This is a genomic window from Microbacterium jejuense (assembly GCF_019511665.1).
Taxonomy (GTDB): Bacteria; Actinomycetota; Actinomycetes; order Actinomycetales; family Microbacteriaceae; genus Microbacterium; species Microbacterium jejuense_A.
The window spans coordinates 55,824-112,897 of sequence record NZ_JAEUAW010000003.1 but is presented as its reverse complement, the minus strand read 5'-3'; the positions used below and the strand labels follow the sequence as shown (position 1 = coordinate 112,897).

Sequence of the window (57,074 nt, the reverse complement as noted above, 5' to 3'; positions counted from 1 at the left end):
GGCGGTGCCGCGATCGTCCGGCCGCAGCAGGAGGGTCAGGATCCGGCATCCGTCGCGTTCCAGACGATCGAGTACGCCAAGAGCACCGGCACCGAGATCGTGCTCGTCGACACCGCGGGCCGCCTGCACACCAAGGGCGGGCTGATGGACGAGCTCAGCAAGATCCGCCGCGTGATCGAGAAGCAGGCGCCCATCAGCGAGGTGCTGCTGGTGCTCGACGCCACGACCGGGCAGAACGGCGTCATGCAGGCGCAGGCGTTCCTGGAGCACGCCGGCGTGACGGGTCTCGTGATCACGAAGCTCGACGGGTCGGCGAAGGGCGGGTTCGTGCTCGCCGTGCAGGAGCGCACCGGCATCCCGGTGAAGCTCCTCGGCCAGGGCGAGGGCATCGGCGATCTCACGGGCTTCACACCGCACGTCTTCGCGGCATCCCTCGTCGACTGATCAGGGGAGCGCCGGCGACCGAATCGCCGCGTCCGCGTGTCCGGGCTTTCGCCGAGGGGCGCGGTGCGGTTTCATGGGGTCATGGCGATCGAGCACGACTACTTCGGACTCCTCGAGTCGGGCCCCGACGGATCGATCTTCTGGTCTGAGAACGTCGAACTGGGCGATCAGTCCGTCACGGTCGACCTCACGGCGCCCGACCAGGACGACGTGTCGCCCGCGGCCCTCGATGTCGCCGCCGCGCTCATCTCGTCGCTCGAAGCCATCGACCTGAGCGCGCGCAACGCGATGGTCAACGAGCTCAACGACCGCACCAGCGAGGTGACCGAGTACATCCTGCAGCAGCAGGAGGCGCTCGGCGAGGCGATCGAGGACGTGCTCGTCGACATCTCGGGCGACGTCCACATGGACGTCATCCGCTCGCTGCAGCTCATGAGCATGACGATCCTCGCCGACGAGCACGGCGGAACCGATCCCTTCGCGGTCCTCGAGTACGCGCTCGACCCGGACGCGACCGACGACGTGCTGCTGGTGAACCTCGACTCCGACGGGGCGGTCCAGTCGGTCACGAGCGCCGACTGAACCGACCCGCCTTCCGGTCGGGGGGACCCGGGTTCAGACCGCCTGTGCGAAGCCGCGGTCGACGTGCACGTCGTCGGCGATGTGCGCGAGGTGCGAGGGGATCTCGCGCCCCTTCGACAGCATCGACTGCGCCCAGAGGCGCCCGGCACGGTACGACGAGCGCACGAGCGGCCCGGCGAGCACGCCGAGGAAGCCGATGCGCTCGGCCTCCTCCTTGAACTCGACGAACTCCTGCGGCTTGACCCACCGCGCCACCGGCAGGTGGCGGGGCGAGGGCCGCAGGTACTGCGTGATGGTGATGATGTCGGTGCCGGCGTCGTGCAGGTCCTGCAGCGCCTGCACGACCTCCTCCGGCTCCTCGCCCATGCCCAGGATGAGGTTCGACTTCGTGATGAGCCCCGCGTCGCGCGCCTGCGTCAGGACGTCGAGCGAGCGCTCGTAGCGGAACGCCGGCCGGATGCGCTTGAAGATGCGCGGCACCGTCTCGACGTTGTGGGCGAACACCTCGGGGCGGCTCTCGAACACCTCGCCGAGCAGCGCAGGATCGCCGTTGAAGTCGGTCGCGAGGATCTCGACCCCGGTGTTCGGGTTCATCGCGTGGATCTGCCGCACCGTCTCGGCGTGCAGCCAGGCCCCGCCGTCGGGCAGGTCGTCGCGTGCGACGCCCGTGACGGTGGCGTAGCGCAGGTTCATGCGCACGACGCTCTCGGCGACGCGGCGCGGTTCGTCGGTGTCGTAATCGGCGGGCTTGCCCGTGTCGATCTGGCAGAAGTCGCAGCGCCGCGTGCACTGCGAGCCGCCGATGAGGAACGTCGCCTCGCGGTCCTCCCAGCACTCGTAGATGTTGGGACAGCCGGCCTCCTGGCAGACCGTGTGCAGCTCCTCGGTCTTCACGAGCGAGTGCAGCGCCTGATACTCAGGCCCCATCTTGGCCTTGGTCTTGATCCACTCGGGCTTGCGCTCGATGGGGGTCTGCGCGTTGCGCACCTCCAGGCGGAGCAGCTTGCGTCCGTCGGGTGCCGCGGACGGGGTGGATGCCGTCGCCTGACCGGTCGCCGTGCCGCCGGTGCCGCACGCGCTCACGCGGTGACCCCCGCGTACTCGGCCTCGAAGACGCGGCTGACGGTGCCGATCACGTCCTTCGGGCTGACATCCGCACCGACGATCTCGCTGACGGTCGTGACGCCGGCATCCGTGATCCCGCACGGGATGATGCCGCGGAACCCGGCCAAGGTGTTGTCGCAGTTGAGCGCGAACCCGTGCATCGTGACGCCGCGCTGCACGCGCACGCCGATCGCCGCGACCTTGTCTTCGCCGAGCGGCCGGCGGACCCACACACCGCTGCGACCCTCGACGCGATAGCCGTCGACGCCGTGCTCGGCCAGCGCGTCGATAAGTAGCCCCTCCAGACGCCGCACGTGGGCGACGACGTCGACGGGCTCGTGCAGGCGCACGATGGGGTAGCCGACGAGCTGCCCCGGGCCGTGCCACGTGATCTTCCCGCCTCGGTCGACGTCGACGACCGGGGTGCCGTCGGCGGGGCGCTCGTGCGGTGCGGTGCGCGCGCCGGCCGTGTACACGGCTTCGTGCTCGAGCAGCAGCAGGGTGTCGGGGCGGGTGCCGTCGACGACATCGGCGTGGATGCGGCGCTGCAGCTCCCATCCGTCCAGGTAGGGGACGTAGTCGGGGGAGAGGCCCACGGTCTGGATCTCGAGCATCGTGCTCCTTTGCTGGCGGCGATCGCTCGTGGCGATTGCTGGATCGCGTCCAACAATACATCCCGGTCCGACGTCGGACGCCCTCGCTAGCGTGCCGTCATGAGCATCCCGCGCGGCCAGGAGGCCGACATCTCACTCGTCCTGCCCGACCGACCTGGCGCACTGGCCGACTTCGGCGATGCCCTGGGGCGCGCGGGCGTCAGCGTCGAGGGCGGTGGCGTCTGGGTCCACGACGGGCGCGGTCTGGCCCACTTCCTGGTGACCGACGTCCCGGGCGCGACGGCTGCGCTCGAGGCGGCCGACCTCGGACCGGTGACAGCGAGTCCCGTCGTCAGCGTGCGCCTCGCGCAGGATGTGCCCGGGCAGCTCGGCGCCTTCACGCGGCGGCTCGGCGATGCCGGCATCCGCATCCTGGTCCAGTACAGCGACCACGATCACCGGCTCATCGTCGTCGTGCCGGAGGCGGACCAGGCCGCGGCGACCGCGATCTGCGCGCAGTGGGAGCAGGAGCGCATCGCACGCGCGTCATAGGGTGGCTTCATGTCCACCGAGCCCCGTGCGGGGCGCCCGAAGGCGTCGTCGCGAGAGACCATCGCCGAGGCGGCGTGCGAGCTGTTCCTCGAACAGGGCTACGAGCAGACGTCGATCGTCGACATCGCCAACCGCGCCGGGGTGAGTCGCTCCAGCTTCTTCAACTACTTCTCGTCGAAGTCCGACGTGCTGTGGGCCGGTCTCGACGAGCGTCTCGCCGCGTTCGAGTCACGGCTCGCCGCCGATGACGCGAGGGATGCCGCGGCCGCCGTCCGCGGGGCCGCCGAGGCTGTCGCGGCCGGCTTCGCCCCCGACAGCCTGGCGCTGGGCATCGTGAACGCGGCAGCGATGGGCATCGAAGCGGAGTACGAGCGCGATGCCGCCCTCCGCCGGTCGCGTGTGGCGCGCGCTGCGGCCGCGCGGTTCACGCGTGGCGGCGCCGATCGCATCAGCGCCGAGGTGGGCGGTGCGGCGTGGGGCGGCGCCGTCCTGGCGGCGATCGAGGCCTGGGCGCACGACGGAGCCGGGCGCACGTCGCTCTCGCGGTTCCTCGCACGCGCGGCGGACGCCGCCGAGGCCGTGCGTCCGCAGCCCTCGGGCGAGGTGCGCCAGCTGCGCGTCGTCGCGACGGCCGCCGACTTCGACGAGGCGCTCGCCTTCTACCGCGATGTCGTCGGGATGCCGCAGGCCGAGGCGTACGAGGCCGACGGCGGTGCGCGCGTGGCGATCCTCGACGCGGGGCGCGCCACGCTCGAGCTCGCCAACTCGGCGCAGGTCCGGTTCATCGATCGTGTCGAGACCGACGGCGACGCGCCGAGCGATCCGATCCGTCTCGCTTTCGGGGTGGACGACACCGCGGCGGTCGCCGAGCGCCTGTCCGCCGCGGGCGCCGCGGTCGAGGCATCCCCTCGCGAAACGCCGTGGCACTCGCTCAACGCGCGCCTGCGCGGCCCGGCCGGACTGCAGCTGACCCTGTTCCAAGAGCTGGCACCGCCGGTCGTTGAGCGAGCGGAGCGAGACGAGACGTCGTGAGCCGCTCGACAGCCTCCGCCATCTCGCCGACCTCTGCGCTCGGTGGGTTTGCGAGGGCGGCGTGTGGCGTTTCGTCTTCGCTCGTTCCTCGCTCCGCTCAACGAGCGGATGGCACGCGCGGGCTCGCGTAGAATCAGGGCATCATGGCGACTTTCGGCACTCTCTCCGACCGGCTCACCGAGACCTTCCGCAACCTCCGCACCAAGGGCAAGCTCACGCCCGCGGACGTCGACGGCACGGTCCGCGAGATCCGGCGCGCGCTGCTCGACGCCGACGTGGCGCTGCCCGTCGTCAAGGAGTTCACCGCGAAGGTGCGCGAGCGCGCGCTCGGCGACGAGGTCAACCGGGCACTCAACCCGGCGCAGCAGGTCGTGCAGATCGTCAACGAGGAGCTCATCGCGATCCTCGGCGGCGAGCAGCGGCGGCTGCAGTTCGCCAAGAACCCGCCGACCGTCATCATGCTCGCGGGCCTGCAGGGCTCGGGCAAGACGACGTTCGCCGGCAAGCTGTCGCGTCAGCTGGCGAAGGACGGCCACACGCCGCTCCTCATCGCCGCCGACCTCCAGCGCCCCAACGCCGTGAACCAGCTGCAGGTGGTCGCAGAGCGCGCCGGTGCCGCGATCTACGCGCCCGAGCCGGGTAACGGCGTGGGCGACCCGGTCAAGGTCGCGAAGGACGGCGTCGAGGTCGCCCGCCGCCAGCAGCACGACGTCGTCATCATCGACACCGCCGGACGCCTCGGCGTGGACGCCGAGCTCATGAAGCAGGCCGCCGACATCCGCAAGGCCACCGACCCCGACGAGGTTCTGTTCGTCATCGACGCGATGATCGGTCAGGATGCCGTCAACACGGCGAAGGCCTTCCAGGACGGTGTCGACTTCACCGGCGTCGTGCTCTCGAAGCTCGACGGCGACGCGCGCGGCGGTGCTGCGCTCTCGGTGGCGTCGGTCACGGGGCGCCCGATCATCTTCGCGTCGACGGGTGAGGGCCTGGACGACCTCGAGGCGTTCCACCCCGACCGCATGGCGAGCCGCATCCTCGACCTCGGCGACATCCTCACGCTCATCGAGCAGGCGCAGCAGGCGTTCGACGAGGCCGAGGCGCTCAAGGTCGCCGAGAAGCTGGCCACCGAGCAGTTCACGCTGGAGGACTTCCTCGAGCAGATGCAGCAGATGCGCAAGATGGGCTCGATGAAGAAGATGCTCGGGATGCTCCCGGGCATGGGCTCGATGAAGCAGCAGCTCGACGACTTCGACGAGCGCGAGATCGACCGCACCGAGGCGATCATCCGCTCCATGACGCCGGCCGAGCGCCGCAACACGAAGCTGCTCAACGGCTCGCGCCGCCTGCGCATCGCGCGCGGCTCGGGCATGACCGTCACCGACGTCAACCAGCTCGTGCAGCGCTTCGAGCAGGCGGCGAAGATGATGAAGACCGTCGCCCGGGGCGGGGTGCCGAGCATCCCCGGCATGGGCCCGGTGCCCGGTGCCGGGCGTCCTGGTGCGTCGTCGAAGCGCGGCAAGCAGCAGAAGGCCAAGGGCTCGCGCTCGGGCAACCCCGCGAAGCGCGCCGCCGAGAACGCCGGCATCGCGGCCCAGGCTCCCCAGGCGCCGACCGGGTCGGGCTTCGGTCTCGGCGGCGGGAAGGGCGGGCCCAGCGAGGCCGACCTCGCCGAGCTGCAGAAGATGCTCGGTCGCGGCTGACCTGTGCGATGAGGGATGCCGGCGGCCCCGGCATCCACTTCTCCGTTCTCACATCAGGAGATCTCGCCGCGACAGGGTGATCCGGTCAGAATCGTCCTGCGGTCGCGAGGTCTCCTGATCTGGCGCAGAGGAAGAGCCGCGGATCAGCGCCCGAGGCCCGCCAGGTGCTCGCGCAGCGTCGGCCCGGAGCGGAACTCGCCCACGAGGTGACGCACGACCTCGCGCAGGTCGCCGTCGGCGGCGTCCGCGATCGCGAGCTGACGCGCGTAGCTCGCTCCGTCGGTGAGGATCGCCTCGACGCCGGCGAGCTCGCGGGCGCACTTGAGCTCGACGGCGATGTCGGCGACCTCGTCGAGCGTCTCGCGCAGGTGCTCGACGACGGGGCGCTGCGTCCCGAGGTGGTCGACGATGACGCGGGCGTCGAGACCGTAGCGGGCGGCGCGCCACTTGTTCTCGCGGATGAACCACGGCTGGATCGTCTCGAGCTCCAGTCCTTCGTCGAGCCGCCGCGAGAAGTGCTCGACGAGCACCTGCACGAGGGCCGCGACAGCGGCGAGCTCGGGCAGTGTCGACATGCCGTCGCACGCGCGCACCTCGATGGTGCCCCAGCGCGGCGCGGGCCGGATGTCCCACCGGACCTCGGTCGCGTCAGCCATCACGCCGGTGCCGACCATGTCGTCGAGGTACCGCTCGAACTCGCTCCAGTCGTGCAGCGGCCAGGGGAGTCCTGCCGTGGGCAGCTGCTGGAACACGAGGGCGCGGTTGGAGGCATAGCCGGTGCGCTCGCCCGCCCAGAACGGGCTGGATGCCGACAGCGCCTGCAGGTGCGGCAGGTAGACGGCGAGGGCGTTGATGATCGGGAACACCTTGTTCACGTCGTCGACGCCGACGTGGATGTGGATGCCCCAGATCATCATGTTGCGTCCCCACCACTGGGTGCGCTCGATGAGCTTGTGGTACCGCGTCTTGTCGGTGACGCTCTGGTCGTACCACTGCGCGAAGGGATGGCTGCCGGCGCAGAGCAGGTCGACGCCGTGCGGATCGGTGTAGGTGCGCACCGCGGCGATGGCGTCGGCGATGTCGTCGACGGCTGCGGCGACGGTGTCGCCGACGCCGCTCGTGACCTCGACGGTGTTGGTCAGCAGCTCGCCGGTGACGGTGTACCGCTCCAGCGACGAGTCCTCTTCGAGCGCCGCCAGCAGCGGGGGCGCCTGCCCGATCAGGTCGCCGGTCTCGGCGTCCGCCAGCATGAGCTCCCACTCCAGTCCCACCGAAGAGCGGGCGGATGTCGCGAAGGGCACCGTCATGGGCACAGTCTGACATGGGGATGCCGTACATCGAGCGGTTCGTCACACGTGGCGTCATCTGGCACAATAGAGGGTCGGAACAACGCGCTCGACCCTCTATCCAGCGTGCTGTTCCTCCTCTGAGCTCCCGCCGGGTGTGCACCCCACGCTCCAGGCGACCGGTTCGTTCCCTTCCACACATTCAGGAGAATCGTGGCTGTCAAGATTCGTCTCAAGCGCCTGGGCAAGATCCGCGCGCCTTACTACCGCATCGTCGTGGCCGACTCGCGCACCAAGCGCGACGGCCGTGTCATCGAAGAGATCGGCAAGTACCACCCCACCGAGGAGCCCTCGTTCATCGAGGTCGACTCCGAGCGTGCGCAGTACTGGCTGGGCGTCGGCGCGCAGCCGACCGAGCAGGTGCTCGCCATCCTCAAGCTGACCGGCGACTGGGGCACGTTCAAGGGCGACAAGGACGCCGTCTCGACGGTGAAGACCCGCGAGGACAAGGCCGCGTTCGAGGTCGACGCCTCGAAGAAGTCGGTCATCAAGCCGAAGGCTGAGAAGAAGGCCGAGGAGCCCGCCGAGGCTCCCGCCGACGAGGCGACCGACGCGGCCGACGAGGCCGCCGAGTCCGCCGAGTAATCCGTTGCTCGCCGCCGCGCTCGAACACGTCGTCAAGGGGATCGTCGATCACCCGGACGACGTCCGCATCGACTCGTCCACGTCGCCCCGCGGCGACGTGCTCGAGGTGCACGTCCACCCCGATGACCGGGGTCGCGTGATCGGGCGCGGCGGCCGCACGGCCAAAGCCCTGCGCACCCTCATCACTGCCCTCGCCGACGGCCGCCGCGTGCGCGTCGACGTGGCGGACGACTGAGGTGGCAGGCCAAGACACCACGGGTCCGGGCGAGGACGCCCGCAAGCCCGTGAACGCAGTACCCCCCACCGGCAAGACGCAGCTGCGGGTCGGTCGCCTCGTGAAGGCGCACGGACTCAAGGGCGCGATCAAGCTGGAGCTGTACACCGACGACCCCGACGGGCGCTTCGTCCCCGGCGCGACGTTCACCCTCCAGGTGCCCGAGTCGTCGCCGTGGCACGGCAAGCCGCTCACCGTCCGCGACTTCAGGTGGATGAACAGCCACCCCGTCGCGTTCTTCGAGGGCGTCGACGACCGCAGCACGGCGGAGGAACTCATCCGCGCGATCCTGTGGATCGACGAGGACGCGCAGTCCGCGCCGGCTGAAGAGGACGCCTGGTTCGACCACCAGCTCGTCGGGCTGGACGTCGTGCGCGACGGCGCCGTCGTCGGCCGCGTGTCGCGCGTCGAGCACCTCCCGGCGCAGGATCTGCTGATCGTGCGCGTCGGCGATGACGAGGTGCTCGTGCCGTTCGTCAAGGCGATCGTGCCCGAGGTCGACGTCCCCGGCGGCCGCGTCGTGGTGACGCCCCCGCCTGGACTGTTCGAGGACCTCCCGGACGAACCGGCCGACGAGGCGCCCGCTGCGCCCGAGCAGGCCGACGAGGCCGACGCCGAGGACTGATCGGCTTCACACCCGCGGCGGGCCGCGCGTGCAGCAGATGTGATCTGCGGGAAACACGGCGGGAAACGCTTCGGAACCTCCATGCCGGAGCCTGGATGGCATGGGTGATGCCGGCACTGCACTGGGCTCCGTGCACGGCTCCGCTCTCGGTGCGGAGCAGACCGTGCGCACCGTGTGCTCGTACTGCGGCGTCGGGTGCGGCATCGCGGTCACGGCCGCACCCGCCGGGGCGGGGCATCCCCTCGCGATCTCGAAGGTCGCGGGCGACCGGGAGCACCCCACGAACGCCGGCCGGCTCTGCACGAAGGGCGCGACGCACGCCGACCTGATGCGTGCGCCGGGGCGCCTGACGACGGCGCTCGTCCGTCCGTCGCGGGGCGAGCCCGCCGTTCCGGCTCCCGTCGCGGACGCCGTGAGGGATGCCGCCGCCCGCCTGCGCGCGATCGTCGATGAGCACGGTCCCGACGCCGTCGCGCTGTACGTCTCGGGCCAGATGAGCATGGAGGCGCAGTACCTGTCGAACAAGCTCGTCAAGGGCTACCTGCGCGGCATCCACATCGAGTCGAACTCTCGCCTGTGCATGGCGTCGGCCGGCACGGGCTACAAGCAGTCGCTCGGGGCGGATGGTCCGCCGGGTTCGTACGAGGACTTCGACCGCGCCGACCTGTTCTTCGTGATCGGGTCCAACACCGCGGACTGCCATCCGATCCTGTTCCTGCGGATGGCCGATCGGCTCAAGCAGGGCGCGAGGCTCATCGTCGTCGATCCGCGGCGCACCGCCACCGCCGACCGCGCCGACCTGTTCCTGCAGATCCGGCCCGGCACTGACCTCGCACTCCTCAACGGCCTGCTGCACCTCCTCGTCGAGGCGGGCGACATCGACGAGGACTTCATCGCCGCGCACACCGAGGGCTGGGAGCACATGCCCGAGTTGCTCGCCGAGTACCCGCCGGAGCGCGTCGCCGAACTGACCGGGCTGGACGAGGACGACATCCGCACGGCCGCCCGCTGGATCGGCGAGGCCGGCGAGTGGATGACTCTGTGGACCATGGGCCTCAACCAGTCCACCCACGGCACGTGGTCGACGAACGCGATCTGCAATCTGCATCTGGCCACCGGCGCGATCTGCCGGCCCGGCAGCGGCCCCTTCTCGCTCACGGGTCAGCCCAATGCCATGGGCGGGCGCGAGATGGGCTACATGGGGCCCGGGCTGCCGGGGCAGCGCGCGGTGTTCAGCGCCGCCGATCGCGCATTCGTCGAGGAGCAGTGGGGGATCGCTCCCGGGTCGATCCGCGCGGAGTCCGGTGCGGGGACGATCGACATGTTCCGCCGCGCCGCGGCGGGCGAGATCAAGGCCGTCTGGATCATCTGCAGCAACCCCGTCGCCTCCGTCGCCAATCGCCGCACGGTGATCGAGGCGCTCGAGACGGCCGAGCTGGTCATCGTGCAGGACGTGTACGGCGACACCGCCACGGCCGCCTACGCCGACGTGGTGCTGCCGGCGACGCTGTGGGTCGAGGCCGACGGCGTGACCGTCAGCAGCGACCGCACCATGACGCTCGTGAAAGAGATCGTGCCGGCACCGGGCGAGGCCCAGCCGGACTGGCTCACGATCTGCCAGGTCGCGCGCGCGATGGGCTATGACGACTTCGACTTCGCCTCGAGCGAAGCGGTGTTCGACGAGATCAGGCGGTTCTGGAACCCGCAGACGGGGTGGGACCTGCGCGGCGTCACGTACGAGCGCCTGCGCCGCTCGCCGGTGCAGTGGCCGGCGCCGCCCGACGACGCCGAGGCGCGGCATCCGATCCGCTATCGCAACGACGGCATCAGCCAGACCCTCCATGTCGAGGCGGACGGCACCGTGCCGCTGCTCGCGTTCGCCACGCCGTCCCGGCGCGCGCAGTTCCTCGCGCGCCCGCACCTCGATCCGGCCGAGCTCCCCGACGACGACTACCCGTGGGTGCTCAATACCGGACGGCTGCCGCACCACTGGCACACGCTCACCAAGACCGGACGCGTCGACAAGCTCGCCCGGCTGCACCCCGGCCCGTTCGTCGAGATCAACCCGGTCGACGCCGAGCTGCACGGCATCGGAGACGGCGACCAGGTCGAGGTGTCGTCGCGGCGCGGACGCGTCGTGCTGCCCGCCGTCGTCACCGACCGCGTGCAGCAGGGGGGCCTGTTCGCGCCGTTCCACTGGAACGACGAGCACGGCGAATACGTCACGGTCAATGCCGTCACGAGCGACGCCGTCGACCCTTTGTCGGCCCAGCCCGAGTTCAAGTACGCCGCGGTGTCGGTGCGGCGCGTCGGTCCCGCGCCGGCAGAGGAGCGCGGATCGGACGCCGAGGCGGCGCTCGCCTCGGCCGGGGCGGCTCTCACGCCGCCGCCGCTGACCGACGTCGAAGGCGCGTACCTGGCGGGGTTCCTGTCGATGGTGCGCACGGTGACGCCGGCACCGGGGGAGGTGCCCGTGCTTCCGCGCGAGGCGCCGCTCGCACCGTTCGTGCGGGCGTGGTTCGACGGGGTGCTGGCCGGCGCCTACTCCCGCGGGGCGGCTCCCGACGGCGGCGGGATGCCGGCGGCCCACGCCGCCGACGAGGTCGTGGTGCTGTGGGGGTCGCAGACGGGCAATGCCGAGGAGTTCGCGGCGGCGGCGACCGCCGCACTCGGGGCACGGGGGATCCCCGCACGCGCGCGCAGCATGGCCGAGCTGCGGGCGTCGGACCTCACCGAGGTGCGCCGCCTGCTCGTGGTGACCTCGACCTTCGGCGACGGCGGCCCGCCCGACAACGCGGCCGCACTGTGGCACGAGCTCAACGCCGATAGCGCTCCGCAGCTGTCAGGGCTGCAGTACGCCGTGCTCGCGATGGGCGACTCCAACTACGACGACTTCTGCGGCCACGGCCGCCGGCTCGACGAGCGCCTCGGAGAGCTCGGGGCCACCGCGCTGCTGGAGCGGGTCGACGTCGAGCCCGACGCCGACGGCCCGCGCGAGGCGTGGCTGAGCCAGATCCTCGCGGCGCTCGTCGATTCGGGCGCAGGCGCCGGCGGATCAGGCGGTGCGGCATCCCTCGCGCCGCCGGCGACGGACACGGCGGCGCCCGCGAGGCGCCTGTTCACGCGGGCCAACCCGGTCCGCGCGACGCTCGTGCGCAACGACCTGCTGAGTGGACCCGGATCGCAGAAGGAGGTGCGCCGCTTCGCGTTCGACCTCTCCGACACGGGCGCCGCGTACGAGGCCGGCGACTCGCTCGGCGTCGTGTGCGCGAACTCGCCCGCGGTCGTCGCCGAGTGGCTGGAGGCGACGGGGATCCCGGCGAGCGCGGTCGTCGAGCTGGACGGCGAGGAGCGCACGTTCGCCGACGCTCTGCGCACGCGGCTGGACATCACCAAGACGCCGCTGGACCTCGTGCGCTTCGTCGCCGAGCGCAGTGCGGACAGCAGGCTCTCGACCCTGCTGCGCCGCGAGAACAAGAGCCGTCTGGACCAGTTCCTGTGGAGTCAGCAGGCGATCGACCTCGTGCGGGACTTCCCCGTGACCGCGACCGCCGAGGAGTGGGCAGGCGTGCTCAAGCGCCTGCAGCCGCGGCAGTACTCGATCTCGTCGAGCCCCAAGACCGACCCCGACACCGTCGAGCTCACCGTCTCGGTCGTGCGCTTCGAGACGGAGTCCGGGCGTGCGCGCGGCGGGGTGTGCTCGACGTTCCTCGCCGACGGCGAGTCCCGCGTCGCCCCGGTGTATCTGCAGCGCACCCCGGCCTTCCGGCCGCCCGCTGCGCCCGAGACTCCGATGATCATGATCGGCCCGGGCACGGGGGTCGCGCCGTTCCGGGCGTTCCTGCACGACCGACGCGCCGACGGGCATCCCGGGCGCAACTGGCTGTTCTTCGGGGAGCAGCACGCGGCGACCGACTTCTATTACCGCGACGAGCTCGTCGCCATGCACGATGACGGCTTCCTGACACACCTGGACGTCGCGTTCTCGCGGGATCAGCGGCAGAAGGTCTACGTGCAGGACCGCATGCTCGAGCACGGGGCCCGGTTGTGGCGCTGGCTGGAGGACGGCGCGCACGTCTACGTGTGCGGCGACGCGAGCCGCATGGCCAAGGACGTCGAGGCGACGCTCGCGACGATCGCGCAGCAGCACGGCGGGCTCGGCGAAGACGCTGCGGCGGACTACCTCCGCACCCTCGCCGCCGACGCCCGCTACGTGCGCGACGTGTACTGACCGCCGGCGCACCCGAAGCCGCCGCAGCGCTCCGTGTCCCGCTTGCGTGCGATCGTGTCCCGATATCCGCGGCGACCGTGGTGTGTCGTGGCCGGAATCGGGACATGCCGGGGAGACACCGAGTGGCGGGACCGAGTGGCGAGACCGAGTGCCGGGCGAACGCAGAGCGGAGTGGATGCCTCGGGTCGAGGCATCCACTCCGCTTCAGCCGGCGTCAGATGCGCTGCTTCGCGAGCGACGCACGCGGGACCACATAGACGAGCAGCGTCACGAGCAGGAGGGCGACGTAGGCGGCGACGAACCCGATGAACGCGGCGGTGTAGCCGCCCGTTGCGAGCTGGGACGCGTTGAGCACCTGAGGCACGAGGAACCCGCCGTACGCCCCGATCGCCGAGATGAGGCCGAGCGCCGCGGCGGACTTGCGCATCATCTTCGTGGCCTCGGCGCTCTCGGGTGCGAAGCCCTTCGCGATCGTGCGTGCGGCGAAGATGCTCGGGATCATACGGTACGTCGAGCCGTTGCCCATGCCGGTCGCGGCGAAGAGAACGAGGAACACCGCGAGGAACACCGGGAAGCTCCGCAGCGGCAGCGTCCACACGAGCGTCAGCGCCCCGAGGGCCATGATCGCGAAGGCGCACACCGTCACGCGGGCGCCGCCGAAGCGATCGGCGAGCCGCCCGCCGTACGGACGCGCCAGCGACCCGACGAGCGCGCCGAGGAAGGCGAGCGAGACCGCCGCCTGTCCGACCTGGATGGTCGAGAACTCGGGGAACTGGTCGGCGATGAGCTTGGGGAACACACTCGCGAAGCCGATGAACGAGCCGAACGTGCCGATGTACAGCACCGCCATCACCCACAGGTGCGGCTCGCGCAGAGCGGCCGCCGAGCCGCCGAAGTCCGCCTTGGCGGACGACAGGTTGTCCATGTAGCGCCAGGCGCCGAACATCGCGACGAGGATCAGGGGGATCCACATCCACCCCGCCAGTGAGATGTTGAGCGTCGCACCCGCGCCGAGGGTCACCACGATGGGCACGGCGAACTGCGCGACCGAGGTGCCGAGGTTGCCGCCGGCGGCGTTGAGCCCGAGCGCCCAGCCCTTCTCCTTCTGCGGGAAGAAGTACGTGATGTTGGCCATGGAGCTTGCGAAGTTGCCGCCGCCGACGCCGCCGAGCGCCGCGACCGCCAGGAGCACGCCGAACGGCGTGTCGGGGTTGGAGACGACGATGCCGAGAAGCACCGCCGGGATGAGCAGGAGCCCCGCCGACACGATCGTCCAGTTGCGCCCGCCGAAGATCGCCACCATGAACGTGTAGGGGAATCGCAGGGTCGCGCCCACGAGGCTCGGCAGCGAGATGAGCCAGAACGACTCGGAGCTGGTGAGGTCGAAGCCCGCGGCGGGCAGCATCACGACGACGATGCTCCACAGCTGCCAGATGATGAATCCGAGGAACTCGGCGAAGATCGACCAGCCCAGGTTGCGCCGCGCGATCGCGCGGCCCTCGGCGCTCCAGAACGCGGGATCCTCGGCGTTCCAGCCGTCGACCCAGCGCCCGGGTCGCCGGGTGAGTGGGCTTGCGACGGGCGTGTGCGGTGGAGCTGCGGCGGCCGTCGTCGACGGCACATCGGTCGTGGTCATGGCGCCTCCTGTGCAGACACTGCGGGTGAGTGTGCGTCCACGCTACGAACGGGGTGTTTCGGGCGGTCGAGCCGCGGGGTTACCTCTCCGTCACTTCTCGATCACCCCTGTCGGCCCGGTGAGGTGGGGGAGCCGTCACACGTCCGAAACACGCGCAGCTTCTAGACTCGAAGGCATGCGCGTCGACATCGTCACGATCTTCCCGACGTTCTTCGACGTGCTCGGCGTCTCGCTCATCGGCAAGGCCCGTGACCGCGGCATCCTCGACATGCATGTCCACGACTTGCGGGACTGGACCCACGACCGCCACCGCACCGTGGACGACACGCCCTACGGCGGCGGCGCCGGCATGGTCATGAAGCCCGAGCCGTGGGGCGAGGCGCTGGACGCCGTGCTGAGCGAGGACGCCGTGCTGCTCGTGCCGTCGCCCGCCGGCGAGCTGTTCTCGCAGCCGCTCGCGCGCGAGCTCGCGCAGGAGCAGCACCTGGTGTTCGCGTGCGGGCGCTACGAGGGCATCGACCAGCGCGTCGTGGACCACTACTCCTCTCGCGTCCGCGTGCGCCTCGTGAGCCTCGGCGACTACGTGCTCAACGGTGGCGAGGTGGCGGCGATGGCTGTCATCGAGGCGGTGTCGCGTCTGATCCCGGGCGTCGTCGGGAATCCGGAGAGCCTCGTCGAGGAGTCCCACGAGCTGGGCCTGCTCGAATACCCCAGCTACACCAAGCCCGCCCAGTGGCGCGGGCTCGAGGTGCCGCCGGTGCTCCTGAGCGGCAACCACGGGGCCATCGCGGCCTGGCGCCGCGAGCAGAGCCTCGAACGCACGAAGGCGCACCGGCCCGACCTGCTCGAGGGCGCCGACACCGCCGCGACGGACTGAGCGGCCGTCTCAGGCGGGATCGACGACGTCGATCCGGTACCCGCGCTTGACGACGGTCTTCACGAGATCCGGCGTTCCGAGCGCCTCGCGCAGGCGCGCGACGGCCATCTCGACGGCGTGCGTGTTCTCGCCCGAGCGGGGAAGCACCGTCTGCAGCCGCTGGCGCGAGACGACGCCTCCGCCCGCGTCGAAGAGCGCCGCCATGAGGTCGGCGCCGGTGCGCGACAGCGGGATGTGACGTCCATCGAGCACGACGCCGGCGCTGCGCAGCTCGAGTCGTCCCGCTCCGGTCTGCAGGGACTCGGCGTGCCCGCCGCCGAAGTGCGACACGACCGCGCGCACGAGGGCGCCCAATCGCCCGCGTTCGGCGATGAGGGTCTCGGCTCCGGCGGCCTGCAGCGGCCCCGCCGTGATCGGGCCGACGGCCGCCAGCAGCAGGCGTCGGCGACGCGTGCGGTCGACGATCGACTCCAGTGCGCCTTCGCGCGCTGCGGCGGCCATCCACTCCGCCGCGCCGGGGGCCGACGTGAAGAGCACGGCGTCCACCTCGCCCGCTGCCGCGGCCACCACCGACCTCGCGACGACGGCGGGGTCGGGCGGCGGGCCCCACCGGTACACCGTGAGGCTCACGACGTCGGCGCCGGCATCTCCGAGCAGCTCGTCGAGGCCGTCGGCCCCTGAGCCGTGGTGCTGAACGGCGACGCGCTGACCGGCCACGCCCTCCGCCAGCAGGTACTCGCCGAGCTCTGCCGACGTCTCGGATTCGGCGACCCAGTCCGCGGTGAATCCCGCCTGCTGGATCGCGCCGCGCGCCTTGGGCCCGCGCGCGACGATGCGCGCTCCCGCGAGCGCCGCGTGCAGCTCGTCGGCGAGGCCCGCCTCGTCGGCCGCCTCGATCCATCCGCGGAACCCCACGCCCGTCGTGGCCACGACGATGTCAGGCGGTGCCGAGATGAGCGAGCGCGTCGCGGCGATCAGCGAGTCGTCGTCGATGTGCGGCACGATCGTGAGCGCAGGCGCCTGACGGACGATCGCGCCGTGACGCTCGAGCGCGGCGGACAGCTCTGACGAGCGTCGGTCGACGGCGATGACGACGGTGCAGCCGTCGAGCGCGGCCGACAGGGTGGGACGTGTGGTGGAGCTCAACGGACGGTGTCACCTGTCATCTCGTGCGCGGGGAGCAGCAGTTCGGCGCGGGCGACATCGCCGACGACGATGACCGCCGGATTGCGGATGCCGGTGCGCCCGGCATCCAGCACCGCACTCCCGAGGGTAGTGCGCGTCGTGCGCTGGTCGAGATGGTGGCCGCGCTCGACGATCGCCACCGGGCGGTCGGCAGCGACGCCCGCGCGCAGGGCGTCGGCCACGATGCGGGGGATCGCGCTCACTCCCATGAGGATCACGGTCGTGACCTCGGGGTCTCGCAGCGCCGCGAGGGTCGACGCGCTGACCGGTCCCTGGCCGTGGACGATGTGCACGGCGGTCGCCACGCCGCGGTGCGTGACCGGGATGCCGGCGGCCTGCGGCACGGCGACGGCGCTGGTGACACCCGGGACGACGTCGACCGGGATGCCGGCGGCCAGGCACGCGGCCACCTCTTCGCCGCCGCGGCCGAACACGAACGGGTCGCCGCCCTTGAGCCGGACGACCTGCTTGCCCGCCCTGGCCCGGTCCACCAGCAGCGCGTTGATCTCGTCCTGCGGCACCGGGTGGTGACCGGGCAGCTTGCCGACGTCGATCACCTCGGCGTCGGGACGCAGCTCGCCGCGGAGGTCGGTCGGCCCGAGGCGGTCCATCACGACGACGTCGGCCGAGACGAGGAGGCGCCACGCGCGGACCGTCAGGAGGTCGAGGGGGCCCGGGCCCCCGCCGACCAGGTGCACGCGGCCGGTCACGGCGCACCACCGTCGGCGTCGGGCCGCTCGTCCCAGCGGACCAGCACGACGCCGTCTGCGACGGCCGTCGGCCACACGTGCAGGTTCACCGGCTCTTTTCCCTGCGCGTCGAGGCAGATGCCGGTGCGGAGGTCGAAGACCTGCTTGAACATGGGGGAGGCCACGGTCGGGGCATCCTGCCGGGTGCCGACGATGCCGCGCGAGATGACGTTGGCCCGGCTGAACGGATCGAAGTTCGACACGGCGTACACGCGTCCCTCGCGGCCGTTCGTGCCGCGTGTGAGGAACAGCGCGATCTGCGTCCCGCCCAGCAGGGCCGCCCGGCCCCGTTCGACCTCGAGGTCCGAGAGCGCGCACACGCGCACCCAGCCCGCCGGCGCGGTGTCTGTGGTCGTCTGCGGGTCGATGAGCGTCATCGGCGCACCTCCAGGGTCGTTCCGGCGATGAGGACGCCGCCGGCGCCGCGCTCTTCGGCGGTGGCGGGGCGGGGCTGACCGCGTTCGGCGACGTAGGCGAGCGACGGATCGGGGGTGGCGGGTGCGTTCACGAACGAGGCGAACCGCCGCAGCTTGTCGGGGTCTTCGAGCGTCGCGGCCCACTCGTCCTCGTACGAGTCGATGTGCGTCGCCATCGCCGCGTCGAGGTCGCCGCAGATGCCGAGGCTGTCGTCGAAGATGACGGCGCGCAGACCCTCGATGCCGCCGTCGAGCTCTTCGAACCACGGCGCCGTGCGCTGCAGGCGGTCGGCGGTGAAGATGTAGTACATCAGGAAGCGGTCGATGGCGGTGAGCAGCTCCTGGTCGCTCAGGCCCTCTGCCAGCAGCACGGCGTGCCGCGGCGTGAAGCCGCCGTTGCCGCCGACGTACATGTTCCAGCCCGCCTCGGTCGCGATGACGCCGACGTCCTTGCCGCGCGCCTCGGCGCACTCGCGCGCACAGCCCGAGACGCCCAGCTTGAGCTTGTGCGGCGAGCGCAGCCCGCGATAGCGCAGCTCCAGCCGCACGGCCATGCCCACCGAGTCCTGCACGCCGTAGCGGCACCACGTCGAACCGACGCAGGATTTCACGGTGCGCAGCGACTTGCCGTATGCGTGACCGGATTCGAAGCCGGCATCCACGAGGCGCTTCCAGATGGCGGGCAGCTGCTCCAGTCGAGCGCCGAACATGTCGATGCGCTGGCCGCCGGTGATCTTCGTGTACAGACCGAAGTCCTGGGCGACCTGCCCGATGACCAGCAGCCCCTCCGGGGTGATCTCGCCGCCGGGGATGCGCGGAACGACCGAATAGCTGCCGTCCTTCTGCAGGTTGGCCATGACGTGGTCGTTGGTGTCCTGCAGCGTCGCGTTCTCGCCGTCGAGCACGTGACCGCCCACGAGCGTCGAGAGGATGCTCGCGAGCGCAGGCTTGCAGATGTCGCACCCGCGCCCGACGCCGAACCGCTCGATGACGGCGCTGAAGGTGCGAAGTCCCGACACCCGCACGGCGTCGAAGAGCTGCCGCCGCGACAGGTCGAAGTGCTCGCACAGCGCGTTGCTCACCGTGGCGCCGGTCTTGGCCAGCTCGGTGCCGACGAGCTTCTTGACCATCGTGAGGCACGAGCCGCAGGCCGCACCCGCCTTGGTGCACGACTTGACGGAGGCCGCGTCGGTGCAGCCCTCCTCGTGCACGGCGTGACGGATCCGACCCGCCGTGACGCTGTTGCACGAGCAGACGAGTGCGTCGTCGGGCAGCTCTCCCGTCGGCGCCGCGACGCCGCCCTCGGGCATGAGGTACGCGGCGGGGTCCGCGCCGAGCGCGCCGCCCACGAGCGGGCGCAGCGAGCCGTACGCCGACGCGTCGCCGACGAGGATGCCGCCGAGGAGCGTCTTCGCGTCGTCCGACAGGACGAGCTTCTTGTACACGCCCGCCACCGGGTCGGCGTACACGACGTCCAGCGCACCCGGCGTCTCGGCGAACGCGTCGCCGAAGCTCGCGACGTCGACGCCCGAGAGCTTGAGCTTCGTCGACAGGTCGTAGCCGGGGAAGGATGCCTCGCCGCTGTGTTCATCGACACCGAGCAGCCGCGTCGCCGCGACCTCCGCCATCGCGTAGCCGGGCGCGACGAGCCCGACGCACTGTCCGTCGTAGTTCGCGACCTCGCCGATCGCCAGGATGCGGGGGTCGGAGGTCTGGCAGCCGCTGTCGATGAGCACGCCCCCACGGGGGTGGACATCGAGCTCCGCGGAGCGCGCCAGCTCGTCGCGGGGCCGCACGCCGACGGTGAACACGACGACGTCGGTGCGCTCGTACGACCCGTCGCGGAACTCGAGCCCGGTCACCTGTCCCGTGCCGTCGGGGTCGAGCCGGGTCGTGATCGCCTCCGTCTTGACGGCGATCCCGCGGGACTCGATGAGGCGGCGCAGCGCCTCACCGGCGGGGCGGTCGAGCTGCGCAGACATGAGGCGATCCGAGGACTGCACGACGGTGCAGTCGACGTCGAGCCCCTGCAGCGCCCCGGCGGCCTCCAGTCCGAGCAGCCCGCCGCCGATGACGGTGCCGGTGAGCCTGCGGCCGAGCTCGGCCGAGCGGCGCTGCACGAAGGCCTCGAGCCGCTCGACGTCGTCCAGCGTCCGGTAGACGAAGCAGCCGTCGAGTCCGAACCCGTCCACAGCGAGCCGCGCGGCGTACGAGCCGGTGGCGAGGACGAGCCGGTCGTAGCCCACGCTCAGGCCCGACCTCGTCGTGACGCGCCGGGCGGACCGGTCGATGCGCACGACGGCGTCGCCGCGCAGGAAACGCAGCCGCTCGTCGTCGAAGAAGGTGCGATCCAGCGTCAGGTCTTCGGTGGACGCGCCGGCGAAGAACCCCGTGAGCCCGACCCGGTCGTAGGGGTGACGATCCTCCTCGCCGATGAGTGTGATGTGCCAGCGCTCGTCGGCGCGGCTGAGCATGCTCTCGACGAACCGATGCGCCACCATGCCGGCGCCCACCACGACGACGTGCGTGCCGAGGGCGGGCAGCGTGCTCATGTCGTCACGGTACGCGGGCGATGTTGCCTCGGTGTCAGCGTCATGTTTCCGGCTGTCGACACGGTCGCGATGGGCCATGGCTCCTCCTCGTGGGGCGGATGTCTCGGTAGGCCCGACGCTACGAGCGGGGTGTTTCACCCCCGGGCCGCGCGCCGTTACCCCGAACGAACGTTTCGCTCACAGCCGCCGCGGTGTCCATGTGAGGCGCCACGCCGACCCGTCACCCGCGAAGCACGGCCGGCGGCATCCCTTCTCGGTAGGGTGGGCCATCGAGGCATGGGGGATGACGATGCACACCTGGCCAGGATCGGCGTATCCGCTCGGGGCGACGTTCGACGGCAGCGGAACCAACTTCGCACTGTTCAGCGAAGGAGCCGAGCGCGTCGAACTCTGCCTGTTCGGCGCGCGCGGCGGCGAGTCGCGTGTCGACCTGGTCGAGGTGGACGCGTTCGTGTGGCACGTGTACGTGCCGAACATCCAGCCGGGCCAGCGCTACGGCTACCGGGTGCACGGTCCGTACGACCCGGCATCGGGTCAGCGGTTCAATCCCGCCAAGCTGCTGCTCGACCCGTACGCGAAGGCCGTCGAGGGAGCCGTGCGCTGGGGGCAGCCGGTGTACGGGTACACGTTCGGCGAGCCCGATTCGCGCAACGACGACGACTCCGCCGACGACATGATGAAGGGCGTCGTCATCAACCCCTTCTTCGACTGGGCCGGTGACCGGCGGCCGGAGACGCCGTACGCCGAGACGGTCATCTACGAGGCTCACGTGCGGGGTCTCACGATGCGGCATCCCGCGATCCCCGACGAGATGCGCGGCACGTACAGCGCCGTCGCCCACCCGGCGATCATCGAGCACCTGTCGAAGCTCGGCGTGACGGCGATCGAGCTCATGCCGGTGCACCAGTTCGTCGACGACGCGATCCTGCAGCAGAAGGGGCTCTCGAACTACTGGGGCTACAACTCCATCTCGTACTTCGCGCCGCACAACCGCTATGCCGCGACCGGCGACCGCGGCCAGCAGGTCCAGGAGTTCAAGGGGATGGTGCGCGCCCTGCACGCCGCCGGCATCGAGGTGATCCTCGACGTCGTCTACAACCACACCGCCGAAGGCAATCACCTGGGCCCGACGCTCTCGATGCGAGGCATCGACAACGCCGCCTACTACAAGCTCGACGACGACAGGCGCTACTACACCGACTACACCGGAACCGGCAACAGCCTCAACGTCCGCAACCCGCATTCGCTGCAGCTCATCATGGACTCGCTGCGGTACTGGGTGATCGACATGCACGTCGACGGCTTCCGGTTCGATCTCGCGTCGGCGCTCGCGCGCGAGTTCTACGACGTCGATCGGCTGTCGACCTTCTTCGAGCTCGTGCAGCAGGATCCGGTCGTCTCGCAGGTCAAGCTGATCGCCGAGCCGTGGGATGTCGGGCCGGGCGGCTACCAGGTCGGCAACTTCCCGCCGCAGTGGACGGAATGGAACGGGAAGTACCGCGACACGGTCCGCGACTTCTGGCGCGGAGAGCCGCAGGCCCTCGGCGAGTTCGCCTCACGCCTCACCGGGTCGAGCGACCTCTACGAGCACTCCGGACGCCGGCCGGTGGCATCCGTCAACTTCGTGACGGCGCACGACGGCTTCACGTTGCGCGACCTCGTGTCGTACAACGAGAAGCACAACGAGGCCAACGGCGAGGACGGCCGCGACGGCGCCGACGACAACCGGTCCGACAACTTCGGCGTGGAGGGACCCACCGACGACCCCGCCGTGCTGACGCTGCGGGCGCGGCAGCAGCGGAACTTCCTCGCGACCCTGCTCCTCAGCCAAGGCGTGCCCATGCTGCTGCACGGCGACGAGCTCGGACGCACGCAGCAGGGGAACAACAACGGCTACGCGCAGGACAACGAGGTCACCTGGGTCGACTGGGACGCGGCGGATCTGCCGCTGCTGGAGTTCACCGCGGCGATGAGCCGGCTGCGACGGGACCACCCGACGTTCCGCCGTCGCCGCTTCTTCGAAGGACGACCCGTGCAGCGCGACGTCGGTGCCCCGCTGCCCGACATCGCGTGGCTCCGTCCCGACGGCACGCTCATGCAGCCCGACGACTGGGAGTCGGGGTTCGGGCGCGCCGTGGGCGTGTTCCTCAACGGCCAGGGCATCAGGGAGGAGGACCGGCGCGGCGAGCCGATCCGCGACCGCCACTTCATCGTCCTGTTCAACGCCGGCGACGACATCATCGACTTCCACATCCCCGTGGTGGAGTACAGCCCCGACTGGGAGGTCGTCATCGACACGGCGGGGGAGCGCGCCGACTCCGCCCTTCTGCGTCCGGGCGACACCGTTCGCCTCGCGGCGAAGTCGCTCCTGGTGCTGAGCGAGCATCCTCGCGTCGAGCGCGAGGTCGATCACTCGGTGGCGGCGTCGCTCGCAGCGCTCGCCGGTGCCCCGGCTCCCGCGCATGCTCCGCGTGGGCAGGTGCGCACCTGACGCGGTGCGGGGGAGGAGCCTGACGCGGCGTCAGTCCACGCCGAGCCAGGAGCGATCCGTCAGGACGATCGGGCCGTCCTCGGTGATCGCGACGGTGTGCTCGGCGTGCGCGCCGCGCGAGCCGTCCACCGATCGGAGCGTCCAGCCGTCGGGGTCGGTGACGAGCTCGTCGGTCGTCTGCAGGAACCACGGCTCGAGGGCGACCACGAGCCCCGGCCGGAGCGGGTAGCCGCGCCCCGCCTTGCCGTCGTTGGGGACGTGCGGGTCGCCGTGCATGATGCGTCCGACGCCGTGCCCGCCGAAGTCGGTGTTGATCGAGTAGCCGTCGCCATGCGCCACGCCGGCGATCGCGGCCGAGATGTCGCCGATGCGGTTGCCGACGGTGGCCGTCCGGATGGCCGCATCCAGAGCCCGCTCCGTCGTGTCGATGAGCGCGAGGTCCTCGTCCCGCGGCGTGCCGACGACGAACGAGACGGCGGAGTCGGCGACCCACCCGTTGACCGACACCGCGAAGTCGAGCGACACGAGGTCGCCGTCGCGCAGCGCGTAGTCGAAGGGCAGTCCGTGAAGGACCGCGTCGTTCACGGACGTGCAGATCACCTTGCCGAACGGGCTCGCGCCGAACGACGGGTGGTAGTCGATGTAGCAGGACTCGGCGCCCGCGCGGCGGATCAGGTCGTGCGCGCGGCGATCGATCGCCAGGAGGTTCGTGCCCACCTTCGTCTCGTCGCGCAGGGTCGCCAGCGTCTCGGCGACGAATCGCCCCGCGGGCTTCATCGCCTCGATCTCGGCAGGGGTGCGCAACTCGATCATGTGGTGTCCTCTCGTCCGCCTCCCATTCTGCCGGGCCCGCAGCCGCCTGGCTGGGAGGATCCTCCGCGGCGCGCGGGACCGGTGCCGCCCGTGCCGGCACCGGCGTAGCATCAGAGCCATGTGGCTGCGACGCGCGTTCTTCGGCTGGCTGATCCCGGCAGCCTTCGTGCTGCCGCTGTGGCTGCTGGTCGGCTGGGCCGTGTTCAACGCCGGCGGGTGGGCGTTCCTGTGGGTGCTCTTCCTCGCCATCCCGGGTGTCTTCGTGTGGCAGCTCATCCTCACCCTCCTCGTCCGCGCCCGCGGCACGGTCCGCGCGCAGCGAGCGGTGTCGTGGTGGGATGTTCTCGGGTTCACGGTGTGGCACGGCCTCGTGATCTCGCTCGGCTTCTTCGTGCAGTCGTGGTGGGCGCCGATCATGGTCCTCGCCATCGTCGCCGGTGTGGCGCTGTTCTGGCTCGCGCTGTGGCAGCTGTGGAGCGAGGCGCGGCCGTCGCGCGTCGTGATGCACACCACCGATGGCCTCGCGTACATCCCGCCCCCGCAGGAGGGCACGAACGGGCCCGGTGCCGCCGAGCGCGAGGTCATCGTGATCACCGAGAAGCAGGCGCCTTCCGCCGACTGAGGCGTTTTGGCGGGGCGCGGCATCCGTGGCACAATGGTTCTTTGTGCCCTGACCGGTTCTGCCTCAGGGGAACCAGCTGGACGGCGTGACGCCGAAGGCCTGCGGCACACCTCATCCTTCAGAACCCCTTCCCGCGGTCGACCTGTGGCGGCCGCAGAGAGAGACGATCATGCAGATCCTCGACGCCGTCGACGCGGCTTCGCTCCGCTCCGACATCCCGGACTTCGCTCCCGGCGACACCGTCAAGGTGCACGTCAACATCACCGAGGGCAACCGCTCCCGCATCCAGGTCTTCCAGGGCGTCGTCATCGGCCGCTCGGGCGACGGCGTGCGCGAGACCTTCACGGTCCGCAAGATCAGCTTCCAGGTCGGCGTGGAGCGCACCTTCCCGGTGCACTCGCCGGTCATCGACCACATCGAGGTCGTGACCCGCGGTGACGTGCGCCGCGCCAAGCTCTACTACCTGCGCAACCTCCGTGGCAAGAAGGCCAAGATCAAGGAGAAGCGCGACAACTGACGCGTCGTCGCAGCGCGATCGAAGCCCCGGACCCGCGGTCCGGGGCTTCGTCGTTCCCCGGCGCGCTCGCCCGTGCGTGCAGGGAACGGGTCCGGAGTGTGTCACCCTTGAAGACGGGCTCGCCGACCGTCGGCGCCCGCGGAGGAACTCGATGACGACTGAGAAGTCGGCCCCGGCCGAACCGTCACCCACCGCCGGCACCGAGGTGGCGGCGACGGTCCAGCCGCGGCGCAGGGGATGGCTGGTCTTCCTCCGGGACGTCCTCGTGATCATCGTGATCGCGGTGCTCGTCTCGCTCGTGGTCAAGACGTTCCTCGTCCGCTCGTTCTACATCCCCTCGGGGTCGATGGAAGACACGCTCCTCATCAAGGACCGCATCCTCGTCGACGAGATCACGCCGCGCTTCGGCGGCTACGACCGCGGCGACATCGTCGTGTTCCGCGATCCGGGCGGGTGGCTGCCGCCGAGCACCGAGCCGGCGCGCCCGCCGGTGGTCGAGGCGTTCGAGTGGGTGCTGTCGCTCGTGGGCCTGGCCGCGCCCGACAGCGACGACCATCTCGTGAAGCGCGTCATCGGGCTGCCCGGCGATCACGTGGTGTGCTGCAACGCGATCGGGCAGATCACCGTCAACGACGTGCCGATCGACGAGACCGGCTACGTCAAGTTCCCGCCAGGCGAGACGGCCGCGTCGGCGGACGCGTTCGACGTGACCGTGCCCGACGGCAAGCTGTGGGTGCTGGGCGACAACCGCTATCGATCCAAAGACTCCCGTTACAACACGGATCAGCCCGGAAAGGGCTTCGTCCCGATCGACAATGTGGTCGGGCGCGCGTTCCTGGTGACATGGCCGTTCGACCGCTTCGGGCTCCTGGACTTCCATCACGACGTCTTCGCGGGCGTTCCCGCGCCGGAGGGGGGCGACGACGCGCGATGACTGTCGTCGAGCCCCGGCTCACGCTGGAACGCCGGCTGCTGCGCGAGCACACGCTCGTGATCGCGTGCGACGAGGTCGGCCGCGGCGCGCTCGCGGGTCCGGTCGCGGTCGGCGCGGCGGTCGTCGATGCGCCGCGTTCGCGCAAGCGCGTGCCTCAGGGGCTGCGCGATTCGAAGCTCGTCCCGGAGCTGCGTCGCCACGACGTCGCGGCCCGGGCCGCATCGTGGGTCGCCGCCAGCGCCATCGGATGGGCCAGCTCCCAGGAGATCGACGAGATCGGCATCATGCGCGCGCTCGGTCTCGCCTCGGTACGCGCCCTCGCCGATCTGCGCAGCCAGGGCGTGATCGTCGAGGAGGCGATCGTCATCCTCGACGGCAACTACGACTACATCACTCCCGCGGGCGAACGGGCCCTCACGGTCCGTCCGGTCATCAAAGCCGACCGGGATTGCGCGTCAGCGGCCGCGGCCTCCGTGATCGCCAAGGTCGCGCGCGACGACGTCATGACCAGGCTGCACGACGAGCTCCCAGCGTACGAGTGGGCGCGCAACAAGGGATACGCGAGCCCCGAGCATCGCGCGGCGATCCGCGAGCACGGCATCAGCCGGCATCACCGCGCCTCGTGGTCGATCGCCGAGGCTCCGACGCTGTTCTGAGCGCCCCGTTCGCCGGCCGCGGACGCACGGGCACCGCATCGTCGAGCGCCCTAGGATGGAGGCACCATGGACGACGAGGTGTTCGAAGACTACGACCGTGAGCTCGAGCTCGCCCTGTACCGCGAGTACCGCGACGTCGTATCGCAATTCCAGTACGTGATCGAGACCGAGCGGCGGTTCTATCTCGCCAACGAGGTCAACGTCGTCCGCCGTGACACCGAGCACGACTTCTACTTCGAGATCTCGATGTCGGATGTGTGGGTGTGGGACATCTACCGCGCCGACCGGTTCGTCAAGGCCGTGCGCGTGCTGACGTTCAAGGACGTCAACGTCGAAGAGCTCTCGCGCCGCGACTTCCACCTTCCCGAAGAGCTCTCGCTCGACACCTGACGCCTCCTCCACAGTCGCGCGATCCGCACCGGTTCGCGCAGTTGTGAACGGATGCCGCGACCCGGCGTCCGCGCGCCGCCCCCGGCGCGCGACGATGCCGGAATGGCAGACAAGGACGATCTCGGGCACGCCGGTGAGGACCGTGCGGCCCGCTACTTCTCGGAACTCGGATTCGCGATCCTCGCGCGCAACTGGCGCTGCCGGGCAGGTGAGATCGACCTCGTCGTCGCCGACGCCGGGACGGTCGTCGTCGTCGAGGTCAAGACGCGGCGCGGAGTCGACTTCGGCCACCCGTTCGAGGCGATCGATGCACGCAAGCGGGCGCGGCTCTGGCGCCTCGCGGCGGCGTGGGCCGCTGAGAACCGTGACGCCGTCCAGGGCCGTCGGCTGAGGATCGACGCGATCGGCCTGACGGGCCCGCAGCCGGCGTGCGCGACGCTTGAGCACCTCGTCGACGTGGAGGTGCCGTGAGCGTCGCGAGAACGTGGGCGGTCGCGCTCGTCGGCGCCGAGGGGGAGTGCGTCGAGGTGGAGGCCGACCTGTCGCAGCAGACGCCCGAGTTCCGCATCATCGGGCTCGGCGACAAGGCGCTCGGTGAAGCGGTGCAGCGCGTGCACAACGCGTGCGCGAACAGCGGCACTCCGCTTCCCCGCCGCCGGCTGACCGTCAACCTGTCACCCGCGAGCCTGCCGAAGCAGGGGTCGGGCTTCGACATCGCGATCGCGGTCGCCTCGCTCGCGACCGAGCCCGGAATGGATGCCGCCTCCGTCGCCTCGACCGTGCACGTCGGCGAACTGGGCCTCGACGGGCGACTGCGACCGGTGCCCGGAGTGCTGCCGGCAGTGGTGGCGGCGCGTCGAGCCGGACACCGGCGGGTGGTCGTTCCACACGCGAACGGTCCGGAGGCGGCGCTCGTCGACGGAGTCGAGGTGCTCGCGGCGGTCAACCTGGCCCAGGTGGTCGCGTGGCACGGTGGGGAGGTCGAGGTGCCGGACGACGAACCCGTGGCGCTCGCCGACGAAGGCGCGCCGCGCCCGGACGACCTCGGGCTCGACCTCGCGGACGTCATCGGGCAGCGCGAGGCCGTCGAAGCGCTCATCGTCGCCGCCGCCGGCGGGCACCACCTGCTGATGTGCGGACCGCCCGGCGCGGGCAAGACGATGCTCGCGCGCCGCCTGCCCGGCATCCTGCCCGCGCTCGACGACCGCGCCGCGCTCACGGCCGCCTCGATCCGCAGTCTCTCGGGCTCGCGCATCGTGGAGCTGTCGCGCACGCCGCCGTTCGAGGCGCCCCACCACAGTGCCTCCGTCGCCGCTCTGGTGGGCGGCGGCTCCCGCGTCGTGCGCCCGGGCGCCATCGCACGGGCGAGCGAGGGGGTGCTGTTCCTCGACGAGGCGGGGGAGTTTCCGGCCTCGGTGCTGGACGCGCTGCGTCAGCCGCTCGAGACGGGGACGATCGCGATCCACCGTGCCGGCGCCCACGCCGAATACCCGGCGCGGTTCCAGCTCGTCCTGGCGACGAACCCTTGTCCGTGCGGCGACTACGGCATCCGGGGCGGCACGTGCGTGTGCCCTCCGGCGGCGATCCGGCGCTACCTCGGGCGGCTGTCGGGGCCGCTGCTCGACCGCATGGACATCGAGCTCACGCTCACCCGCGTGTCGGTCGCACAGCGCGACGCGGTCCCGGTGACCTCGACGGAGGTCGCCCGCGCACGCGTGGCCGAGGCGCGCGCCCGAGCCCGCCATCGGCTGCGGAGCACCGCGTGGCGCGTCAACGCCGACGTGCCGGGCACGTGGCTGCGCGAAGGCCCGGCGGCGCCCGAGCCCGCCGTCCGCCGCCCGCTGGATGCCGCCCTGACGCGCGGTGCCATCACGCTGCGCGGCTACGACCGCGTGCTGCGCGTCGCCTGGTCGCTCGCCGACATCGAGGGCCGGCCACGGCTCGGCGTCGACCACATCGGCCGGGCGCTGTATCTGAAGAAGGGTCTCGCACGATGACGGCGTTCGATGTCTCCGTGGGTGCCGCGAGGGCGGCGCTCGCGCCGCTGCGCCTGCAGCTGAGCGACGACGAGGCTCTCGATCGGTACGCCACCGCGGTGTGGTGCCAGCTCGTCGAGCCGGGCGACTCGGTCGCCGGGCGCGTCGTCGCGGCACGAGGCGCGGTCGCGGCCCTGGAGGCGCTGCTGTCCGCACGTCCGCTCGACGAGCTCACCGTGCGCGAACGGACCGAGGCGCCCAAGCGGTGGCTGCCCCGGCTGTCGGCGAGATCCGTGGCCGACACGCTGCGCATCGCCGGCGCCCGCGATGTCGCACTCGTCACGCCGCGCGACGCGGTCTGGCCCGCGCAGCTCAACGACCTCGAATCCCATGCGCCCCTGTGCCTGTGGGTTCGGGGGGATGCCGCCGTCCTGGGCCGGCTGCATCCCTCGGTCGCGATCGTCGGCGCCCGTGCGGCATCCGGGTACGGCGACCTCGTGGCGCGCGAACTGGCGGCCGAATTGGCGGGGAGCGGTGTGCCGATCGTCTCGGGCGGGGCGTACGGCATCGACGGGGCCGCGCACCGCGCCGCGCTGGGCGCGGGCGGTCTGACGGTCGCGCTGCTGGCCGGGGGCGCTGAGCGGGCGTATCCCGCGGGGCACACGCAGCTCATCGACGACATCGCACGCACCGGCGCCGTCGTGAGCGAGGTGCCGTGCGGATCCGCCCCCACGAAGTGGCGCTTCCTGCAGCGGAACAGGTTGATCGCAGCGCTCACGACGGCGACCGTCGTGGTCGAGGCCGGCTGGCGCAGCGGATCCCTCAACACCGCGGGTCATGCGTCCCAGCTCGGGCGGGGCCTGGGCGCGGTTCCGGGGCCGATCACGGCTCCCGCCTCCGCGGGCACGCATCGTCTCATCCGCGAGAGCGATGCGGTCTGCATCACGAGCGCGGACGACGTGCGCGAGCTGCTGGGCGGGTGGCTGTCGCCCACCGGACCCGACGCCATCGCAGCGGACGCGGCGATGGGTTCCGGCCGGCGCACGGACGACGCCACGCGCGTGCGGGACGCACTGAGCAACAGGGTCGGGCGCGACGCCGACGAAGTGGCGCGTCGGGCCGGGATGGCGCCGGAAGAGGTGCGCATGCTGCTCGGCATCCTGCAGCTGGAGGGTTCCGTGCAGGCCGGGGTCGACGGCTGGCGGTCGGTGGCCGCACGCCGGTGAGGGTGAACGTCGCCCGTCGCGGGGCGTCGCGTGCGTGCGGCCGACTGCCGGCGGCATGCTGGTTGCATGAGGATCGACGCGGCCGCCGACGCGTATCTGCGCCATCTGGCACAGGTGCGCAGACTGTCGCCGGCGACGGTGCGCGCCTATCGATCGGACCTCGACGGGCTGCGGCTCGCGTGCGGCGACGTCGAGCTCGCCGATGTCGACCTCGAGACGCTGCGTGACTGGCTGTGGCAGGCGGTGCAGCGGGGCGACAGCCGCGCCACCATCGCCCGCCGCACCGCAGCGGTGCGCGGCTTCTTCGCGTGGGCCGCCGAGACCGAGGCCATCGATACGGATCCGAGTCTCCGGCTCGTCTCGCCCAAGCGCGGCAAGACGCTTCCGAAGGTCGCCACGGCGCAGACCCTCGACGAGGTGCTCGCCGTCATGGCGCGGGCGGCGGCCGACGGAGACCCGGTGGCGCTGCGCGACCACGCGGTGCTCGAACTGCTGTACGGAGCTGCGGTGCGCGTGTCGGAGCTCTGCGGGCTGGACGTGGACGACCTGGACCGGGATCGCCGGACCGTGCGCGTGCTCGGCAAAGGGTCCAAGGAGCGCGTGGTCCCCTTCGGACTGCCCGCCCTGCATGCTGTGGAGTCGTACGTCGTACGGGGGCGCCCGGTGCTGGCCTCGCGCGCGGACGGGAGCGGGGGCTCGGCGGCATCCGCGCTGTTCCTGGGCGCCCGCGGCGGGCGACTCGGGCCGCGCGCCGTCTACGACCTCGTGTCGCGCCGGCTGGGGCCGGAGCTGGGCGCGCAGGTCGGGCCGCACGCGCTTCGCCACTCGGCGGCGACGCACCTGCTGGACGGCGGAGCGGACCTGCGCGCGGTGCAGGAGATCCTCGGCCACGCGAGCCTCGGCACGACGCAGATCTACACGCACGTGTCGAGCGAACGTCTCGCGGCGTCGTACCGTCTCGCCCACCCGCGCGCCTGACGCGGGCCGCCGGCGCGCCCGGCGGGTGGATCAGCAGCAGGGCAGCAGCACCGCACGCGGGACGCCTCCCAGCAGAAGCAGCGGGTTGATGTACTCGCCGTCCCGTCGCACCCCGAAGTGGAACACCCCGGGTTCCACGTGCCCGCCGAGCGCCACCGAGCCCACGGACTCTCCCGACCCGACCGGCGTGCCCGCCGTCAGCGTGGTGTCGATGGGCTCCAGCGTCGTGACGAGGCCGTCGCCATGGTCGATCGTGACGATGCCTCGACCGGCGACCGGCCCGGAGAAGGCGATGACCCCCGCGGCGGGCGCGACGACGTCGCCGCCCTCCAGCGGGCGCAGATCGATGCCCCGGTGTCCGGGACCGTAGGCGTGCGGCGGAGCGACGAAGCCCCGTTCCACACGGACGGGATGCGCCGGCCACACCCAGCCCGTCTCGCTCGCCACGGCCGTGGCGGCTGGTGGCCGGGTGATCGCACCGGCCGCTCCGGATGAGGCCGCGCCCGAGAGCACCAGGACGGCGGACAGCAGCCCTGCGGCAAGCCGTCGCCATCGCGTCGGCCGAGCGGGTGGGTGAGCGATCATCGACCGAGCCTCCCGCACTCGCCGATGCCGGCGGGCGTGCGTGCGAGCATCGGTGGACAAGACCTGGGGAGCGGCCTCGGTGGAGGAGGGGCCGCGGCCCCGCTCCTGGTACACTGGGAGCCGCACTCCGCCTGTCGGAGTGACTCCGCGTGCCCTCAGCGTGGCGGATCTCGGCTCGAACGGGTCGGCGTCCGTGATGCGGCATCCATTCCCTACGGTCCTTGCGAACGCCTCACGGCGGGCGCCGGGCGGGCATGTGCCGGGCACCAGGCTCGCCGGCCGACGGTCGGCGCGAGACAACCGCAACAGGCGCACGCGCGCCAGAACAGGAGACCGGCCATGGCCGTCGTCACCATTCGCCAGCTGCTCGACAGCGGCGTCCACTTCGGACACCAGACCCGCCGGTGGAACCCGAAGGTCAAGCGCTTCATCCTCACCGAGCGCAGCGGCATCCACATCATCGACCTCCAGCAGTCGCTCACGTACATCGACAAGGCGTACGAGTTCGTCAAGGAGACCGTCGCCCACGGCGGCACGATCCTCTTCGTCGGCACGAAGAAGCAGGCGCAGGAAGTCATCGCCGAGCAGGCGACCCGCGTCGGCCAGCCCTACGTGAACCAGCGCTGGCTCGGTGGCCTCCTCACCAACTTCTCGACGGTGTCGAAGCGCCTTGCTCGCATGAAGGAGCTCGAGGAGCTCGACTTCGAAGACCCGGCGGCGAGCGGCTTCACCAAGAAGGAGCTCCTCCTCAAGAAGCGCGAGCTCGACAAGCTGCACAAGTCGCTCGGCGGCATCCGCAACCTCCAGAAGACCCCCTCGGCCATCTGGGTCGTCGACGCCAAGCGCGAGCACCTCGCCATCGACGAGGCGTCGAAGCTCGGCATCCCGGTGATCGGCATCCTCGACACCAACGCCGACCCGGACGAGTTCCAGTACCCGATCCCCGGCAACGACGACGCGATCCGCTCGGTGGGCCTGCTCACCCGCATCATCGCCGACGCCGCCGCCGAGGGCCTCATCCAGCGCCACCAGCCCACCGACGAGGCCGCAGACGCCGAGCCGCTGGCCGACTGGGAGCGCGAGCTGCTCGAGCAGGGCGCCGCCGCCGACGAGGCCCCGGTCGTGACCGACGTCGCCGAGGTCGAGACGATCGCCACCGAGTCGGCCGCCGACGAGGCGGGTGCCGAGGCTGCAGAGGCGGCCGTCGAGGCCGCCGAGGCGACCCCGGCCGAGTAAGCCCACACACTCCGCCTCGGCGGGATCGCTCCGGCCGCAGGTCGGGACGGTCCCGCCGAGGCATCCACGAGAACTCACACACATCAAGGAGCCGCCACCCATGGCAAACTTCACGATCGCCGACATCAAGGCGCTGCGCGAGCAGCTCGGCACGGGCATGGTCGACACCAAGAAGGCGCTCGAGGAGGCCGACGGCGACCTCGAGAAGGCCGTCGAGATCCTGCGCCTGAAGGGCGCGAAGGGCAACGCCAAGCGCGCTGACCGCTCCACCAGCGAAGGCCTCGTCGCCGCCAAGGAGCTGGACGGCAAGGTCACGCTCATCGAGCTCAACACCGAGACCGACTTCGTCGCCAAGAACGAGCGCTTCATCGCCCTGGCCGACAAGGTCCTCGACGCGGCCGCTGCTGCGGGCGCCGAGTCGGCCGAGGCGGCCCTCGCCGCTCCCGCCGGTTCGCAGACCGTCGCCGAGCTCATCTCGGACGAGGCCGCCATCATCGGCGAGAAGGTCGAGCTGCGTCGCGTCAGCACGCTGTCGGGCGACCACTTCGAGATCTACCTGCACAAGACCAGCAAGGACCTGCCGCCGCAGGTCGGTGTCGTCCTCGCCTACTCGGGCGACGACGCCGAGACGGCGCGCAGCCTCGCGCAGCACATCTCGTTCGCCAACCCCTCGTACTTGTCGCGCGACGAGGTCCCCGAGGCCGACGTCGAGAAGGAGCGTGAGATCGTCACCGAGATCTCGCGCAACGAGGGCAAGCCCGAGGCTGCTCTTCCGAAGATCGTCGAGGGCCGCGTCAACGCGTTCTTCAAGCAGGTCGCCCTGCTCGACCAGGACTACGCGAAGGACAACAAGCTGTCCGTCGCGCAGGTCGCGAAGGACGCGGGTCTGACCCTGACGGGCTTCGCCCGCTTCAAGGTCGGCGCCTGACCTTCTGAGAAGGCCCGCATCCGGATTCCGGTGCGGGCCTTTTCTCATGCCCTTCGGGCACTTTCGTGGGTAGTCTGCGGCTTGCCCGCTAGTTTGTCGTCGTCGAGAGGATCACCGTGATCAACGAGAACACCGGACGCCGTCGCGTCCTCCTGAAGCTGTCGGGCGAAGCGTTCGGGGGAGGGCAGCTGGGTGTGAATCCCGATGTCGTCAGCCAGATGGCGCGAGAGATCGCCGCGGCGGTCGACCGCGTCGAGATCGCGGTCGTCGTCGGCGGGGGCAACTTCTTCCGCGGCGCCGAGCTGAGCCAGCGCGGCATGGACCGCGGACGCGCCGACTACATGGGCATGCTGGGCACCGTCATGAACGCGCTCGCGCTGCAGGACTTCCTGGAGCAGGCGGGCGCGGCCACGCGCGTCCAGTCGGCGATCTCGATGACGCAGGTCGCGGAGCCGTACATCCCGCGCCGCGCCGAGCGTCACATGGAGAAGGGCCGCGTCGTCATCTTCGGCGCCGGCGCCGGACTGCCGTACTTCTCGACCGACACCGTGGCCGCACAGCGTGCGCTCGAGATCGACGCGCAGGAGGTCCTCGTCGCCAAGAACGGCGTGGACGGCGTGTACACGGCGGATCCGAAGAAGGATGCCTCTGCCACGAAGATCGACCGGATCACCTACCTCGACGCACTCCAGCGCGGCCTCAAGGTCGTCGACTCGACGGCGTTCAGCCTGTGCATGGACAACCGCATGGACATGCGCGTGTTCGGCATGGAACCGGCCGGCAACGTGACCCGCGCGCTGCTCGGCGAATCCATCGGCACGCTCGTCACGGCGTGACGCCTGCGCCGTCGGTAGACTTGACCAGCCCCATCCATACGAAGGAGACACTGTGATCGCGGACGTCTTGGCAGATGCCGGAGCGCGCATGGACCGCGCCGTCGAGGCAGCGAAGGAGGACTTCGCGACGGTGCGCACCGGCCGTGCGAACCCGCAGCTGTTCCAGAAGGTCCTGGTCGACTACTACGGGACGCCCACGCCGCTCGCGCAGCTCGCCTCGATCAACAACCCCGAGGCCCGCACGCTGATCGTCACCCCGTACGACAAGTCGGCCCTCAAGGCGATCGAGCAGGCCATCCGCGACATCCCGAACCTCGGTGTGAACCCCACGAACGACGGCAACATCGTTCGCGTCACGATGCCCGAGCTCACCGAGGAGCGCCGCAAGGAGTACGTGAAGCTGACGCGCACCAAGGGCGAGGATGCCAAGGTGCACGTGCGCGGCATCCGTCGCAAGGCGAAGGACGACATCGACGCCCTCAAGGGCGAGGTCGGTGAGGACGAGCTCTCGCGCGGCGAGAAGGAGCTCGACGCGCTGACACGCGCCCACGTCGACGCCATCGACGAGGCGCTCAAGCGCAAAGAGGCCGAACTCCTCGAGGTCTGAGGACCGCCCATGACCGACGCATCCGACCCGCACGGCGAGGACGACCGCGATCCGCCGCAGACGCGGCGCGATGCCGAGGATGCGCGCCGCCTCGTGGACCGCGCCCGGCATGTCTCCGAGGCGGACGATGCGACCGGCGAGCCCGATCCCGGTGCCATCCTGCAGGCCCATCTGCGCGCTGCCCGCAGCGAGTTCGAGAGTCAGGTGGCGCAGGCGAAGGCCGATTTCGAAGAGGCCAACGAGCGCATCAAGGAGCGGACCGGCCGCGACCTGCTGGTCGCGATCCTGATCGGGCTCGCGATCGGCGTGGCCCTGCTGGGCTCGCTGCTGTTCGTGAAGTGGCTCTTCGTCGTGTTCGCGCTGGCGGCCGCCCTCCTGTCGATCTTCGAGTTCTCGCGAGCGCTCATCACCGCCGGTCGACGCGTCGACCTCGTGCCCCAGCTCATCGCGGGGGCGCTGGTGGTCGGCACGGCGTACTTCGTCACGTCGTGGCTGCAGTGGGTGATCCTGTTCGTCGCGCTGGCCTTCGTGGTCGTGTGGCGCCTCGTCGCGCAGATGGCCTCCCACGACGGGCGCTCATACGGCCTGGTGCTCGGCGACGTGCTCATCGCGACGTTCATCCAGCTCTACGTCGCCTTCCTCGGCAGCCTGTGCGTCGTGTTGCTCAGCCAGGACGGCGGCGAGTGGTGGGTCCTCGGGTTCATCATCGTCGCGGTCGCGGTCGACACGGGCGCCTACATCGCGGGCATCTCGTTCGGCAAGCACCCCATGGCTCCCCGCATCAGCCCCAAGAAGACGTGGGAGGGCTTCGCGGGGGCCGTCGCCGCAGCCATCGTCGCGGGCGTGCTCGTGGGCCTGTTCATGCTCGGACTGGACTGGTGGATGGGCGTCGTGTTCGGCATCCTGATCCTCGCGACGGCCACCGCCGGCGACCTGGGCGAATCGATGATCAAGCGCGATCTCGGCATCAAGGACATGAGCTCGTGGCTTCCCGGCCACGGTGGTGTGCTCGACCGCCTCGACTCGATCCTGCCCTCGACGGTCGCCGCCCTGACCCTCTTCTACCTCTTCACCCCCCTGGTGGCATCATGACGGCATCCGAAGCTCCCGCGCGCTCCTCCTTCCCCGAGACGCGCGGACGCGAGAAGGGGTACGACAAGGCAGCCGTCGACGACTTCCTCGCCCGGGCGCGCGGGGCGTTCGAGTCGGGTGCCGCCGACATGACGTCCGCCGACGTCCGGCAGGTCGCGTTCCCGCTGGTGCGCCACGGCTACGTCATCGGATCGGTGGATGCCGCACTCGGCCGCATCGAGGACGCCTTCGCCGCGCGCGAGCGGACCACGGCAGTGGCAGCCTCCGGCGCGAACGCGTGGGTGGGCCACACGCGCGAGCTCGCGCAGGAGGTGCTGGACCGGCTGTCGCGTCCGCGCAAGGAGCGCTTCGACCGCGTCTCGACGCTGCGCTACGGCTACCGCCTGGATGAGGTCGATCTCGTCGCCGACAAGCTCGCCACGTACCTCGAGACCGGCCAGTCGGTCACGGTCGAGCAGGTGCGCTCGGTCGCCTTCCGCATGCAGCGGGGCGGGTACCACGAGGCGCAGGTCGACGCCGTGCTCGACGCCGTCGTCGAGGTCATGCTCGCGGTGAAGTGACGCCCCGCCGCGTCGGATGGAAAGATCCGACGGGCCTGTGCGAGAATCGGGACACTGTGACTTCCGGAAACGATCTGACCCCGACCAGACGCTCCCGACGTCAGGACGTGTCGACCCGAGCCCGTCGTCGCGCCGTCGCGGCGTCCCGGCCCGCGTCGACGCCGTCGCGCTGGTCGCGGCGCCGCGGGGTGGTGGGCGCCTTCGCGGCGTTCGCAGCCCTGGGGTTCGTGGCCGCGTATGTCGGGCCCATCGGGGTCGCGCTCGCCGACGCCGACACCGTCGACGAGCCGGTGTCGCTGTACGCGAGCTCGCTGGAGGACGTCCAGTCGCTCACCGGCGACGCCTCGGCGGAACCGGCCCCCGCGGTGGACCTCGAGCGCGGGACGTACACGGTGTACGTGAAGCCGAAGCCGACGGTCGCGCCCGCCCCGACGGGTTCGAGCGCGTCCAGCGGGTGGCGTCCGCCGTTCGTGACGCCTGACCCCGGCTCGGCTCAGGCCATCGCGTACGACATGGTCAAGGCGCGCGGCTGGAGCGACGATGAGTTCGCGTGCCTCGTGGCGCTGTGGAAGAAGGAGTCCGGCTGGCGCGTGAACGCGTACAACGCCGGCAGCGGCGCCTACGGCATTCCGCAGGCTCTTCCGGGCAGCAAGATGGGCAGCGTCGCCGCGGACTGGGAGACCAACCCCGCGACGCAGATCACGTGGGGTCTGGGCTACATCGGCGGACGGTACGGCACACCGTGCGGCGCGTGGGGGCATTCCCAGAGCACCGGCTGGTACTGAGTCATGCCGCGGTCCAATCGCCGCCGGAACGACTCGGGCGGTGACGAGTCCTTCGAGCGTCTGCTCGCGGGGTCCAAGCGCACGGAGTTCCGCAGGGGCACGGAGTGGACGGTGCAGCCGGTGTCGGCTGCACAGGCGCAGAAGGTCTACACGTGCCCCGGCTGCGGCCGTCCCATCGACGTGGGTGTCGCGCACCTCGTGGCCTGGCGTGCCGACGGGGTGCTGGGGGATGCCGCCGATCTCGCCGCTCGCCGGCACTGGCATCAGCACTGCTGGAAGGTGGCCTGACATGGAGATCCGCGGTCCGATACAGCTGCCCGCACGACGCGAGGAGATCGAGCTGGAGACGCTCGACGGCCTCACCCTCGTGGGGGAGCTGGCCCTGCCGGCGGACCGTGACCCCGTCGCGACGCTGGTGACGCTGCATCCGCTTCCGACTGCGGGCGGCTTCATGGACTCGCACATCCTGCGCAAGGCGGCCGGCCGCCTGCCCGCACTGGCCGACCTCGCGGTCCTGCGCTTCAACACGCGCGGCACGTCATCACCGCGGGGCACCAGCGACGGCGCCTTCGACGGCGGCCGGTCCGAGGCGTTCGACGTCGCCGCGGCGATGGACTTCGTCCATGCGCGAGGACTGCCGCGGCCCTGGTTCGTCGGCTGGTCTTTCGGCACCGAGCTCGCGCTGAAGTACGGCCGCGACCACGACGTCGAGGGCGCCGTGCTGCTGTCGCCGCCGCTGCACCGTGCGACCGACGCCGAGGTCGCCGCATGGGCGGGCGACCGGCGCCGCCTCGTCGTGCTCATCCCCGAGTTCGACGACTATCTGCGTCCCGACGCGGCCGCCGAGCGCTTCTCGAGCGTGCCCGAGGCGGTGCTCATCCCCGTCGAGGGCGGCAAGCATCTGTGGGTCGGTGAGAACCAGACCCGGCGCGTCCTGACCGAGATCGTCGCGGCGGTGAACCCCGACGCCCTTCCGCTGCCGACCGAGTGGGACGGTCCGGCCGAGGCGGAGTGATGCGGCGCTAGCGCTCGTTCTGCCGCGGGATCACGACCTGCCGGTAGATGATCAGGATGCTGGCGGCCACGGGAATGGCCACCAGGGCGCCCAGCAGGCCGAGCAGCGAGCCGCCGGCGAGGGCGGCGATGACGACGACGGCGCCCGGCACCGAGACGGCGCGCCCCATGATGCGCGGCGAGATCACGTACGCCTCGATCTGCATGTAGATGAGGTAGTAGATCGCGGCGATCAGCGCTGTCGTGGGGGAGCCGAGCCCTGGGATCAGACACGTCAGGACGATGATGATCGAGCCGGTGAGGGTGCCGACGAGCGGGATGAGCGAGAAGAAGAACGCGATCACCGCGAGCACGGCTGGGAAGGGTGCTCCGATGATCGAGAGGAAGATGGCGCTCAGCACACCGTTGATGAGACCCAGCGTGACCTGGCCGATGACGTAGTAGCCGACCGAGTCCGTGATCTGCTCGCCGAGATCGATGAAGCGGGCGCGCTTGGATGCGGGGACCAGCTGGTACATGGCGCGCTTCAGGTTGGGAGTGGAGGCGGTGAAGTAGATCGTCAGGATCAGCACGATGAAGGCACCCGCGAAGCCCCCGATGATGGCGCCGATGATGGCGATGAGGCTGCCGCCGACCTCACTGCCGATGGCGCCGACGTCGAGTGACGCGTACCAGTCCTCGATGTACCCCCACACCTCGTCGACGTTCAGCGCGGGGAACACGGCGCGCAGCCAGTCCTGGATCGCGCCCACGGGGTCATCGAAGGTCCCCTTGTCGGCGAGGTCCTGGATCGTCGTGACCAGCTGGCCGATCTGCTGCACGATGATCGGCACGATCATCGTGATGATGCCCGCGAAGACGGCGAGCACCGCGACGATGGTGAGGAGCACGGCCGCCCAGCGGGGGAGCTTCTGGCGCTCGAGCCACCCGACGATCGGGTCGAGGCCGAGCGAGAGGAAGAGCGCCGTCCCGACGTAGAGCAGGATCGTCTGCAGGTTCTGGATGCTCCCGATGAGCAGCAGGCCCAGACCCACCCCGAGCGTCGCCAGCAGTGCCGTGCGGAACGGGTTGTGGATCTTCATCGAGGTCCCCTCTCATCGGCGGCGCCGAACCTGTTCGCCCAGGATACGCATCAGGACCGTTCGGGCCGGGAACGGCACCCTCCCACGCGCCTCCCAGGTCGTATTCGCTAGTCTGAACTGTCGAATCGAAGGGCAGCGCTGTGTCTGTGCGCCCCGGAAAGGGTTTCTTCGTGCGTTTCGTGTGGGCTGTGGCGGCTTTCGTGCTCGCCACCGTGATGATCGGTGCGGGCATCGCCCAGCGGACGATCTTCGAGGGACCCAAGACCGAGACGGCGGCGATCTCGGTCAAGGATGAGGCTCCCTACATCCTGATCGACGGTGCGGTCCTCAATCAGATGCCCGGCACCCAGACGCTCCGTGCACAGGCCGAGGGCGACCTCTTCGCGTCGTACGGCCGCACCGCCGACATGGAGGACTGGCTGGCGGACGCCACCTACAATCACGTGTCGCTCGGCAAGGACGGCAAGATCGACACGACTCTGGTCGAGCCCGAGATCGAGCCCGCGCCGTCCGAGGGCGATGCCGGCGCCGCGGACGATGCCGGCGCCGCGACCGATGCCGCGGCGGGGGATGCCGCCGCGCCCGCCGAGGGTGGGGATGCGGCGGCCACGGCCGGCCGCAATCCCGCCGGCTCCGATCTGTGGCTCGACGAGTACACCCAGAAGGACCTGCTCATCGCGCCGCTCCAGCTGCCGGAGGGCATGAGCGTGCTCGTGGCCGCCGACGGCACCCAGCCCGCGCCGAGCAAGGTCACCGTGACGTGGCCGCTGCAGACCTCGACCCCCTGGGCAGGCCCGCTCATCGTCGGCGGCGCGATCCTGATGGCGGTGGGGGTCTTCCTGTACATCCTCGGCATCCGCCACGTGCGCCGCCGTCGCGGCCCGCGCCGCAAGGGGTTGCCGCTCCCGGTCACCGAGCCGATCGACATCTCGGCGCTCGACGACGACGACAAGGGCGTCATCAGCGCCCAGGCGGCACCGACGCGGCGTGCCGTCGCCGGCAGCCGTCGCGCCTTCGCCGCGCTGCCGATCGTCGCCGTGTCCGCGCTGCTGTTCACGGGCTGCTCCGCCGACGCGTGGCCGCAGTTCGGCAGCACACCGACGCCGAGCCCGTCGGCGAGCGTGATCGCGCCCGACGGCCAGCAGGCGCCCGCCGTGACCAAGGCGCAGGCAGAGCGCATCATGACGCGGATCGCGGCGACCGTCGCCGAAGCCGACGCCGCACTGGACGGCGACCTCGCCGAGACGCGGCTGTCGGGTGCGGCCCTGGCCGCACGCGACACGAACTACAAGCTGCGTTCGGCGATCGCCGACTACAAGGCCCCCGACCCGATCCTGGCCAAGCCGCTCAGCGTCATCCTGCCCCAGGCCTTCGACGGCTGGCCGCGCTCGGTGATCGTCGTCGGAGCCGACGACGAGTCCAAGACGTCGAGCATCATGGTGATGTCGCAGCAGGACCCGTGGACGGACTACCGCGTGTCGTACATCGCGAACCTCGAGGCCTCCACGACCCTGCCCAACCTCGCGCCGACCTACATCGGCGCCCCGCAGGTCGAGCCGGACTCGCCGTTCCTGATGCTGGCGCCGCAGGACGTCGCCGCAGCCTACGCCGACGTCATCGACAAGGGCGAGCAGAGCGAGTACTACGGGCTGTTCGAGGCGGACGGCGACCAGCTGCGCACGAGCATCGCGGCCGACCGCACACGTCGCCTCGACGACTTCAACAAGACGGCGAACAACACGACGGCGACGCTGACCTTCGCCGCCTCTGCCGGCTCTCAGCCGCCGTTCGCCCTGCAGACCGTCGAGAGCGGCGCGATCGTGGCCGTCAACATCGACGAGACCGACACGGCCACGCCCACGAACCCGGACGCCGTCATCAAGCTCGACAACAGCCCGACGGTCAAGGCGCTGGCCGCCGCCGACCAGTCCGCGACAGGCTTCCTGACCACGTTCAGCGACCAGGTGTTCTTCTACGTCCCCGGCCCGGGGTCCAATGAGAAGATCCGGCTGCTGGGCTACTCTTCCGCCATCCTCGAAGCGAAGGTCATCTCGTGAGCGATCCCTCCCTCGGCGCCGCGGTCCGCGGCGCGGTCGATCTCTCGTCGCTGCGCAACCGCCCGGCTGCGCCGGAAGCGGGAGCCTCCCAGGCCGCCGGTGCCGCGGCGACGGTCCCCGCACTGGTGCTGGATGTCACGGACGACACGTTCGCCCAGGTGCTGGAGCTCTCGCGCACGGTTCCCGTCGTGGTCGACCTGTGGGCCGAGTGGTGCGGGCCGTGCAAGCAGCTGAGCCCCATCCTCGAGCGGGTCGTGCGGGAGCTCGCCGGACGTCTCGTGCTCGCCAAGGTGGACGTCGACGCCAATCCGCAGCTGTCGCAGGCGTTCCGCGCGCAGTCGATCCCGATGGTCGTCGCCCTGGTGGCGGGCCAGCCCGTGCCGCTGTTCACCGGCGCAGTGCCCGAGCAGCAGGTGCGCGAGGTGTTCGCCCAGCTGCTGCAGGTGGCGGCGCAGAACGGCGTGACCGGCACGGCGGCGGTCGACGGTGAGGCGGATGCCGCACCGGAGGCGCCCGCAGAGCCTCCGATGCCCCCGCTGCACGCCGAGGCGTTCGAAGCGATCGAAGCCGGCGACTACGCTCGCGCGATCACCGCGTACGAGAAGGCCCTGGCCGAGAACCCGCGTGACGAGGACGCCCGCGCCGGGCTCGGACAGGTCCGCCTGCTCGACCGGGTGCAGGGTCTGGACCTTCAGGCTGCGCGCGCGGCGGCAGCCGAGGCGCCGACCGATGTCGCGGCGCAGTTCGCAGTGGCCGATCTCGACATCGCGGGCGGCCATGTGGAGGACGCGTTCGGGCGGCTGCTCGACCTGTTCGCGCAGCTGCCGTCGGACGAGCGCGGCCCGGTGCGCGAGCGGCTGCTGGAACTGTTCGCACTCGTCGGCGACGCCGACCCGCGCGTGGCCGCCGCCCGCGGCCGCCTGGCCTCGCTGCTGTTCTGAGGCGGGACCCGGCCGCACGCCGGGCGATCGGCGTCAGCCCTTCGTGGGAGACGGAACGTGCGCGGGTGTCTCGTGGCGGAGCCACAGCACACCCAGCGGCGGCAGCACGAGCGAGGCGCGCCCGCCTTCACCGGCGTGCACGACCCCGAGGTTGCCGACACCGGACCCGCCGTACTCCTGGGAGTCCGTGTTGAGGATCTCGTGCCACACGCCGCTCTCGGGCAGATCCAGCTCGTAGGCGTGCAAGGGCGTGCCCGAGAAGTTCGCGGCCACGACGACCGTGTTGCCGTGCCAGTCCCGCCGCGCGAACACGATCACGTTGGGGTTCCACGTCGGCGCTCCGAGTCGTGAGAACGCCGCGCCGTCGCTGTCACGCGCCCAGAGCGCCGAGTTCGCGCGGTAGACGCCGTTGAGCGCTCCGACGAAGCCCAGCAGTTCGGCGTGGCTCGGCTGGTCGAGCAGCCACCAGTCCAGCGACCGGGCCTCCGACCACTCCGAGAGCTGTCCGAACTCCTGACCCATGAACAGCAGCTGCTTGCCGGGGTGGCCCCACATGTACGCGAGGAACGCGCGCATGTTCGCGAGCTTCTGCCAGTGGTCGCCGGGCATCCGCCCGAAGAGGCTGCCCTTGCCGTGGACGACCTCGTCGTGGCTGATGGGCAGCACATAGTTCTCGCTGAACGCGTACACGAACGAGAACGAGAGCTCACCCTCGTGGTGAGACCGGTGGATGGGGTCTCGCTTGATGTACTCCAGAGAGTCGTTCATCCAGCCCATGTTCCACTTGAACCCGAAGCCGAGGCCGGCGTGGCTCGTCGGGGCGGTGACGCCCGGGAAGCTCGTCGACTCCTCGGCGATCATGGCGATGCCGGGGTAGCGCTTGTAGGCCGTCGCGTTCACCTCCTGCAGGAAGCGGATCGCCTCGAGGTTCTCGCGGCCGCCATGTATGTTCGGCTCCCACTCGCCGTCGCTGCGCGAGTAGTCCAGGTAGAGCATCGAGGCGACGGCATCCACTCTCAAGCCGTCGACGTGGAACTCCTCGAACCAGTACAGAGCGTTGGCCACCAGGAAGTTGCGCACCTCGTTGCGGCCGTAGTCGAAGATGTAGGTGCCCCAGTCCTTGTGCTCGCCGCGGCGGGGATCCGGGTGCTCGTACAGCGGTTCGCCGTCGAAGCGGGCGAGCGCGAAGTCGTCCTTGGGGAAGTGCCCCGGCACCCAGTCCATGATCACGCCGATGCCTGCCTGATGCAGGCGATCGATCAGGTACCGCAGATCGTCGGGGTGACCGTAGCGGCTCGTGGGGGCGTAGTACCCCGTCACCTGGTAGCCCCACGAGCCGCCGAAGGGATGCTCGGCCAGCGGCAGGAACTCGACGTGCGTGAACCCGTGACCGGCGACGTGCTCGATGATCTGGTCGGCGGCATCCCGATACGACAGACCCTGCCGCCACGAGCCCAGGTGCAGCTCGTAGATCGACATCGGACGCGACAGCGGCACGGTGCGCGCGCGCTCGTCGAGCCACGCGGCATCGCCCCACGCGTACGAGGCGTGGACGACGACGGATGCCGTCGCGGGAGGCACCTCGGCGAGACGCGCCATGGGGTCCGCCTTGAGGGCCCAGTCGCCGGCGCGACCGCGGATCTCGTACTTGTAGGTGGTGCCGGGTCCGATGCCGGGGACGAACAGCTCCCACACGCCGCTCGCGCCCATCGAGCGCATGGCGTGACCCTGGCCGTCCCATCCGTTGAAGTCGCCGACGACGCGCACCGCGCGCGCGTTGGGCGCCCACACGGCGAACGAGACGCCCGTCACGCCGTCGTCCTCGCGCACGTGGGAGCCGAGCACTCGCCAGAGCTCTTCGTGCCTGCCCTCGCCGATGAGATGCAGGTCGAGCTCGCCGATCGTGGGCGTGTGGCGGTAGGGATCGTCGGCCACATGGTCGGGCCCCTGCGGGTAGGTCGTCGCCAGTTCGTAGCGACTGCGCGCGCCGGCGCGCGTGCCCTCCCAGATGCCGGAGCGGACGTGCTCGAGCGGCACGCGCGTGCCGTCCTCGAAGACCGCGGTGACGCTCCGGGCGAGCGGGCGGCGTGCGCGGACCGTCCACGTGCGCGTGCCCTCGGAATCGGTGTCGGGATGGATGCCGAGCACGGCGTGGGGGTCGTGGTGAGTGCCTGCCGCGACGGCGTCGAGGAGCTGGTCGGATGGCGTCATCGGGACTCCTTCACGTGCAGGATGTGGACGGGCTCGGTGAACGCGTCGAGCATCACGTAGTTGTGATCCGACCACGTCCAGCGGGCGCCGGTGACGAGGTCCTCGACCTCGTACGGCGTGCCGGGCTCGACGCCCCACACGCGCGTGTCGAGATGCACCATCGTCTGGCGCACGGAGTGCGGGTCGGTGTTGACCACGACGATGATGGTGTCGCTGCGCCCGTCGGGCGAGAGGGCGGCGTCGAGGTGCTTGGCGTAGACGAGGATCGCGTCGTCGTCGCTCCAGTGGACGCTGAGGTTGCGCAGCTGTCGCAGCGCGGGGTGGGCGCGGCGGATGCCGTTGAGCTTCTCGAGGAACGGAGCGAGCGAGTCGCCGCGCTCCACGGCACCTGCCCAGTCGCGCAGCTTGTACTCGTACTTCTCGTTGTCGATGTTCTCTTCCGACCCGGGGCGGGCGACGTTCTCGTACAGCTCGTACCCCGCGTAGACGCCGTAGGTCGGCGCGGCCGTGGCGGCGATCGCCGCCCGGATGCGGTACGCCGGCCGTCCGCCGAACTGCAGGTACTCGGTGAGGATATCGGGCGTGTTCACGAAGAGGTTCGGCCGCAGGAAGGCGTCGGTCGTGTGCGCCAGGCCGGACAGGAACTCCTCGAGCTCCGCCTTGGTGTTGCGCCACGTGAAGTACGTGTAGCTCTGCTGGAACCCGGCGGCGGCCAGGCTCTGCATGGGCGCGGGCCGCGTGAAGGCCTCCGCGAGGAACACGACCTCGGGGTGCTCGGCGTTGACGGTCCGGATCAGCCACTCCCAGAACTGCAGGGGCTTGGTGTGCGGGTTGTCGACGCGGAAGATGCGCACGCCCTGGGCGATCCAGTGCCGCACGACGCGCAGCACCTCGGCGCGGATGCCCGCGGGATCGTTGTCGAAGTTGACCGGATAGATGTCCTGGTACTTCTTGGGCGGGTTCTCGGCGTACGCGATCGTGCCGTCGGGGAGTGTGGTGAACCACTCCGGGTGCTCGGCGACCCACGGGTGGTCGGGAGCGGCCTGCAGTGCGAGGTCGAGTGCGATCTCCAGGCCCTCGGCGTGCGCGGCGCGCACGAAGGCGCGGAAGTCGCCGAGCGTGCCGAGGTCGGGGTGCACGGTGTCGTGCCCGCCCGCGGCCGAGCCGATGGCCCACGGCGAGCCCGGGTCGCCCGGTCGCGCGTCGAGGGTGTTGTTGGGGCCTTTGCGGTTGAGCGTGCCGATCGGGTGGATGGGCGGCAGGTAGACGACGTCGAACCCCATCTCGGCGACCGCGGGCAGCCGCTTGGCCGCCGTGCGGAACGTGCCGCTCTTGACGGTGCCGTCCTTCAGGCGCTTGGCGCCTTCGGATCGCGGGAAGAACTCGTACCACGCGCCGACGCCGGCTCGTTCGCGCTCGACGAGCAGCTCGAGGTCGTCGCCCAGCGTCACGAGCGACATGACGGGGCGTGCGGCGAAGTACGCGGCGATGCGAGGGTCGTCGACGATCGCGAGGGCGTCGGCGTCGGCGACCGCGTCGTCGCGAAGGGATGCCGCAGCCGCCGTGAGGGCCTTCTTCTCGGCCGCGGGGCGGCCCCTCTCGGCGCCCGCCCGGTCGAACAGAAGCGCTCCGAGCTCGCGCATGACGGCGGCATCCACTCCCGCCGCGATCTTGACGGATGCCGCGTGCTGCCACGTGGCGAAGTCGTCGCCGAACGACTCGAACCGGAACTGCCATACGCCCTGCTCGAGCAGCGCGACCTCGGTCTGCCAGCGGTCGAGGCCGTCGTCGAGCGGCGCCAGGCGATGCAGCGACTCGTCGCCGGAGGGCGAGAACAGGCGCAGGTGCACCCCGATGCGGTCATGACCCTCGCGGAACGACGTGACCCGGAACGGCACGACCTCGCCGTCGTACGCCGTCGGGCGGAAGTCGCCCCACGGGACCGCTGGGGACGGCTGGGCCAGCGGTATGCGCCGCGACACCGTGTCGGGCTCGGGCTGCCAGGCGCGGGCATCGCGGACAGGGAGGGCCGAGGCGCTCCGCCACGGGCGGGAGCGCGCGGAGCGCGTCGTCGTGACCACGTCTCGAACCTACCGTCCCGTCCGGTCGGGCGACAGCGACGCGACGGCGGCGACGCCGCCCGGCGGCGTCGTCACTCTGCCCGGAACAGGTGCATCGAGGTGCCGGGAAGCGGCACGATGTCGCCCGGCGCGTACACGGCGCCGTCCTCGGACGGTGTCTCGTCGGCGCTCGACCACAGCGACACGTAGCGAGTGACGCCGTCGGCGTCGGGCAGGGTGACGTCGATGGGCCGCTCGGTGCCGTGGATCATCAGCAGGATGCGGTTGAAGTCCTCGAACTCCGGGGTCGACGCCGCGACGTACTGCAGCGTGCGGTGCGACGGGTCGGTCCACCGCTCGATCGACATCGTCTCGCCGTTCTCGTCGTACCACTCCATGAGCGACGCGGACGGCGTGTGCTCGCCGAGCCGCGCGAAGCGGCTCGGCCGCAGCGCCGGGTTCTCGCGCCGCAGGCGCAGCAGATGGCGCACGTGCGCGTAGAGGTCCTGCTGCCACGGCGTGTGCTCCCAGCGGAGCCAGGTCAGGTCGGAGTCGTGGCAGTACGCGTTGTTGTTGCCGTTCTGCGTGCGGGCGTGCTCGTCACCCGCGGTGATCATCGGCACGCCGGCCGACAGCAGCAGCGTGCCGATGAGGTTGCGCATGGCCTTGCGTCGCGTGGCCAGGATCGCGGGGTCGCCGGTGCGGCCTTCGGCCCCGTGGTTGAACGAGCGGTTCGTGTCGGCCCCGTCGCGGCCGTGCTCTCCGTTGGCGTGGTTGTGCTTGACGTCGTACGACACGAGGTCGCGCAGCGTGAACCCGTCGTGCGCGGTCACGAAGTTCACGCCCGCGAGCGGCCCCCGCGCCTCGTCGAAGGTGTTGGCCGATCCGGCGAGGCGATGCGCGAGTCCGCCGATGCCGACGGGTGACACGCCGGCTCGGCGTGCGTAGTCGACGTCGCTCAGCCAGAAGTTGCGCACGCGGTCGCGGTAGCGGTCGTTCCACTCGCTCCAGCCGTCGCCGAACCCGCCGGTGTGCCAGCCGCCCATCCCGACGTCCCACGGCTCGGCGATCTTCTTGACGCCGGCCAGCTCCGGGTCGTCCACGATGGCTCGCAGGAGAGGATGCTGCGCGGTGAACTCGTGCGTCGCGTCGCGTCCGAGGGTCACGGCGAGATCGAAGCGGAACCCGTCGATCTGCACCTCGTTCGCCCAGTACCGCAGCGAGTCGAGGACGAGCCGGGGGGCGGCATCCGTCGAGGTGTTCAGCGAGTTGCCGCAGCCGGTGACGTCGATGTAGGCCCCGTCGTCCTGCTGGCGGTAGTACGCGCGGTTGTCGATGCCGCGCAGGCTCGACCGCGGACCGCCGAGCCCCTCTTCGGCGGTGTGGTTGTACACGACGTCGAGGATGACCTCCAGGCCGGCCTCGTGCAGCAGCTTCACCATGCCCTTGAACTCGCGCAGCACCGCTTCGGGACCCTGCCGGCGGGCCTCCTCCGTCGCGTACTCGGCGTGGGGCGTGAAGAAGTTCAGCGTGTTGTAGCCCCAGTAGTTCGCGAGGCCGTGCTGCAGCAGGCGGGGCTCGGTCGTGAACGCGTGGATGGGAAGCAGCTCGATGCTCGTGACGCCCAGGTCCAGGAAGTGCTGCACCATGGCCGGGTGCGCGAGTCCCGCATACGTCCCCCGCAGGGCTCCGGGAAGCTCGGGATGCCGCTTCGACAGGCCCTTCAGGTGGCCTTCGTAGAGCACCGTGCGATCCAGCGGCACGGCGGGCTTGCGCGATGCGCCCCAGTCGAACGACCCCTCGACGACCACCGAGCGCCAGCCGTCGTAGCCGGTGCGGACGAGGCCCTTCGTGTACGGCTCGAGCAGGAGCGTGCCGCGGTTGAAGGTGTTGCCGGGACCGTGCGGCCCGTCGACGCGGATCGCGTAGCGGGTTCCGGGCCGCAGGAGCGCCGAGGTGACCTCCCACACGCCGCCTCCGACGGGCGTGAGCGGTTCGGTCGCGGTGATCCAGTCCAGATCGGTGTCGTCGAAGACCACGAGGTCGACGGCGTCGGCCGCGCCCGACCACACGCGCAGGCGTGCCCCGCCCGGGAGCAGCTCGACGCCCAGACGGTCGAGCTCTGGGGCGAGCAGACCCGCGGCAGGGTGCGTGAGGACGGACTCCGGGCTGACCATGCGGACTACCATAACCATGGTCCGAGTCGGCGGCGTTACGGGACCGGGTCCCGCAGCGCACGACACCCGGACCACTCCACCGACGCCAGCCGAGAGGATGCCGGGTGCCCGTCTATCTCGATCACGCCGCCACGGCGCCCCTGCGGGCCGAGGCGCGCGACGCGTGGCTCGACGCGCAGTCCGCGGTGGGCAACGCGTCGTCGATCCACGGCGCGGGGCAGAACGCGCGCCGCGCACTCGAAGAGGCGCGCGAGAGGCTCGCTGCGGTGCTCGACGCAGACCCCATCGAGGTCGTGTTCACGTCGGGTGGCACCGAGGCGGTGAATCTCGCCGTCAAGGGACTGTGGTGGGCGCGTGAGCAGTCGGCGGATGCCGTCGTGCTGCCGGACGGCGAGCACCATGCCACCCTCGACGCCGTCGAGTGGCTGCAGGCGCAGGGTGCCGACGTGCGGCACGTCGGGCTCGACGAGGTCGGGCGCATCGGCATCGACGCCTTCGGCGCCGCCCTCCCGGGCGCGGCCGTCGCCACCGCGCTGGTGGCCAACAACGAGGTCGGGACCATCAACGATGCGGCAGGGCTTGCGGGTGCCGCGGCCGCCGCACGCGTGCCGCTCCACCTCGACGCTGTCGCGGCCTTCGGGCACGTGCCGGTGTCGTTCCGCTCGTGGCGCGGATCCGCGCACGGACGGGCGGGCCTCGTCGCCGTGAGCGTCTCGGCGCACAAGGTCGGCGGCCCCGTCGGCGTCGGCGCCCTCGTCGTGTCGCGTGCGGCCGAGCTGACCGCCCTCGTCCACGGCGGCGCGCAGCAGCGGCGGCTGCGCGCGGGAACGCAGGACGTCGCGGGAGCGGTCGCGTTCGCGGTCGCCGCCGAGCTCGCCGAGGCCGAGCGCGAGGCGGAGGCCGCCCGGCTCGCCGGGCTGCGGGAGCGGCTGGTGGGCGGCATCCACTCCTCCATCCCCGACGCGGAGCTGCTGGGCGATCCTGTCGACCGCGTCCCCGGCAACGCGCACGTGCTGTTCCCAGGGGCGTCGGGCGAGACGCTGCTGTTCCTCCTCGACCGCGCCGGCATCTCGGTCTCGACGGGCTCGGCGTGCCAGGCCGGTGTGCCCGAGCCGTCGCACGTCGTCCTCGCGCTCGGACGCAGCGAGGCGGAGGCGCGGCAGGTGCTGCGTTTCACGCTGGGCCGCACCACGACGGCGGCCGACGTCGAGGCGGCGCTCGCGGCGCTGCCCGAGGCCGTGGAGCGCGCGCGTGCGGCATCCGGCCCGCGCACAGCCCGCGCTTCGTAGACTGGGACCATGCGGATCCTGGCAGCCATGAGCGGTGGAGTGGATTCCGCCGTGGCGGCTGCCCGTGCCGTCGAGGCGGGTCACGACGTCGTCGGCGTGCACCTGGCGCTCTCGCGCGCCGGCGGCACGCTGCGCACCGGCAGTCGCGGCTGCTGCACCATCGAGGACGCCATGGACGCGCGCCGGGCTGCCGACCGCCTCGGGATCCCGTTCTACGTGTGGGACTTCTCGGAGCGGTTCCGCGACGACGTCATCGAGGACTTCGTGGCGGAGTACCGGGCCGGCCGCACGCCGAACCCCTGCATGCGCTGCAACGAGAAGATCAAGTTCGCCGCGCTGCTCGAGCGCGCGCTCGAGCTCGGCTTCGACGCCGTGTGCACCGGGCACTACGCGACCCTCGTCGACGGTCCGGACGGCCTCGAGCTGCATCGCGCGTCGGATGCCGCCAAGGACCAGTCCTACGTGCTCGGCGTGCTCGACGCCGAGCAGCTGGCGCACACATACTTCCCGCTGGGCGCCACACCCTCGAAGGCGCTCGTGCGCGCCGAGGCCGAGGCGCGCGGGCTCACGGTCGCGCACAAGCCCGACAGTCACGACATCTGCTTCATCCCCGACGGCGACACGCGGGGGTGGCTCGCCGAGCGCGTGGGCGCCGAGCAGGGCGACATCGTCGACCGCAGCGCCGCCGTGATCGGCACCCACGACGGCGCCCACGCCTTCACCGTCGGGCAGCGCCGCGGGCTGCAGCTCGGGGTTCCGGCGCCCGATGGCAAGCCCCGCTTCGTGCTCGAGGTGCGGCCGGTGTCGAACACCGTCGTGGTCGGCCCGAAGGAGGCGCTCGCGACCGCCGAGATCGCGGGGGAGCGGTACTCGTGGGCAGGGCGCCCGCAGCCCGAAGGGTCGTTCGCGTGCCATGTGCAGATCCGCGCGCACGCGGATCCCGTGCCGGCGACGGCGACCCTCGCGGACGGACGCCTCACCGTCGTCCCCGAGACGCCCTTCGACGGCGTCGCCCCCGGGCAGACGGCCGTGCTCTACGACGGCACGCGCGTCATCGGCCAGTTCACCATCGCGACCACCGTCTCGGCGGTTCCCGCCTCGGTCTGATTCGTGTCGGGCGAAGCCGCCCTGGCGGTGTCGGCACCCCCTTCTAGACTGGCGTGGTGACGGATGCCGCACTCCCCGCCGACGCCGGACTCGAAGCCGCGCGGGCGGAAGCCCAGGACCTGACCGATCGCATCATCGGCGCGCGCGACGCGTACTACGGCCGCAACGCCGAGATCGTCGACGACGCGACGTACGACGGCTGGATGCACCGTCTCGAAGAGCTGGAGCGCCTGCACCCCGAGCTGCAGGGGCAGGACTCGCCGACGCAGACGGTGGGCGCGGCAGAGAGCTCGATGTTCGCGCCCGTCGAGCACGCCGAGCGCATGCTGAGCCTCGACAACGTCTTCAGCCCCGAAGAGCTGCGGGACTGGTGCGTCAAGGCGCAGGCCTCGGCAGGCCGCCGCGTGCGCTGGCTCACCGAGCTGAAGATCGACGGACTGGCCATCAGCCTGCGGTACGAGAAGGGCGTACTCACCTCCGCCGCCACGCGAGGGGACGGCCGTGTCGGCGAGGACGTGACGGTCAACGCCGTGCGCGTGGCCGGCATCCCGCAGCGGCTCACCGGCACGGGGCATCCCGATCTCGTGGAGGTGCGCGGCGAGGTGTTCATCCCGGTCGCCGCGTTCGAGCGGCTCAACGCCCTGCAGGCCGACATGCGCGACCGCGTCGTCGACGAGGCCCGGGCGCGCAGCCGGGCCTTCGACGAAGCGAAGGCGCGGCTCAGCGCCGAGCGGCGGTTCCCGGCGTTCGCCAATCCCCGCAACGCGGCCTCGGGCGGGCTGCGCCAGCAGCTCGAGAAGAAGGAGGGCCTCGAGCTCCAGGCCGGCCGGGCGCGACTCGAGTCGCTGCGGCTGTTCGTCCACGGCATCGGCGCCTGGAGCCGCCCGCCGGTCGAGTCCCAGAGCGAGACATACGCCCTGCTGGCGGAGTGGGGCCTGCCCACGAGTCCCTACTTCCGCACCACCGACGACATCGACGGCGTCCTCGACTTCGTCGCTTACTACGGCGAGCACCGCCACGACGTGGAGCACGAGATCGACGGCATCGTGGTGAAGGTCGACGAGCTCGCGCTGCACGACGAGCTCGGCGCCACCAGCCGCGCCCCGCGATGGGCGATCGCGTACAAGTACCCGCCCGAGCAGGTGAACACGAAGCTGCTCGACATCGTCGTCTCTGTGGGCCGCACCGGGCGCGCGACCCCGTACGCGGTGATGGCGCCCGCACGCGTCGCCGGCTCGGTCGTGCGCCAGGCGACGCTCCACAACCAGGACGTGGTGCGCGCGAAGGGCGTGCTGATCGGCGACACCGTCGTGCTGCGCAAGGCGGGCGACGTCATCCCCGAGGTGCTGGGCCCCGTCGTCGAGCTGCGGGACGGCACCGAGCGCGAGTTCGTCATGCCGGCGGACTGCCCCGAGTGCGGGTCGCCGCTGCGCCCCGCGAAAGAAGGCGACATCGACTTGCGCTGCCCGAACGCCCGCTCGTGCCCGGCCCAGGTGCGCGGGCGCGTCGAGCACATCGGCTCGCGCGGCGCCCTCGACATCGAGGTGCTCGGCGAGGTGACAGCCGCGGCGCTGACCCAGGCGGAGGCTCCGGCCACCGCGCCGCTGCAGACCGAGGCGCGCCTGTTCTCGCTGTCTCTCGACGACCTCGTGCCGATCTCGGTCATCGTCCGCGATTCCGAGACGGGCGAGCTGAAGGTCGACGAGGTGACGGGCGAGCCCGTCCGGCGTGCGCCCTTCCGGCGCAACCCCACGGCCAGCGAGAAGAAGCAGGGGCTTGAAGGCCCCCAGCCGTCCGCGGCCGCCGTGAAGCTCCTGGCAGAACTCGAGAAGGCGAAGACGAAAGACCTCTGGCGGCTGCTCGTCGCGCTCAACATCCGGCATGTCGGTCCGGTGGCCGCTCGCGCACTGGCGCAGTGGTTCGGTTCGCTGGACGCCATCCGCGCCGCCGACCGTGAGGAGCTGGCGAAGGTCGAGGGCGTGGGCGGCATCATCGCGGACTCGCTGCTCGAGTGGTTCGAGGTCGACTGGCACCGCGACATCGTCGACGAGTGGGCGCGCGCGGGTGTGCAGTGGGCGACGCCCGGTCACCCCGGTCCCGGGGTGGCCGCTGTCGCGGGCGGGGTGCTCGAGGGTCTGACCGTCGTCGCCACGGGCTCGCTCGAGGGGTACACGCGTGAAGGGGCCCAGGAGGCGATCCTGAACGCGGGCGGCAAGGCGGCGTCGAGCGTCTCCAAGAAGACCGACTTCGTCGCGGCCGGCCCGGGCGCCGGGTCGAAGCTCGCGAAGGCCGAAGAGCTCGGCATCCGCATCCTGGACGCCGAGCAGTTCCGCATCCTCGTCACTCAGGGTCCGGCCGCGCTCGACGCGTTGGAGCCCGACGCCGGCTGAAATGTCGTAGGTATGTTCTAACGTCGAGTCATCGACGAAAGGACGCCCCCATGACGATCGCCCCCGATCCATCGCTGCTGGCCTGGCTCGACCAAGAAGACAAGCGGACGGCGCAGACGATCCGTGCCCACGGCACGAGCAACGAGTACGTCTTCGGCGACATGCCGCGCCGTGAGACGCCCTTCTCATACACGATCGGCCTCTTCGGCCTCGGCCATCCCGAGCTGCTCGTCTTCGGGCTCGATCCGCGCACGTCGGGTCTGCTGCTGAACGACGTCGCCGCCCGCGTACGAGCGGGCGACGACCTCGTCGCCGGTCAGCTGCTGGAGTTCGCCGGCTGGGGCCACCGCGTCACCGTCGAAGAAGTGCCCAACCCCGGTGAGATCGTCTTCGCGGCGAACCGGTACTACCAGCGCCCGGCCGAGGCATCGGTGCCCGTCTACCAGCTCACGTACGACGACCGCGGCGGTTTGTTCCCGTGGGACGACGGGTACGACACCGCCGCCTGGATCCAGCCGCGCCCGGGCACCTTCCGCGCATGAACGTGGTGCGCGGCCGCGCTCAGGAGCCCGTGGTGAGGGCGAGCAGCCGGTCGCGCACCTGCCGGCGCAGGACCTTGCCGATGAGCGAGGTCGGCAGTTCGTCGACGACGAAGATGCGGCGGGGCACCTTGTAGGGGGTGAGGATGCCTCGCGCGAAATCGCGGATCGCCTCGACGTCGATCTCGTCGCCCGGCGCCACCACGACGGCGGCGACGACCTCTTCACCCGAGTGCTCGCTGGGCAGCCCGACGACGGCGGCGTCCTCGACCTGCGGGTGCTGGCGCAGCGCGTTCTCGACTTCGGTGGGCGCGACGTTGAAGCCGCCCGTGATGATGAGCTCCTTGATGCGGTCGACGATGCGCACGAAGCCGCCCTCGTCGATCGTGACGATGTCGCCCGTGCGGAACCAGCCGTCGACGAAGACCGCCTCGGTCTCTTCGGGCTTGCCGTAGTAGCCCGAGAACACCTGTGGCCCGCGCACGACGAGCTCACCCCGTTCGCCGCGCGGGACGTCCCTCGTCGGCTCGTCGGGGTCGACGACCCGGCACTCGGTGCCCGGCAGCGGGAGGCCGACGGTGCCCGGCACGCGGTTGTCGGCGACGGGATTGGCCATCAGCACGGGCGAGCACTCGCTCAGGCCGTAGCCCTCGACGAGGTAGCCGCCGGTCGCGGCCTCGAACGGGACGACCAGCTCATGCGGCAGCGCCATGGCGCCCGAGATGGCGACCTCGGTGCCGGCGAGCGACACGCCCTTCTCGCGTGCGGCCTTCAGCAGTCGCTCCGCGATCGGCGGCACGAGCGGCAGGAAGGTCGCGGGGTGCTTCTTGGTCACCTCGAGCACCATGTCGGGGTCGAACTTCGGGAACAGCACGAGCCGCGCCCCCATCGACATCGCGAACGTCAGGCACAGCGTGAGCCCGTACGCGTGGAACATCGGCAGCACCGCGTAGACGACGCAGCCGTCGCCCCGCACGATCGAGGGCACCCACGCGCGCGCCTGCGCCGCGTTCGACAGCAGATTGCGGTGGGTGAGAGCCGCGCCCTTCGGGGTTCCCGTCGTCCCGCTCGTGTACTGGATGAGGGCGAGGTCGTCGGTCGCCGGGCGAGGGTGGGATGCCGGCAGCGCCGCCGTGCCGACCACCCGCTCCCACGGCACGGTGCCCGAGACCCGCTCGGTGAGGGCGGAGCGCGCCTCCCGCGCCTTCGCGATGGGCAGCCCGAGAGCCAGGCGCGTGCCGAACGGCATAGCCTTGGTGACGTCCACCGAGACGAGGCTCGTGAGAGCGAGGTCGGCGGGGAAGTCCTGGACGGTCGCCACGACCTTCGTCCACACGATCGCGTGCTTGGCGCCGTGGTCCTCGAACTGCTTGCGCAGCTCGCGCGGCGTGTACAGCGGATTGTGCTCGACGACGACGGCGCCCAGGCGCAGGATCGCGTAGAACGCCACGATGTGCTGCGGGCAGTTGGGGAGCACGATCGCGACCGGGTCGCCGGCCTTGACGCCGAGGTCGCGCAGTCCCGCCGCGGCACGCTCGATCTGCTCGTGCAGCGAGCGGTAGGACGTCTCCCGGCCGAAGAACTGCAGGGCCGCCGCCTCGGGGTAGTCGCGTGCCGACGCGTCGACGATGTCGACGAGGGAACCCGTCACGGGGGCGAGGTCTTCGGGCACGCCGTCTGCGTAGCTGGCGGTCCACGGGCGCGGCGGGTCGTAGGTCGTCACGGCGATCAGCCTACGCCGCGGCCGGGCGCCGGACAGTCGGCATACCGAGGCCCCGGTAGTCTTGACGGGTGTCTGAAATCACCCCCGATCTCGTGCGCCATCTCGGTGTGCTCGCCCGGATCCAGCTGAGCGACGAGGAGGTCGACCGCCTCACCGGCCAGCTCGACGTCATCGTCGACAACATCGCCAAGGTGTCCGAGGTGGCCACGCCCGACGTTCCCGCGACGAGCCACCCGATCGCCCTCCAGAACGTGTTCCGGCCGGATGTCGCGGGCGGTCAGCTGACGCCCGCGCAGGTGCTGCAGAACGCGCCGGACGCGGCGGACGGCCGCTTCCGCGTGACCGCGATCCTCGGCGAAGAGCAGTAAGGGGCTGTCGTGACCGATCTCACCACCCTGAGCGCCGCCGCGCTCGCAGAGAAGCTGGCCGCCCGTGAGGTGTCGAGCGTCGAGGCCACGCAGGCGCACCTCGACCGCATCTCCGCCGTGGATGCCGACATCCACGCGTTCCTCCATGTCAGCGATCATGCGCTCGACGTGGCCGCCGACATCGACCGCCGCCGCGCGGCCGGTGAGGAGCTGGGCCCCGTCGCCGGCGTGCCGCTGGCCATCAAGGACGTCCTGGTCACCACCGACATGCCGTCCACGAGCGGCTCGAAGATCCTCGAGGGTTATCTGTCGCCGTACGACGCGACCGTCGTCGCCCGCGCGCGTGCCGCCGGTCTCGTGCCTCTCGGCAAGACCAACATGGACGAGTTCGCCATGGG

At 71.0% G+C, this 57,074-nt stretch carries 52 protein-coding genes (2 of these 52 cut by a window edge); 37 read left to right on the top strand and 15 right to left on the bottom strand.

What is annotated here, in order from left to right:
- On the top strand, positions 1-444 hold the 3' portion of the coding sequence (gene ftsY / locus JNB62_RS04385; protein WP_220299653.1) for a signal recognition particle-docking protein FtsY. 429 nt of this gene lie to the left of the window's left edge; only the last 444 of its 873 coding nucleotides appear in the window; its start codon lies off the left edge, out of view; its stop codon occupies positions 442-444.
- 81 nt (positions 445-525) lie between these two features.
- The gene (locus tag JNB62_RS04380) at positions 526-1,026 is read left to right on the top strand and encodes a DUF2004 domain-containing protein (RefSeq protein ID WP_220299652.1); all 501 of its coding nucleotides are present in this window, start codon (positions 526-528) and stop codon (positions 1,024-1,026) included.
- Positions 1,027-1,059: 33 nt separating this feature from the next.
- On the opposite strand, the gene lipA is transcribed toward JNB62_RS04380, so the two are convergent.
- On the bottom strand, positions 1,060-2,109 hold the full coding sequence (lipA, locus tag JNB62_RS04375) for a lipoyl synthase (RefSeq protein WP_374450267.1): 1,050 nt from the start codon (positions 2,107-2,109) through the stop codon (positions 1,060-1,062).
- Complete coding sequence (gene lipB, locus JNB62_RS04370) at positions 2,106-2,780, bottom strand: lipoyl(octanoyl) transferase LipB (RefSeq protein WP_308291734.1); 675 nt, start codon at positions 2,778-2,780, stop codon at positions 2,106-2,108. Before lipB ends, lipA begins: the two co-directional genes overlap by 4 nt.
- A 63-nt stretch (positions 2,781-2,843) precedes the next feature.
- On the opposite strand from lipB, the gene JNB62_RS04365 reads away from it, so the two are divergent.
- From JNB62_RS04365 to ffh, 3 genes are all read left to right on the top strand, one after another.
- Complete coding sequence (locus tag JNB62_RS04365; protein WP_220299650.1) at positions 2,844-3,275, top strand: ACT domain-containing protein; 432 nt, start codon at positions 2,844-2,846, stop codon at positions 3,273-3,275.
- Between the two features lie 9 nt (positions 3,276-3,284).
- Entirely contained in the window at positions 3,285-4,307 is a 1,023-nt protein-coding gene (locus JNB62_RS04360; RefSeq protein WP_220299649.1) for a TetR family transcriptional regulator, read from the top strand.
- A gap of 143 nt (positions 4,308-4,450) precedes the next feature.
- Positions 4,451-6,010, top strand: a complete 1,560-nt coding sequence (gene ffh / locus JNB62_RS04355; RefSeq protein ID WP_220299648.1) for a signal recognition particle protein — start codon at positions 4,451-4,453, stop codon at positions 6,008-6,010.
- 143 nt (positions 6,011-6,153) lie between these two features.
- Here the strand turns inward: ffh and JNB62_RS04350 are convergent, their stop codons facing one another.
- Complete coding sequence (locus tag JNB62_RS04350) at positions 6,154-7,317, bottom strand: glutamate--cysteine ligase (protein WP_220299647.1); 1,164 nt, start codon at positions 7,315-7,317, stop codon at positions 6,154-6,156.
- 192 nt (positions 7,318-7,509) lie between these two features.
- On the opposite strand from JNB62_RS04350, the gene rpsP reads away from it, so the two are divergent.
- From rpsP to JNB62_RS04330, 4 genes are all read left to right on the top strand, one after another.
- Positions 7,510-7,941, top strand: a complete 432-nt coding sequence (rpsP, locus tag JNB62_RS04345; protein WP_220299646.1) for a 30S ribosomal protein S16 — start codon at positions 7,510-7,512, stop codon at positions 7,939-7,941.
- Positions 7,942-7,945: 4 nt separating this feature from the next.
- Entirely contained in the window at positions 7,946-8,176 is a 231-nt protein-coding gene (locus JNB62_RS04340; protein WP_018171095.1) for an RNA-binding protein, read from the top strand.
- A 49-nt stretch (positions 8,177-8,225) separates the two neighbouring features.
- Positions 8,226-8,840 carry a ribosome maturation factor RimM gene (rimM, locus tag JNB62_RS04335; protein WP_220299645.1) on the top strand — a complete coding sequence of 205 codons (615 nt, stop codon included), beginning with the start codon at positions 8,226-8,228 and terminating at the stop codon, positions 8,838-8,840.
- Between the two features lie 100 nt (positions 8,841-8,940).
- A complete protein-coding gene (locus tag JNB62_RS04330) occupies positions 8,941-13,071 on the top strand; it encodes a bifunctional nitrate reductase/sulfite reductase flavoprotein subunit alpha (protein WP_220299644.1) in 4,131 nt (1,376 codons plus the stop codon).
- Positions 13,072-13,285: 214 nt separating this feature from the next.
- Here the strand turns inward: JNB62_RS04330 and JNB62_RS04325 are convergent, their stop codons facing one another.
- Complete coding sequence (locus JNB62_RS04325) at positions 13,286-14,707, bottom strand: MFS transporter (RefSeq protein ID WP_220299643.1); 1,422 nt, start codon at positions 14,705-14,707, stop codon at positions 13,286-13,288.
- Between the two features lie 175 nt (positions 14,708-14,882).
- Here JNB62_RS04325 and trmD point away from each other — a divergent pair, with 175 nt between their 5' ends.
- A complete protein-coding gene (gene trmD / locus JNB62_RS04320) occupies positions 14,883-15,584 on the top strand; it encodes a tRNA (guanosine(37)-N1)-methyltransferase TrmD (protein WP_220299642.1) in 702 nt (233 codons plus the stop codon).
- Between the two features lie 9 nt (positions 15,585-15,593).
- On the opposite strand, the gene JNB62_RS04315 is transcribed toward trmD, so the two are convergent.
- Genes JNB62_RS04315 through nirB form a run of 4 tightly spaced genes read right to left on the bottom strand, consistent with a single transcriptional unit; the run spans position 15,594 to position 20,486 of the window.
- A complete protein-coding gene (locus tag JNB62_RS04315) occupies positions 15,594-16,730 on the bottom strand; it encodes a uroporphyrinogen-III synthase (RefSeq protein ID WP_220299641.1) in 1,137 nt (378 codons plus the stop codon).
- A complete protein-coding gene (gene cobA / locus JNB62_RS04310) occupies positions 16,727-17,479 on the bottom strand; it encodes a uroporphyrinogen-III C-methyltransferase (protein WP_220299640.1) in 753 nt (250 codons plus the stop codon). Before cobA ends, JNB62_RS04315 begins: the two co-directional genes overlap by 4 nt.
- Positions 17,476-17,895 carry a nitrite reductase small subunit NirD gene (nirD, locus tag JNB62_RS04305; RefSeq protein WP_220299639.1) on the bottom strand — a complete coding sequence of 140 codons (420 nt, stop codon included), beginning with the start codon at positions 17,893-17,895 and terminating at the stop codon, positions 17,476-17,478. Before nirD ends, cobA begins: the two co-directional genes overlap by 4 nt.
- Positions 17,892-20,486, bottom strand: a complete 2,595-nt coding sequence (gene nirB / locus JNB62_RS04300) for a nitrite reductase large subunit NirB (protein ID WP_220299638.1) — start codon at positions 20,484-20,486, stop codon at positions 17,892-17,894. Before nirB ends, nirD begins: the two co-directional genes overlap by 4 nt.
- Positions 20,487-20,775: 289 nt before the next feature.
- Between nirB and glgX (JNB62_RS04295) the strand changes: the two genes are divergently transcribed.
- Positions 20,776-22,977 carry a glycogen debranching protein GlgX gene (glgX, locus tag JNB62_RS04295; protein ID WP_220299943.1) on the top strand — a complete coding sequence of 734 codons (2,202 nt, stop codon included), beginning with the start codon at positions 20,776-20,778 and terminating at the stop codon, positions 22,975-22,977.
- 30 nt (positions 22,978-23,007) lie between these two features.
- Here the strand turns inward: glgX (JNB62_RS04295) and map are convergent, their stop codons facing one another.
- Positions 23,008-23,790 carry a type I methionyl aminopeptidase gene (gene map, locus JNB62_RS04290; protein WP_220299637.1) on the bottom strand — a complete coding sequence of 261 codons (783 nt, stop codon included), beginning with the start codon at positions 23,788-23,790 and terminating at the stop codon, positions 23,008-23,010.
- Positions 23,791-23,908: 118 nt separating this feature from the next.
- Between map and JNB62_RS04285 the strand changes: the two genes are divergently transcribed.
- From JNB62_RS04285 to JNB62_RS04245, 9 genes are all read left to right on the top strand, one after another.
- Positions 23,909-24,412 carry an MFS transporter permease gene (locus JNB62_RS04285; RefSeq protein ID WP_220299636.1) on the top strand — a complete coding sequence of 168 codons (504 nt, stop codon included), beginning with the start codon at positions 23,909-23,911 and terminating at the stop codon, positions 24,410-24,412.
- 169 nt (positions 24,413-24,581) lie between these two features.
- Positions 24,582-24,929 (top strand): 50S ribosomal protein L19, encoded by a 348-nt coding sequence (gene rplS / locus JNB62_RS04280; protein ID WP_220299635.1) that lies wholly within the window; start codon positions 24,582-24,584, stop codon positions 24,927-24,929.
- 151 nt (positions 24,930-25,080) lie between these two features.
- Positions 25,081-25,863, top strand: a complete 783-nt coding sequence (gene lepB / locus JNB62_RS04275; protein WP_220299634.1) for a signal peptidase I — start codon at positions 25,081-25,083, stop codon at positions 25,861-25,863.
- The gene (locus JNB62_RS04270; RefSeq protein WP_220299633.1) at positions 25,860-26,519 is read left to right on the top strand and encodes a ribonuclease HII; all 660 of its coding nucleotides are present in this window, start codon (positions 25,860-25,862) and stop codon (positions 26,517-26,519) included. Before lepB ends, JNB62_RS04270 begins: the two co-directional genes overlap by 4 nt.
- 66 nt (positions 26,520-26,585) lie before the next feature.
- On the top strand, positions 26,586-26,909 hold the full coding sequence (locus JNB62_RS04265) for a DUF2469 family protein (protein WP_045297888.1): 324 nt from the start codon (positions 26,586-26,588) through the stop codon (positions 26,907-26,909).
- A gap of 102 nt (positions 26,910-27,011) precedes the next feature.
- Positions 27,012-27,380 carry a YraN family protein gene (locus tag JNB62_RS04260; RefSeq protein ID WP_220299632.1) on the top strand — a complete coding sequence of 123 codons (369 nt, stop codon included), beginning with the start codon at positions 27,012-27,014 and terminating at the stop codon, positions 27,378-27,380.
- Entirely contained in the window at positions 27,377-28,906 is a 1,530-nt protein-coding gene (locus JNB62_RS04255; protein ID WP_220299631.1) for a YifB family Mg chelatase-like AAA ATPase, read from the top strand. The genes JNB62_RS04260 and JNB62_RS04255 overlap by 4 nt, the downstream gene beginning before the upstream one ends.
- On the top strand, positions 28,903-30,111 hold the full coding sequence (gene dprA / locus JNB62_RS04250; protein WP_220299630.1) for a DNA-processing protein DprA: 1,209 nt from the start codon (positions 28,903-28,905) through the stop codon (positions 30,109-30,111). Before JNB62_RS04255 ends, dprA begins: the two co-directional genes overlap by 4 nt.
- Before the next feature lie 66 nt (positions 30,112-30,177).
- Positions 30,178-31,089 (top strand): tyrosine recombinase XerC, encoded by a 912-nt coding sequence (locus JNB62_RS04245; RefSeq protein ID WP_220299629.1) that lies wholly within the window; start codon positions 30,178-30,180, stop codon positions 31,087-31,089.
- Positions 31,090-31,119: 30 nt separating this feature from the next.
- On the opposite strand, the gene JNB62_RS04240 is transcribed toward JNB62_RS04245, so the two are convergent.
- Positions 31,120-31,674 carry a murein hydrolase activator EnvC family protein gene (locus JNB62_RS04240; protein ID WP_220299628.1) on the bottom strand — a complete coding sequence of 185 codons (555 nt, stop codon included), beginning with the start codon at positions 31,672-31,674 and terminating at the stop codon, positions 31,120-31,122.
- 339 nt (positions 31,675-32,013) lie between these two features.
- Here JNB62_RS04240 and rpsB point away from each other — a divergent pair, with 339 nt between their 5' ends.
- From rpsB to JNB62_RS04195, 9 genes are all read left to right on the top strand, one after another.
- Positions 32,014-32,910 (top strand): 30S ribosomal protein S2, encoded by an 897-nt coding sequence (gene rpsB, locus JNB62_RS04235; RefSeq protein ID WP_220299627.1) that lies wholly within the window; start codon positions 32,014-32,016, stop codon positions 32,908-32,910.
- A 100-nt stretch (positions 32,911-33,010) separates the two neighbouring features.
- Complete coding sequence (gene tsf, locus JNB62_RS04230) at positions 33,011-33,838, top strand: translation elongation factor Ts (RefSeq protein ID WP_220299626.1); 828 nt, start codon at positions 33,011-33,013, stop codon at positions 33,836-33,838.
- 116 nt (positions 33,839-33,954) lie between these two features.
- On the top strand, positions 33,955-34,674 hold the full coding sequence (pyrH, locus tag JNB62_RS04225; RefSeq protein WP_220299625.1) for a UMP kinase: 720 nt from the start codon (positions 33,955-33,957) through the stop codon (positions 34,672-34,674).
- Between the two features lie 52 nt (positions 34,675-34,726).
- Entirely contained in the window at positions 34,727-35,281 is a 555-nt protein-coding gene (frr, locus tag JNB62_RS04220; RefSeq protein ID WP_220299624.1) for a ribosome recycling factor, read from the top strand.
- 9 nt (positions 35,282-35,290) lie between these two features.
- A complete protein-coding gene (locus JNB62_RS04215) occupies positions 35,291-36,373 on the top strand; it encodes a phosphatidate cytidylyltransferase (RefSeq protein ID WP_220299623.1) in 1,083 nt (360 codons plus the stop codon).
- A complete protein-coding gene (locus JNB62_RS04210; RefSeq protein WP_220299622.1) occupies positions 36,370-36,933 on the top strand; it encodes a DivIVA domain-containing protein in 564 nt (187 codons plus the stop codon). The genes JNB62_RS04215 and JNB62_RS04210 overlap by 4 nt, the downstream gene beginning before the upstream one ends.
- A gap of 56 nt (positions 36,934-36,989) precedes the next feature.
- Positions 36,990-37,718, top strand: coding sequence for a phage tail tip lysozyme (locus JNB62_RS04205; protein ID WP_308291722.1), 729 nt, complete (start codon positions 36,990-36,992; stop codon positions 37,716-37,718).
- A gap of 3 nt (positions 37,719-37,721) precedes the next feature.
- On the top strand, positions 37,722-38,006 hold the full coding sequence (locus JNB62_RS04200; RefSeq protein ID WP_220299621.1) for a hypothetical protein: 285 nt from the start codon (positions 37,722-37,724) through the stop codon (positions 38,004-38,006).
- Position 38,007: 1 nt separating this feature from the next.
- A complete protein-coding gene (locus JNB62_RS04195; protein ID WP_220299620.1) occupies positions 38,008-38,733 on the top strand; it encodes an alpha/beta hydrolase in 726 nt (241 codons plus the stop codon).
- Positions 38,734-38,740: 7 nt separating this feature from the next.
- Here JNB62_RS04195 and JNB62_RS04190 read toward each other — a convergent pair whose 3' ends face one another.
- Positions 38,741-39,814, bottom strand: coding sequence for an AI-2E family transporter (locus JNB62_RS04190; RefSeq protein WP_220299619.1), 1,074 nt, complete (start codon positions 39,812-39,814; stop codon positions 38,741-38,743).
- Positions 39,815-39,984: 170 nt separating this feature from the next.
- Between JNB62_RS04190 and JNB62_RS04185 the strand changes: the two genes are divergently transcribed.
- On the top strand, positions 39,985-41,871 hold the full coding sequence (locus tag JNB62_RS04185; protein ID WP_220299618.1) for a glycosyl transferase: 1,887 nt from the start codon (positions 39,985-39,987) through the stop codon (positions 41,869-41,871).
- Positions 41,868-42,812 (top strand): tetratricopeptide repeat protein, encoded by a 945-nt coding sequence (locus JNB62_RS04180; protein WP_220299617.1) that lies wholly within the window; start codon positions 41,868-41,870, stop codon positions 42,810-42,812. Before JNB62_RS04185 ends, JNB62_RS04180 begins: the two co-directional genes overlap by 4 nt.
- Positions 42,813-42,845: 33 nt before the next feature.
- Here JNB62_RS04180 and glgB read toward each other — a convergent pair whose 3' ends face one another.
- The 3 genes from glgB to glgX (JNB62_RS04165) all read right to left on the bottom strand — a co-directional run bounded on the left by glgB (position 42,846) and on the right by glgX (JNB62_RS04165) (position 49,260).
- Positions 42,846-45,023 (bottom strand): 1,4-alpha-glucan branching protein GlgB, encoded by a 2,178-nt coding sequence (gene glgB / locus JNB62_RS04175; RefSeq protein ID WP_220299616.1) that lies wholly within the window; start codon positions 45,021-45,023, stop codon positions 42,846-42,848.
- A complete protein-coding gene (locus JNB62_RS04170) occupies positions 45,020-46,987 on the bottom strand; it encodes a maltotransferase domain-containing protein (protein WP_220299941.1) in 1,968 nt (655 codons plus the stop codon). The genes glgB and JNB62_RS04170 overlap by 4 nt, the downstream gene beginning before the upstream one ends.
- A gap of 188 nt (positions 46,988-47,175) precedes the next feature.
- Positions 47,176-49,260: a glycogen debranching protein GlgX gene (gene glgX, locus JNB62_RS04165; protein WP_220299615.1), complete on the bottom strand. Its 2,085-nt coding sequence runs from the start codon at positions 49,258-49,260 to the stop codon at positions 47,176-47,178.
- 104 nt (positions 49,261-49,364) lie between these two features.
- On the opposite strand from glgX (JNB62_RS04165), the gene JNB62_RS04160 reads away from it, so the two are divergent.
- From JNB62_RS04160 to JNB62_RS04145, 4 genes are read left to right on the top strand one after another with little or no spacing between them, the layout of a single operon-like run.
- A complete protein-coding gene (locus tag JNB62_RS04160) occupies positions 49,365-50,549 on the top strand; it encodes a cysteine desulfurase family protein (RefSeq protein WP_220299614.1) in 1,185 nt (394 codons plus the stop codon).
- Between the two features lie 9 nt (positions 50,550-50,558).
- Positions 50,559-51,656 (top strand): tRNA 2-thiouridine(34) synthase MnmA, encoded by a 1,098-nt coding sequence (gene mnmA / locus JNB62_RS04155; RefSeq protein ID WP_220299613.1) that lies wholly within the window; start codon positions 50,559-50,561, stop codon positions 51,654-51,656.
- A gap of 56 nt (positions 51,657-51,712) precedes the next feature.
- Positions 51,713-54,046 (top strand): NAD-dependent DNA ligase LigA, encoded by a 2,334-nt coding sequence (ligA, locus tag JNB62_RS04150; RefSeq protein ID WP_220299612.1) that lies wholly within the window; start codon positions 51,713-51,715, stop codon positions 54,044-54,046.
- A 50-nt stretch (positions 54,047-54,096) separates the two neighbouring features.
- Positions 54,097-54,588 carry a DUF4262 domain-containing protein gene (locus JNB62_RS04145; protein WP_220299611.1) on the top strand — a complete coding sequence of 164 codons (492 nt, stop codon included), beginning with the start codon at positions 54,097-54,099 and terminating at the stop codon, positions 54,586-54,588.
- A 19-nt stretch (positions 54,589-54,607) separates the two neighbouring features.
- Here the strand turns inward: JNB62_RS04145 and JNB62_RS04140 are convergent, their stop codons facing one another.
- Positions 54,608-56,308 (bottom strand): long-chain-fatty-acid--CoA ligase, encoded by a 1,701-nt coding sequence (locus tag JNB62_RS04140; protein ID WP_220299610.1) that lies wholly within the window; start codon positions 56,306-56,308, stop codon positions 54,608-54,610.
- 68 nt (positions 56,309-56,376) lie between these two features.
- Between JNB62_RS04140 and gatC the strand changes: the two genes are divergently transcribed.
- On the top strand, positions 56,377-56,676 hold the full coding sequence (gene gatC / locus JNB62_RS04135; protein ID WP_220299609.1) for an Asp-tRNA(Asn)/Glu-tRNA(Gln) amidotransferase subunit GatC: 300 nt from the start codon (positions 56,377-56,379) through the stop codon (positions 56,674-56,676).
- Between the two features lie 9 nt (positions 56,677-56,685).
- Positions 56,686-57,074: the 5' end (the start) of an Asp-tRNA(Asn)/Glu-tRNA(Gln) amidotransferase subunit GatA gene (gatA, locus tag JNB62_RS04130; protein WP_220299608.1), read on the top strand. 1,132 nt of this gene lie beyond the right edge of the window; the window shows 389 of its 1,521 coding nt (coding positions 1-389); its start codon is at positions 56,686-56,688; its stop codon lies beyond the right edge, outside the window.

Excerpts from the sequence above, each read along its gene's own strand:
- JNB62_RS04380 (WP_220299652.1), top strand. The coding sequence starts at position 526 with ATGGCGATCGAGCACGACTACTTCGGACTCCTCGAGTCGGGCCCCGAC.
- JNB62_RS04365 (WP_220299650.1), top strand. The coding sequence starts at position 2,844 with ATGAGCATCCCGCGCGGCCAGGAGGCCGACATCTCACTCGTCCTGCCC.
- JNB62_RS04360 (WP_220299649.1), top strand. The coding sequence starts at position 3,285 with ATGTCCACCGAGCCCCGTGCGGGGCGCCCGAAGGCGTCGTCGCGAGAG.
- ffh (WP_220299648.1), top strand. The coding sequence starts at position 4,451 with ATGGCGACTTTCGGCACTCTCTCCGACCGGCTCACCGAGACCTTCCGC.
- JNB62_RS04350 (WP_220299647.1), bottom strand. The coding sequence starts at position 7,317 with ATGACGGTGCCCTTCGCGACATCCGCCCGCTCTTCGGTGGGACTGGAG.
- JNB62_RS04330 (WP_220299644.1), top strand. The coding sequence starts at position 8,941 with ATGGGTGATGCCGGCACTGCACTGGGCTCCGTGCACGGCTCCGCTCTC.
- JNB62_RS04325 (WP_220299643.1), bottom strand. The coding sequence starts at position 14,707 with ATGACCACGACCGATGTGCCGTCGACGACGGCCGCCGCAGCTCCACCG.
- trmD (WP_220299642.1), top strand. The coding sequence starts at position 14,883 with ATGCGCGTCGACATCGTCACGATCTTCCCGACGTTCTTCGACGTGCTC.
- nirD (WP_220299639.1), bottom strand. The coding sequence starts at position 17,895 with ATGACGCTCATCGACCCGCAGACGACCACAGACACCGCGCCGGCGGGC.
- nirB (WP_220299638.1), bottom strand. The coding sequence starts at position 20,486 with ATGAGCACGCTGCCCGCCCTCGGCACGCACGTCGTCGTGGTGGGCGCC.
- glgX (WP_220299943.1), top strand. The coding sequence starts at position 20,776 with ATGCACACCTGGCCAGGATCGGCGTATCCGCTCGGGGCGACGTTCGAC.
- map (WP_220299637.1), bottom strand. The coding sequence starts at position 23,790 with ATGATCGAGTTGCGCACCCCTGCCGAGATCGAGGCGATGAAGCCCGCG.
- JNB62_RS04285 (WP_220299636.1), top strand. The coding sequence starts at position 23,909 with ATGTGGCTGCGACGCGCGTTCTTCGGCTGGCTGATCCCGGCAGCCTTC.
- rplS (WP_220299635.1), top strand. The coding sequence starts at position 24,582 with ATGCAGATCCTCGACGCCGTCGACGCGGCTTCGCTCCGCTCCGACATC.
- lepB (WP_220299634.1), top strand. The coding sequence starts at position 25,081 with ATGACGACTGAGAAGTCGGCCCCGGCCGAACCGTCACCCACCGCCGGC.
- JNB62_RS04270 (WP_220299633.1), top strand. The coding sequence starts at position 25,860 with ATGACTGTCGTCGAGCCCCGGCTCACGCTGGAACGCCGGCTGCTGCGC.
- JNB62_RS04265 (WP_045297888.1), top strand. The coding sequence starts at position 26,586 with ATGGACGACGAGGTGTTCGAAGACTACGACCGTGAGCTCGAGCTCGCC.
- JNB62_RS04260 (WP_220299632.1), top strand. The coding sequence starts at position 27,012 with ATGGCAGACAAGGACGATCTCGGGCACGCCGGTGAGGACCGTGCGGCC.
- dprA (WP_220299630.1), top strand. The coding sequence starts at position 28,903 with ATGACGGCGTTCGATGTCTCCGTGGGTGCCGCGAGGGCGGCGCTCGCG.
- JNB62_RS04245 (WP_220299629.1), top strand. The coding sequence starts at position 30,178 with ATGAGGATCGACGCGGCCGCCGACGCGTATCTGCGCCATCTGGCACAG.
- JNB62_RS04240 (WP_220299628.1), bottom strand. The coding sequence starts at position 31,674 with ATGATCGCTCACCCACCCGCTCGGCCGACGCGATGGCGACGGCTTGCC.
- rpsB (WP_220299627.1), top strand. The coding sequence starts at position 32,014 with ATGGCCGTCGTCACCATTCGCCAGCTGCTCGACAGCGGCGTCCACTTC.
- tsf (WP_220299626.1), top strand. The coding sequence starts at position 33,011 with ATGGCAAACTTCACGATCGCCGACATCAAGGCGCTGCGCGAGCAGCTC.
- JNB62_RS04215 (WP_220299623.1), top strand. The coding sequence starts at position 35,291 with ATGACCGACGCATCCGACCCGCACGGCGAGGACGACCGCGATCCGCCG.
- JNB62_RS04210 (WP_220299622.1), top strand. The coding sequence starts at position 36,370 with ATGACGGCATCCGAAGCTCCCGCGCGCTCCTCCTTCCCCGAGACGCGC.
- JNB62_RS04200 (WP_220299621.1), top strand. The coding sequence starts at position 37,722 with ATGCCGCGGTCCAATCGCCGCCGGAACGACTCGGGCGGTGACGAGTCC.
- JNB62_RS04195 (WP_220299620.1), top strand. The coding sequence starts at position 38,008 with ATGGAGATCCGCGGTCCGATACAGCTGCCCGCACGACGCGAGGAGATC.
- JNB62_RS04190 (WP_220299619.1), bottom strand. The coding sequence starts at position 39,814 with ATGAAGATCCACAACCCGTTCCGCACGGCACTGCTGGCGACGCTCGGG.
- glgB (WP_220299616.1), bottom strand. The coding sequence starts at position 45,023 with ATGACGCCATCCGACCAGCTCCTCGACGCCGTCGCGGCAGGCACTCAC.
- glgX (WP_220299615.1), bottom strand. The coding sequence starts at position 49,260 with ATGGTCAGCCCGGAGTCCGTCCTCACGCACCCTGCCGCGGGTCTGCTC.
- mnmA (WP_220299613.1), top strand. The coding sequence starts at position 50,559 with ATGCGGATCCTGGCAGCCATGAGCGGTGGAGTGGATTCCGCCGTGGCG.
- JNB62_RS04145 (WP_220299611.1), top strand. The coding sequence starts at position 54,097 with ATGACGATCGCCCCCGATCCATCGCTGCTGGCCTGGCTCGACCAAGAA.